The organism is Granulicella pectinivorans (assembly GCF_900114625.1).
GTDB lineage: Bacteria > Acidobacteriota > Terriglobia > Terriglobales > Acidobacteriaceae > Edaphobacter > Edaphobacter pectinivorans.
Genome location: NZ_FOZL01000001.1, coordinates 171,954 through 228,423, shown reverse-complemented (window position 1 = coordinate 228,423; position 56,470 = coordinate 171,954). Strand labels below are relative to the sequence as shown.

General features: G+C 62.8%; 55 protein-coding genes and 1 tRNA gene (2 of these 56 only partly in view). 29 read left to right on the top strand and 27 right to left on the bottom strand.

Going from position 1 to position 56,470, the window contains the following annotated elements; genetic code table 11:
• From BM400_RS00955 to BM400_RS00905, 11 genes are all read left to right on the top strand, one after another.
• Positions 1-480: the 3' portion of a UbiA family prenyltransferase gene (locus BM400_RS00955; protein WP_089835774.1), read on the top strand. It extends 1,032 nt beyond the left edge of the window; only the last 480 of its 1,512 coding nucleotides appear in the window; its start codon lies beyond the left edge, outside the window; the stop codon is at positions 478-480.
• Between the two features lie 42 nt (positions 481-522).
• Positions 523-1,614: a DNA polymerase IV gene (dinB, locus tag BM400_RS00950; protein ID WP_089835772.1), complete on the top strand. Its 1,092-nt coding sequence runs from the start codon at positions 523-525 to the stop codon at positions 1,612-1,614.
• A 14-nt stretch (positions 1,615-1,628) separates the two neighbouring features.
• Positions 1,629-2,741: a phenylalanine--tRNA ligase subunit alpha gene (gene pheS / locus BM400_RS00945; protein ID WP_089841340.1), complete on the top strand. Its 1,113-nt coding sequence runs from the start codon at positions 1,629-1,631 to the stop codon at positions 2,739-2,741.
• Between the two features lie 166 nt (positions 2,742-2,907).
• Entirely contained in the window at positions 2,908-3,846 is a 939-nt protein-coding gene (locus tag BM400_RS00940) for a catalase family peroxidase (protein WP_089835770.1), read from the top strand.
• 134 nt (positions 3,847-3,980) lie between these two features.
• On the top strand, positions 3,981-6,326 hold the full coding sequence (locus BM400_RS00935) for an ATP-binding protein (protein ID WP_089835768.1): 2,346 nt from the start codon (positions 3,981-3,983) through the stop codon (positions 6,324-6,326).
• Positions 6,327-6,864: 538 nt separating this feature from the next.
• Positions 6,865-8,934, top strand: coding sequence for a phenylalanine--tRNA ligase subunit beta (pheT, locus tag BM400_RS00930; RefSeq protein WP_089835766.1), 2,070 nt, complete (start codon positions 6,865-6,867; stop codon positions 8,932-8,934).
• A gap of 67 nt (positions 8,935-9,001) precedes the next feature.
• The gene (locus tag BM400_RS00925; RefSeq protein WP_245781614.1) at positions 9,002-9,262 is read left to right on the top strand and encodes a hypothetical protein; all 261 of its coding nucleotides are present in this window, start codon (positions 9,002-9,004) and stop codon (positions 9,260-9,262) included.
• A 64-nt stretch (positions 9,263-9,326) separates the two neighbouring features.
• On the top strand, positions 9,327-9,680 hold the full coding sequence (locus BM400_RS00920) for a cell division protein ZapA (protein WP_089835764.1): 354 nt from the start codon (positions 9,327-9,329) through the stop codon (positions 9,678-9,680).
• 402 nt (positions 9,681-10,082) lie between these two features.
• Positions 10,083-10,856 carry a prolipoprotein diacylglyceryl transferase gene (locus BM400_RS00915; protein ID WP_089835762.1) on the top strand — a complete coding sequence of 258 codons (774 nt, stop codon included), beginning with the start codon at positions 10,083-10,085 and terminating at the stop codon, positions 10,854-10,856.
• Positions 10,846-11,988 carry an RluA family pseudouridine synthase gene (locus BM400_RS00910; RefSeq protein WP_089835760.1) on the top strand — a complete coding sequence of 381 codons (1,143 nt, stop codon included), beginning with the start codon at positions 10,846-10,848 and terminating at the stop codon, positions 11,986-11,988. Before BM400_RS00915 ends, BM400_RS00910 begins: the two co-directional genes overlap by 11 nt.
• Before the next feature lie 2 nt (positions 11,989-11,990).
• Entirely contained in the window at positions 11,991-12,929 is a 939-nt protein-coding gene (locus BM400_RS00905) for an MBL fold metallo-hydrolase (RefSeq protein WP_089835758.1), read from the top strand.
• Here the strand turns inward: BM400_RS00905 and BM400_RS00900 are convergent.
• The 3 genes from BM400_RS00900 to adh all read right to left on the bottom strand — a co-directional run bounded on the left by BM400_RS00900 (position 12,926) and on the right by adh (position 16,145).
• Positions 12,926-14,113: a M23 family metallopeptidase gene (locus BM400_RS00900; RefSeq protein WP_089835756.1), complete on the bottom strand. Its 1,188-nt coding sequence runs from the start codon at positions 14,111-14,113 to the stop codon at positions 12,926-12,928. The two genes, BM400_RS00905 and BM400_RS00900, sit on opposite strands and share 4 nt — an antisense overlap.
• A gap of 70 nt (positions 14,114-14,183) precedes the next feature.
• A complete protein-coding gene (locus tag BM400_RS00895; RefSeq protein ID WP_089835755.1) occupies positions 14,184-14,552 on the bottom strand; it encodes a DUF779 domain-containing protein in 369 nt (122 codons plus the stop codon).
• Positions 14,553-14,615: 63 nt separating this feature from the next.
• Positions 14,616-16,145: an aldehyde dehydrogenase gene (gene adh / locus BM400_RS00890; RefSeq protein WP_089835753.1), complete on the bottom strand. Its 1,530-nt coding sequence runs from the start codon at positions 16,143-16,145 to the stop codon at positions 14,616-14,618.
• A gap of 133 nt (positions 16,146-16,278) precedes the next feature.
• Here adh and folP point away from each other — a divergent pair, with 133 nt between their 5' ends.
• Complete coding sequence (folP, locus tag BM400_RS00885) at positions 16,279-17,169, top strand: dihydropteroate synthase (protein WP_175528802.1); 891 nt, start codon at positions 16,279-16,281, stop codon at positions 17,167-17,169.
• Here the strand turns inward: folP and BM400_RS00880 are convergent.
• Entirely contained in the window at positions 17,155-17,922 is a 768-nt protein-coding gene (locus BM400_RS00880; RefSeq protein WP_141223764.1) for a hypothetical protein, read from the bottom strand. The genes folP and BM400_RS00880 overlap by 15 nt on opposite strands.
• Before the next feature lie 5 nt (positions 17,923-17,927).
• On the bottom strand, positions 17,928-18,554 hold the full coding sequence (locus BM400_RS00875) for a cytochrome P460 family protein (protein WP_245781613.1): 627 nt from the start codon (positions 18,552-18,554) through the stop codon (positions 17,928-17,930).
• 108 nt (positions 18,555-18,662) lie between these two features.
• Here BM400_RS00875 and ccsA point away from each other — a divergent pair, with 108 nt between their 5' ends.
• Together ccsA and BM400_RS21865 are read left to right on the top strand one after the other, a co-directional pair.
• Entirely contained in the window at positions 18,663-19,379 is a 717-nt protein-coding gene (gene ccsA / locus BM400_RS00870) for a cytochrome c biogenesis protein CcsA (protein ID WP_089835747.1), read from the top strand.
• Positions 19,372-19,539, top strand: a complete 168-nt coding sequence (locus BM400_RS21865) for a hypothetical protein (protein WP_175528801.1) — start codon at positions 19,372-19,374, stop codon at positions 19,537-19,539. The genes ccsA and BM400_RS21865 overlap by 8 nt, the downstream gene beginning before the upstream one ends.
• 64 nt (positions 19,540-19,603) lie before the next feature.
• On the opposite strand, the gene BM400_RS00865 is transcribed toward BM400_RS21865, so the two are convergent.
• Complete coding sequence (locus tag BM400_RS00865) at positions 19,604-20,668, bottom strand: alkene reductase (protein ID WP_089835745.1); 1,065 nt, start codon at positions 20,666-20,668, stop codon at positions 19,604-19,606.
• 77 nt (positions 20,669-20,745) lie between these two features.
• On the opposite strand from BM400_RS00865, the gene BM400_RS00860 reads away from it, so the two are divergent.
• Positions 20,746-21,480 carry a hypothetical protein gene (locus tag BM400_RS00860; protein ID WP_175528800.1) on the top strand — a complete coding sequence of 245 codons (735 nt, stop codon included), beginning with the start codon at positions 20,746-20,748 and terminating at the stop codon, positions 21,478-21,480.
• Between the two features lie 12 nt (positions 21,481-21,492).
• Here BM400_RS00860 and BM400_RS00855 read toward each other — a convergent pair whose 3' ends face one another.
• The gene (locus tag BM400_RS00855) at positions 21,493-21,870 is read right to left on the bottom strand and encodes a DUF3037 domain-containing protein (protein WP_089835742.1); all 378 of its coding nucleotides are present in this window, start codon (positions 21,868-21,870) and stop codon (positions 21,493-21,495) included.
• The gene (locus BM400_RS00850; RefSeq protein WP_089835740.1) at positions 21,854-22,618 is read right to left on the bottom strand and encodes a HipA family kinase; all 765 of its coding nucleotides are present in this window, start codon (positions 22,616-22,618) and stop codon (positions 21,854-21,856) included. The genes BM400_RS00855 and BM400_RS00850 overlap by 17 nt, the downstream gene beginning before the upstream one ends.
• Positions 22,619-22,690: 72 nt before the next feature.
• Between BM400_RS00850 and BM400_RS00845 the strand changes: the two genes are divergently transcribed.
• On the top strand, positions 22,691-24,196 hold the full coding sequence (locus tag BM400_RS00845) for a DNA recombination protein RmuC (RefSeq protein ID WP_245781611.1): 1,506 nt from the start codon (positions 22,691-22,693) through the stop codon (positions 24,194-24,196).
• Between the two features lie 99 nt (positions 24,197-24,295).
• Entirely contained in the window at positions 24,296-24,475 is a 180-nt protein-coding gene (locus BM400_RS21860; RefSeq protein WP_089835738.1) for a hypothetical protein, read from the top strand.
• Positions 24,476-24,478: 3 nt separating this feature from the next.
• Here the strand turns inward: BM400_RS21860 and BM400_RS00835 are convergent, their stop codons facing one another.
• From BM400_RS00835 to BM400_RS00825, 3 genes are all read right to left on the bottom strand, one after another.
• The gene (locus tag BM400_RS00835) at positions 24,479-25,150 is read right to left on the bottom strand and encodes a phosphoribosylanthranilate isomerase (protein ID WP_089835736.1); all 672 of its coding nucleotides are present in this window, start codon (positions 25,148-25,150) and stop codon (positions 24,479-24,481) included.
• 17 nt (positions 25,151-25,167) lie between these two features.
• Positions 25,168-25,980 (bottom strand): indole-3-glycerol phosphate synthase TrpC, encoded by an 813-nt coding sequence (trpC, locus tag BM400_RS00830; RefSeq protein ID WP_245781610.1) that lies wholly within the window; start codon positions 25,978-25,980, stop codon positions 25,168-25,170.
• Positions 25,981-26,101: 121 nt separating this feature from the next.
• Positions 26,102-26,188: transfer RNA gene (locus BM400_RS00825), tRNA-Leu, on the bottom strand.
• A 294-nt stretch (positions 26,189-26,482) separates the two neighbouring features.
• On the opposite strand from BM400_RS00825, the gene BM400_RS00820 reads away from it, so the two are divergent.
• The gene (locus BM400_RS00820) at positions 26,483-26,728 is read left to right on the top strand and encodes a hypothetical protein (RefSeq protein WP_089841332.1); all 246 of its coding nucleotides are present in this window, start codon (positions 26,483-26,485) and stop codon (positions 26,726-26,728) included.
• Positions 26,729-26,874: 146 nt separating this feature from the next.
• Here the strand turns inward: BM400_RS00820 and rpmA are convergent, their stop codons facing one another.
• The 5 genes from rpmA to BM400_RS00795 all read right to left on the bottom strand — a co-directional run bounded on the left by rpmA (position 26,875) and on the right by BM400_RS00795 (position 30,034).
• Positions 26,875-27,144 carry a 50S ribosomal protein L27 gene (rpmA, locus tag BM400_RS00815; protein WP_089835732.1) on the bottom strand — a complete coding sequence of 90 codons (270 nt, stop codon included), beginning with the start codon at positions 27,142-27,144 and terminating at the stop codon, positions 26,875-26,877.
• A gap of 68 nt (positions 27,145-27,212) precedes the next feature.
• Positions 27,213-27,536, bottom strand: a complete 324-nt coding sequence (rplU, locus tag BM400_RS00810; protein ID WP_089835730.1) for a 50S ribosomal protein L21 — start codon at positions 27,534-27,536, stop codon at positions 27,213-27,215.
• Positions 27,537-27,809: 273 nt separating this feature from the next.
• Positions 27,810-28,271 (bottom strand): YybH family protein, encoded by a 462-nt coding sequence (locus tag BM400_RS00805; RefSeq protein WP_175528799.1) that lies wholly within the window; start codon positions 28,269-28,271, stop codon positions 27,810-27,812.
• A 19-nt stretch (positions 28,272-28,290) separates the two neighbouring features.
• A complete protein-coding gene (locus tag BM400_RS00800; RefSeq protein WP_089835726.1) occupies positions 28,291-28,674 on the bottom strand; it encodes a DoxX family protein in 384 nt (127 codons plus the stop codon).
• Between the two features lie 10 nt (positions 28,675-28,684).
• Entirely contained in the window at positions 28,685-30,034 is a 1,350-nt protein-coding gene (locus tag BM400_RS00795) for an ArnT family glycosyltransferase (protein WP_245781609.1), read from the bottom strand.
• Between the two features lie 61 nt (positions 30,035-30,095).
• Between BM400_RS00795 and dut the strand changes: the two genes are divergently transcribed.
• From dut to purF, 3 genes are read left to right on the top strand one after another with little or no spacing between them, the layout of a single operon-like run.
• Positions 30,096-30,527 (top strand): dUTP diphosphatase, encoded by a 432-nt coding sequence (gene dut / locus BM400_RS00790; RefSeq protein ID WP_089835722.1) that lies wholly within the window; start codon positions 30,096-30,098, stop codon positions 30,525-30,527.
• A 29-nt stretch (positions 30,528-30,556) separates the two neighbouring features.
• Entirely contained in the window at positions 30,557-33,046 is a 2,490-nt protein-coding gene (gene purL, locus BM400_RS00785) for a phosphoribosylformylglycinamidine synthase subunit PurL (RefSeq protein ID WP_089841330.1), read from the top strand.
• Positions 33,043-34,545 (top strand): amidophosphoribosyltransferase, encoded by a 1,503-nt coding sequence (purF, locus tag BM400_RS00780; RefSeq protein WP_089835720.1) that lies wholly within the window; start codon positions 33,043-33,045, stop codon positions 34,543-34,545. Before purL ends, purF begins: the two co-directional genes overlap by 4 nt.
• Here purF and BM400_RS00775 read toward each other — a convergent pair.
• From BM400_RS00775 to BM400_RS00760, 4 genes are read right to left on the bottom strand one after another with little or no spacing between them, the layout of a single operon-like run.
• Positions 34,542-35,597, bottom strand: coding sequence for a beta-propeller fold lactonase family protein (locus tag BM400_RS00775; protein ID WP_089835717.1), 1,056 nt, complete (start codon positions 35,595-35,597; stop codon positions 34,542-34,544). The two genes, purF and BM400_RS00775, sit on opposite strands and share 4 nt — an antisense overlap.
• A 30-nt stretch (positions 35,598-35,627) precedes the next feature.
• A complete protein-coding gene (locus tag BM400_RS00770) occupies positions 35,628-36,932 on the bottom strand; it encodes an alpha/beta fold hydrolase (RefSeq protein WP_089835715.1) in 1,305 nt (434 codons plus the stop codon).
• 26 nt (positions 36,933-36,958) lie between these two features.
• A complete protein-coding gene (locus BM400_RS00765; RefSeq protein ID WP_141223763.1) occupies positions 36,959-37,843 on the bottom strand; it encodes a VOC family protein in 885 nt (294 codons plus the stop codon).
• Between the two features lie 46 nt (positions 37,844-37,889).
• Complete coding sequence (locus BM400_RS00760; protein WP_089835710.1) at positions 37,890-38,165, bottom strand: metal/formaldehyde-sensitive transcriptional repressor; 276 nt, start codon at positions 38,163-38,165, stop codon at positions 37,890-37,892.
• Between the two features lie 328 nt (positions 38,166-38,493).
• On the opposite strand from BM400_RS00760, the gene BM400_RS22710 reads away from it, so the two are divergent.
• From BM400_RS22710 to BM400_RS00750, 3 genes are all read left to right on the top strand, one after another.
• Positions 38,494-38,625 carry a hypothetical protein gene (locus BM400_RS22710; RefSeq protein ID WP_281245472.1) on the top strand — a complete coding sequence of 44 codons (132 nt, stop codon included), beginning with the start codon at positions 38,494-38,496 and terminating at the stop codon, positions 38,623-38,625.
• A gap of 95 nt (positions 38,626-38,720) precedes the next feature.
• Positions 38,721-39,602 carry an SAM hydrolase/SAM-dependent halogenase family protein gene (locus BM400_RS00755; protein WP_245781608.1) on the top strand — a complete coding sequence of 294 codons (882 nt, stop codon included), beginning with the start codon at positions 38,721-38,723 and terminating at the stop codon, positions 39,600-39,602.
• Between the two features lie 137 nt (positions 39,603-39,739).
• Positions 39,740-40,786: an NAD(P)-dependent alcohol dehydrogenase gene (locus BM400_RS00750; protein ID WP_089835705.1), complete on the top strand. Its 1,047-nt coding sequence runs from the start codon at positions 39,740-39,742 to the stop codon at positions 40,784-40,786.
• Positions 40,787-40,847: 61 nt separating this feature from the next.
• Here the strand turns inward: BM400_RS00750 and purD are convergent, their stop codons facing one another.
• Complete coding sequence (gene purD / locus BM400_RS00745) at positions 40,848-42,119, bottom strand: phosphoribosylamine--glycine ligase (RefSeq protein WP_089835703.1); 1,272 nt, start codon at positions 42,117-42,119, stop codon at positions 40,848-40,850.
• 23 nt (positions 42,120-42,142) lie between these two features.
• Positions 42,143-44,026, bottom strand: coding sequence for an ATP-dependent DNA ligase (locus BM400_RS00740; RefSeq protein WP_089835702.1), 1,884 nt, complete (start codon positions 44,024-44,026; stop codon positions 42,143-42,145).
• Between the two features lie 241 nt (positions 44,027-44,267).
• On the opposite strand from BM400_RS00740, the gene prfA reads away from it, so the two are divergent.
• Complete coding sequence (prfA, locus tag BM400_RS00735) at positions 44,268-45,335, top strand: peptide chain release factor 1 (protein WP_089835696.1); 1,068 nt, start codon at positions 44,268-44,270, stop codon at positions 45,333-45,335.
• A gap of 321 nt (positions 45,336-45,656) precedes the next feature.
• Positions 45,657-49,244, top strand: coding sequence for an alpha-amylase family glycosyl hydrolase (locus BM400_RS00730; RefSeq protein WP_141223762.1), 3,588 nt, complete (start codon positions 45,657-45,659; stop codon positions 49,242-49,244).
• Between the two features lie 2 nt (positions 49,245-49,246).
• On the opposite strand, the gene BM400_RS00725 is transcribed toward BM400_RS00730, so the two are convergent.
• From BM400_RS00725 to BM400_RS00705, 5 genes are read right to left on the bottom strand one after another with little or no spacing between them, the layout of a single operon-like run.
• Positions 49,247-49,753: a chemotaxis protein CheX gene (locus BM400_RS00725; RefSeq protein ID WP_089835693.1), complete on the bottom strand. Its 507-nt coding sequence runs from the start codon at positions 49,751-49,753 to the stop codon at positions 49,247-49,249.
• Between the two features lie 13 nt (positions 49,754-49,766).
• Entirely contained in the window at positions 49,767-50,144 is a 378-nt protein-coding gene (locus tag BM400_RS00720) for a response regulator (RefSeq protein WP_089835692.1), read from the bottom strand.
• A complete protein-coding gene (locus tag BM400_RS00715; RefSeq protein WP_089835691.1) occupies positions 50,141-51,787 on the bottom strand; it encodes a chemotaxis protein CheA in 1,647 nt (548 codons plus the stop codon). Before BM400_RS00715 ends, BM400_RS00720 begins: the two co-directional genes overlap by 4 nt.
• Positions 51,780-52,763 (bottom strand): methyl-accepting chemotaxis protein, encoded by a 984-nt coding sequence (locus BM400_RS22705; RefSeq protein WP_089835690.1) that lies wholly within the window; start codon positions 52,761-52,763, stop codon positions 51,780-51,782. Before BM400_RS22705 ends, BM400_RS00715 begins: the two co-directional genes overlap by 8 nt.
• Complete coding sequence (locus tag BM400_RS00705; protein ID WP_089835689.1) at positions 52,760-53,104, bottom strand: chemotaxis protein CheW; 345 nt, start codon at positions 53,102-53,104, stop codon at positions 52,760-52,762. The genes BM400_RS22705 and BM400_RS00705 overlap by 4 nt, the downstream gene beginning before the upstream one ends.
• 77 nt (positions 53,105-53,181) lie before the next feature.
• Between BM400_RS00705 and BM400_RS00700 the strand changes: the two genes are divergently transcribed.
• The 3 genes from BM400_RS00700 to BM400_RS22700 form a co-directional block, all read left to right on the top strand.
• Complete coding sequence (locus BM400_RS00700; RefSeq protein ID WP_089835688.1) at positions 53,182-54,621, top strand: Nramp family divalent metal transporter; 1,440 nt, start codon at positions 53,182-53,184, stop codon at positions 54,619-54,621.
• A 64-nt stretch (positions 54,622-54,685) separates the two neighbouring features.
• Positions 54,686-55,768, top strand: a complete 1,083-nt coding sequence (locus BM400_RS00695) for a VWA domain-containing protein (RefSeq protein WP_089835687.1) — start codon at positions 54,686-54,688, stop codon at positions 55,766-55,768.
• 191 nt (positions 55,769-55,959) lie between these two features.
• A protein-coding gene (locus BM400_RS22700) for an Ig-like domain repeat protein (RefSeq protein WP_089835686.1) crosses the window boundary here: on the top strand, positions 55,960-56,470 show its beginning. The gene runs 1,745 nt beyond the window's last position; only the first 511 of its 2,256 coding nucleotides appear in the window; its start codon is at positions 55,960-55,962; its stop codon lies beyond the right edge, outside the window.

The following is a 56,470-nucleotide window of genomic DNA, read 5'->3' as shown; positions in this document are numbered from 1 at the left end:
GACGTGATTGTGCTGGCGCTGCTCTATACGGTGAGAATTATCGCTGGATCGGCGGCGACGGGAGTCGCGGTTTCGACTTGGCTGGCCGGGTTCAGCATCTTCTTCTTCCTGTCGCTGGCTTTCGTGAAGAGGTTCGCAGAGCTGGAGAGCCTGCTGGCGCGGAACAAGATTCCGGCCAATGGACGCGGATACCATACGACGGATATCGAGCAGTTGCGGAGCTTCGGGACGGCCAGCGCCTATGCATCTGTCGTCGTGCTGACGCTGTATATCTCCGATCTGGCTGGGTCGGCGCATCTGTACCGGCACTCCGTGCGACTCTGGCTGCTGGTGCCGATTCTTCTGTTGTGGCTGAGCCAGCTCTGGCTGCTGGCGAGCCGGGGCGACCTGCACGAGGACCCAGTCGTATATGCCATTACAGATAGGAAGTCACTGGCTCTGGGCGTGCTGGTCATTGGAGTAGTTTTGCTGGCCCTGTAATCATCTTCAATTTTCGCCATGTGTTCGCTTACAATCGGAAGCATGGAATCTCTGCCGCCCGCGCGCAAGATCGTGCATGTGGATATGGACGCCTTCTATGCTTCGGTGGAGCAGAGAGACGACCCCTCGTTACGGGGCAGGCCGGTGGTGGTGGCCTGGAAGGGGCGGCGGTCCGTGGTGTGCGCGGCTTCGTACGAGGCCAGGCGCTTTGGGGTGAGATCGGCAATGCCGACGATTACGGCGGAACGAATGTGTCCGGAGGCGGTGTTTATCCCTCCGGACTTCGCTCGTTATAAGGCTGTTTCGCGCGCGGTACGGGAGATCTTTTCGCGCCACACGGATCTCATTGAGCCGCTCTCCCTGGATGAGGCCTATCTGGACGTCACGGAGAATAAGACCGGGTTGCCGACCGCGACGAAGGTGGCGAAGGCAATTCGGCAGGCGATTCGCGAGGAGCTCTCGCTGACGGCTTCGGCGGGTGTGGCTCCGAATAAATTTCTGGCCAAGATCGCGTCGGACTGGAGAAAGCCGGATGGGCTGTTTGTGATTCAGCCCTGCGATTTCGATACGTTTCTTCCGCCGTTGCCGGTGGGGAGGATTCCCGGGGTGGGTAAGGTCACGGAGGCGCGGCTGAAGCAGGTGGGGATCGCGACGGTGGGCGATCTGCGATGCGTTGGCCTGGCGGCGCTGGAGGGGCATTTTGGGAGGTACGGACAGCGTCTGCATGAACTGGCGCAGGGAATCGACCGAAGCCCGGTGGTGCCGGACCGGCCTGCCAAGTCTATTTCGGCGGAGGACACCTTTGAGACCGACATTCTGCTGGGAGAGATGGAAGAATTGATCCGCAAACTGGCGGAGAAGGTCTGGAACGCCTCACGGAGGGAGACGCGGGTAGGACGAACCGTGGTGTTGAAGCTGAAGACAAGCGAGTTCAATGTGCACACGCGCAGTATGACGCCTCTGGCTCCGCCGGCGTCGTGCGAAGAACTGACCGCGATCGCGCTGGCGCTGCGGGGGAGGATCGACCTGGGGCCAGGACAGAAGTTCCGGCTGGTGGGGGTTGGGTTGAGCAATTTGACGCACATAGAGCCGGGGGCGTCGCCTTTGTTCGAGGACGCGGCGTTGGCGGGGTAAACTGGAAGGCGATGATGAGCGACCCAATACCTGCATTGTCCGACTACTCCGCTGCCTCGCTGGTAACCTTCTTTGGCAACCTGACCTCCGCGTTTGAGGCTGACCTTCGCGCTGTCACCACCAAGGATGAGCTTGAGGCTCTCCGGGTGAAGTGGATGGGGCGCAAGCAGGGGCTGATGAACGAGATCGGCGAGGTGCTGAAGGCCGCTCCGGCGGAAGCGCGACGCGATGTCGGGATGCAGTTCAACACATTCAAAAAGAGCGTCGATGCCGGGCTGGCCGCGGAGCTGAAGACGGAAACGGCTGCACCCGTGGTGCGCGGGATCGACATGACGCTGCCAGGTACGGCGCACCAGCCGGGGATCGAGCATCCTCTGCTGAAGACCATGCACGAGATCGTGCGGGTGTTCCATCATCTGGGGTTCTCGACTGAGACCGGGCCGCAGGTGGAGAGCGATTTCTATAACTTCGAGGCGCTGAACTTCCCGCCAAACCATCCGGCGCGCGATACGCAGGACACGCTCGTGATCGCGGCGCAGCAGGGGCGTCCCTCGCGGGACAGGCTGCTGATGCGGACGCATACGTCGCCCGTGCAGATCCGGACGATGGTGGCGCAGCAGCCTCCGCTGCGGATCGTGATCCCGGGCAAGGTGCATCGCAATGATGCGGCCGACGCGACGCATTCGCCGATCTTCCACCAGGTGGAGGGTCTGTGCGTGGATACGAATATTACGTTCTCCGACCTGAAGGGGACGCTGGACCATGCGATGAAGGCGTTGTTCGGCTCGTCGGTGAAGACGCGGTTCTTCCCTTCGTTCTTTCCGTTTACGGAGCCCTCGGCGGATGTGCAGATTTCGTGCCCGTTCTGCGCGGGCAAGGGATGCCGGAAGTGCAAGCATTCCGGATGGATCGAGCTGCTGGGATGCGGCATGGTCGATCCGGCGGTGTTCGCTTCGGTGGACGAGAGGCGCCTCGCGGAGGGTAAGGCGGCGGCATATGATCCGGCTCACATTACCGGGTTTGCGTTTGGTATGGGCGTCGAGCGGATCGCGATGATCCAGCATGGGATCTCGGATATCGGGCACTTCTATTCGGGGGATATGCGGTTCCTAGAGCAGTTTGCCTAGCCAGGCCGCTCGCTGCGTGGCGTGTGATTGCTTCGCCGGGCTCTCCCGTGGCCTGCGTCCAAGTTATGGATAGGGGTGGAGAGAATGACTCGAATGAGTCAAGACGCGTTCACCAGGACGCGATAAAGTGGGTCAACGCTCAAAATCCACCGAAGAGAGAACGACCATGCCACTCCCCAGCGACGAAAAAATCCTTGCCCTTTCGAATGACCTGATCGCCCAGTTTCAGCAGATCTTCGGAGCTTATCCCGGGGTTCGGCCTGCTCATGCCAAGGGCGTGATGCTGACGGGTACGTTTACCCCCACGGCTGCTGCGGCCGGGCTGAGCAAGGCTCCACACTTTGCGGCGGAGACGCCGGTCACGGCGCGGTTCTCGAACTCGACAGGCCTTCCGTTGATTCCGGATAACGATCCAAACTCCAACCCCAAGGGGCTGGCAGTGCGCTTCAACCTGGGGGAGCATGTACACACCGATATCGTGGCGCACTCAACCGATGGGTTTCCGACGCGGACGGGGCAGGAGTTTCTGGACTTCCTGCGGGCGGTAGCTGCCTCGGCTCCGGGAACACCTTCCCCTACGCCGATCGAGCAGTTCCTCGGCGGTCATCCGGCGGCGCTGGCGTTTGTGCAGGCTCCGAAGCCGTTTCCGGTGAGCTTTGGGACGGATACGTACTTTGGCGTGACGGCGATGCAGTTCACGAACGCCGACGGCAAGATTCAGTTCGGACGGTACCGGATTCTGCCGGTGGCAGGGAACGAGTACCTCGACGACGAGGCAGCCAAGGCCAAGGGTGCAGACTACCTGGTCGACGAGATTGGGACGCGCGTGGCATCGGGTCCGGTCACGCTGAAGGTATATGCGCAGTTGGCAGCCGCAGGCGACGTGGTGGACGACGCGACGATTCACTGGCCGGAGGATCGTGAGTTGCGGGAGCTGGGAACGATCTCGTTGACGGCGATGGTTGCGGATACCCCGGGTGAGCAGAAGCACATCATCTTCGATCCGATTCCGCGGGTGGAAGGAATCGAGCCTTCGGAGGATCCTCTGCTGGAGCTGCGGGCGGCGGTGTATCTCATCAGCGGGCGGAAGCGGCGTTCGGCGTGAGTCATTCCTTGGCAGCACGGCCGACTCGGATCGGAAGGATGAAAGGCGGATAGGGCAGGCAAAAAACTGGCCTGTTCGCCTCTTTCCTTTTCTTGTCAGCTGTTGAAAAGAAATTTCGCTTTGGGGCTCATGGAATGCCCGCGTCGGTCGATAAGGTCGAAAAGCCCCTGATGGGTCTTGGAGCGACGACGATGCAGAACGCTCTGCTGAATTTGACGATGCTTGGGTTTCTGTTTCTTCTGTTCGCCACGATGTGGCGCGGACGGAAGGGCAGGCGGCTGCGTCTCTGGAGCTTTGCGTGGCTTCTGCTTCTGCTTCATGGGGCGCTTGCGCTTTGGCAGCCTGCGGGGCACATGGTGCTGGTGTGGATGCACATCCTTCATCTTGTGCTTCTGGTGCTGGCCGCGACGGTCTTCCTGGTCTCGTTTCTGGAAGGGCCGGTGGGGCGGCGGCTGGGGACCAGGATTGGGTTAGGAGTTGCGGTCCCCTGGGTGACGGCCTCGGTAGTGGTGATGCTGATGCCACACGCGACGCTGGTGATTGTGGCGTGTGTGCTGGCGGGGCAGGGGCTTGCCGTTCGGGAGGCTCGGCGGATCGTGGGGCGGGCGCGCCGTATGGGGATTCTGGTGGTGTGTGGGGGGATGACGGTGCTCATGCTGATCTCCGCGCATCGTCATCCGGCGCGTATTCCGGAGATGGCAATCGCCGAGATTCTGCTCGCCGATGCGATTCTGCTGTGGACGAGCGTGCGACGGGATGGGCGGGTGTCGCGCGGCAGGACTCCCGGGGCGGTGGCGGCCTCGGCTGGGCTGGCGGTCTGGGCGGCGTTGTTTCCTGCGGCGATCTTCTTTGGGGAGCTGATGCCGCGGCTTGTGCTGACGCCGATGTTCTGGAATCTGCCGCAGTTCTTCGTAGGCTTCGGGATGCTGATGATTCTGCACGAGGACGACACGACCCGGGAGCGGGAGCTGAGTGAGACGTACCGGCTTCTGTTCGACCGGCATCCTCTGCCGATGTGGGTGTTTCATGCGGAGACGCTCAAGTTTCTGACGGTGAACGATGCGGCAGTGGCGCACTACGGCTATACGCGGGAGCAGTTCGCGGCGATGACGATTCTGGATATCCGGCCGAAGGAGGATCTAGGGAGGCTGGAACGGGAGCTGGAGATGCAGTCGCGCGCCCTGAAGCATACGGCGGGTTGGAGGCATGTGCTGGGGGATGGGCGGGTGATCGAGGTGGATATCTTTAGCCACTCGATTACGTTTGAGCGGCAGCCAGCGCGGATTGTGGTTGCAATGGATGTGACGAGCCGGAATGCGGCGGAGGAGAAGCTGCGGCAGGCCTATAAGCTGGAGTCTCTGGGGCAGCTTACCGGTGGCGTGGCGCATGACTTCAACAACATTCTGGCGATCATTCTGGGCAATCTGGAACTGATTGAGCAGAGACAGATGCTCGATCCTCAGGGCGAGCATCTGGTACGGCAGGCGCTTGCGTCGGTGAATCGCGGGGCGGAGCTGACGCGGAGGCTTCTGGCGTATGCGATGCAGCAGCCGCTGGAGCCCAGGAATGTGGCGATTCCGAGGCTGCTGGAGGACGCAGTGCGGTTCATGCAGAGCAGCCTGGGACCGATGATCGAGGTGAAGGTGGTGTGTGATCCTCTGCTGTGGAACGCGCAGATCGATCCGGGCCAGTTGGAGAACTCGCTGCTGAGCCTGGCGGTGAACGCGCGGGATGCGATGGGCGAGAGCGGAGAGCTGAGGATTCAGTGCCGGAACCTGAAGCTGGATGATGCGGTTGCGGGGCTGCTCGGCGAGGTGAGCGCGGGGGAGTACGTCGTGATCTCCATGTCGGACAACGGAGCGGGTATGCCGGATGAGGTGATTCTTCGGGCGACGGAGCCTTTCTTTACGACCAAGCCGGTGGGCAAGGGGACAGGGCTTGGGCTAAGCATGGTGTACGGATTTTTAAAGCAATCGGGCGGACACATGCAGATTGAGAGCCGGCTGGGTGTGGGAACAAGGGTGTCGATGTATCTGCCGCGATCGGAACATGGGGAAAGGAGAGGAGTGCCGCGGGTGGCGAGTTGGCCGGTGGATGGACTGCCGGGAGGCGAGGAGAGGATCCTGGTGGTCGAGGATGAGCACGCAATTCGCGCAGTGCTGGTGCATCTGCTGCGTTCGCTGGGATATGGAGTGCTGGAGGCGGAGGATGGACCGGGGGCGCTGGCGCATCTGGAGAGGTCGGAGGGGGTTGATCTCTTGCTGACGGACGTGGTGTTGCCGAACGGGATCAGCGGAGGGGCGCTGGCGGCGGACGCGAAGGCGCTGCGACCGGAGATTAAGGTGCTGTTCTCGTCGGGGTATACGCGGAACGCGCTCATTCGGGACCGGCGGCTCGAGGAAGGGGTACATCTCTTGACCAAGCCATTTCGCCTCGCGGAGCTGGCGAATACGGTTAGGCGGGTTCTGGATCTCGGGTAGATCTTTGCCGTGCAGGCAGACGCCACATCCAGGCGGCTCGATCCCCGCATCCTTCCGATGGAGCGGTCCGGCTGATGGCCAAAGCACCTAACCTTCGGGCGCGGCAACCAGAAAACACACCGGCAGGAACGACAACGCCGATGGGTTCGCCTGAGCTAAGAGGTGGTGCGGGGCTGCTGAGATTGGCGGGTGTCGGCGGGGAAGCGGTAGAAACGAGTGCCGCAGGAATCGCATCGGAAGGCGCGCATTCCGATTAATCTGGGGAGTTCCATGAGGAGCTTTTTCTTGTGCGATGGGCGCACGGATTGATCAGTCTTGCAATTGGGGCATTTCGGCATGAGTAAGCTCCTCGCCCGGTGTTGGTGGGCGAACGTAACGTCTCTTCTGAAAAGGCTACCATCTCCCGCATGGGAGAGATAGTTCCCCAAAAGTGGGATGGTGTTGTTTTCTGGTGGAGGGAGACAAAGCGCAGGAAGGCAACGAGCTCTATCGCAAAACGAGAGAATAGCCGGGGCGGTTACACTGGAAGACGCCTATCATGAAGATTCTTACCCACTGGCTCCGTACCCTGCTTCCCACCCTTGCGGTCGATGACCGGCAGCTTGCCGACGACCTTACACTGCGCGGCATTGCCGTCGAAGGCGTTCACGACCTGCCCGGTGGGCACCTGTTCGAGATGGACATTACCACCAACCGCGTGGATGCCATGAACCATTACGGCATCGCACGGGAGGCGGCGACGATCTACAACCTGGCGCTGCCTGCCTTCGACACGACGCTGCCCTTTGTAGCGGTGGAGGCCCCGCCGTTTCCGGTGCGTATTGAGGCGAAAGACCTTTGCGGGCGGTTTACAGCGCAGGTGCTGCGCAATGTAACGATCGCCTCCTCAACGGGGCAGATTGCGGAGTACTTCTCGTTGCTGGGGCAGAAGCAGATCTCGAACGCGGTGGACGCTTCGAACTTCGTGCTGCTCGGCATGGGGCATCCGACGCATGCGTTCGATCTGGACAAGATCGAGGGCGGGATCGTCGTGCGTCTGGCGCGCGAGGGCGAGACGATCAAGCTGCTGGACGGCACGATGCGGACGCTGAAGTCGGACGATCTTGTGGTAGCCGACGAGATGAAGGCGCTGGCGCTCGCGGGTGTCATGGGCGGTTGGGATTCGATGATTACGCCGGAGACGAAGAACATTCTCGTCGAGGCAGCGTGGTTCGATCAGGCGAGCATACGGCGTAGCTCGCGGCGGCATGGTCTGCACACGGATGCGTCGCACCGGTTCGAGCGGGGCGCGGACTTCAATGCGTGTCCCGTGGCGAATACGCTGGTGGCACAACTGATTCTGTCGGCGGGCGGTTATGCCGAAGGGGAGTTGATCGATATCGTTGTGCCCGAGATCGCGGCGAAGACGGCGGAGCGGGCCAGGATCGCGCTCTCGGTCCGGCAGGTACAGAGGCATCTGGGAACAACGCTTGCTGCGGAAGGAATTACGCGGGAGATCGTGGAGCAGTACCTGGAGAGCCTGGGTTGTGCGATGGAAGCGACCTCCGAGGATGCGTTCGCGGTAAAGCTGCCGAGCTGGCGTCTGGATCTGGAGCGGGAGATCGATCTCGTCGAAGAGGTGTGCCGCGTGTATGGGTATAACCGCTTCGCCAATACGCTGCCGACGCCTTTGCCGGTGGTGGCGCATCCTCTGGGGGCGAAAGAGGCAGCGGTGCGGGCACGTTTGCTGGCGCTGGGGTTCTCGGAGTCGATCTCGAGCACCTTTGCGAGTGAGGGCGACGCGGCTCTGTTTGCGGGGGGTATTGGCTCCATCGCGATGGAGAATCCTCTGTCCGAAGAGGCGAAGCTGCTCCGACCCTCGCTGGTGCCCGGCATGGTGACGATGCTCGCGCATAACCTGAATCGCGACGTGCGCGAGGTCAAGCTGTTCGAGCAGGGGCAGGTGTTCACGGGATCGACGGACAGCGTCGTTGAGACGCCGGCGCTCACGCTGGGGCTGACGACGGTTGCAGTGGATTCGCCGTCGCGGACGTACACAGCTGCGGATGCTCCTTTCTTCGCGCTGAAGGGAGCCGTGGAGTCGCTGCTCTCCCTATTTGCGACGCCTTCGGTGACGTATACGGCGGAGGGGTTGCCTGCATGGCTGGAGAGTGGCCGGGCTGCCTCTGTTTCGATTACCGGTTCGCCGGTTGCTGTCTTCGGGCAACTCGCGGGTGCTGAGTCTGCAAAAAGGAAGCTGCGCCAGCCGGTATATGTGGCGGAGATCGATCTGGCTCGTCTATACGCGATGGATCTGAAGCATGTGACGGCAAAAGATCTGTCGCGCTACCAGGCGGTGGAGCGTGACTTCTCGTTTGTGTTTCCGGATGCGGTGGTCTGGGCTTCGATCGCGAGCGCGATTGAGGGCCTGGGCATTGCGGAGATGCAGAGCCTCAAGCCTATCGAAGTCTGGCGGGATGAGAAGAAGTATCCGGGAGTTTATTCGCAGTTGCTGCGGGTGGTGTTCCAGTCGAACGACCGGACGCTGACCGAGACGGAGCTGACCACAGCTTCGGTGCGGATCATCGAGGCTTTGACAGCACTCGGCGGTACACTGCGGGCGTCGTAGGAACCTATCTGGGTACCCCCTTGTTTTACGGACGTTCGCTGACTTCGCGCGTCGCTATACTGGAGAGATGATGAGTGAATCGATGATTAGCGTCGACGAGTTTCAGGCGTTGGAGCAGAAGGTTCTGCGCGCGGTTGAGATTGTGCGTCATGAGCGCGAGGCGCGTGCCGCCGCCGAGGCGGAGGCAGCAAGTCTGCGGGAGCAGTTGAATAGCCTGACGTCGCAGGTGACGGATGCGCAGACCAACGTACAGACGCTGAACCAGGAGCGCGAAGCCGTCAAGGTGCGCGTGGAAAGAATGTTGCGCCAGATGGATGAATTGCTGTAACCAGATGGACGAGTTGCTCTGAATCGGCATCGTATCGCACAGCATGTAAGGTTAAAAGAGAGTTATGTCGAACGAACACAATCCGGAGACCGAGCAGAACGGTGACGCCGTCTCGGTGGAGATCTACGACCAGGTGTACCACCTGCGTGGATCCGACCCGGCGTACATCGCCAAGCTGGCGGCCTCAGTGGACGCGAAGATGCGGACGGTGGCGCAGCAGGGCACCACGGTCGATAGTCTGCGCGTGGCCGTGTTGGCCGCGTTGAATATCGCCGATGAATTGCAGAGACTGCGGCAGCGATATGAAAGCCTGGCGGGGAGCGTGCAGGCATCCGAAGTGAGCATGCGTTCGCGCGCTGGCTCGCTGGCTGGAATGCTGGATGACATCCTGGTAGAGCCTGCGAGACGGGCCGGGTAGCTCGCCTTCGAGCAAGGCGTAAGCAGGATCACAACAAGACAAGACGGATCAGCCCAGGCAACGGCCCTCGAATTGAGGGTCGTTTTTGCTGTGACCGCAATGGAAACGACAGGAAAATTACGGTGTGACACCCATTATACGAGCCGCGTCAAGTTGCAATGCGTCTCTCTAACGCTTAGCATCCAACCTAGAAACCGGCCTGCAAAGCAGGTGCGGGGAATACCGCTGGTTGAACCAATACTCATTGAACAGGGACCTCGCTCGTAGATATGGCTCGGTGTGCAGTGTCCGCCAGTCCGGAATGCCTAAAGAGCCACGGCAGGGTCCCGCCGTCTTAGGACGGGTTCACCAGCGCCTCGCTGCACGGCCCAGTGGGTCGGTTTTCGCAATCTCTATCCTCCAGTGCACGACTCTCTCCTCCACCTCGGTCATCTTCACATCCCCGTCTTCAGCGCGTTCGCGGTGGTGGGGCTGATCGCTGCGCTGTTCCTCAGCCAAAGAACGGCTCGGCTGGCTGGTCTCTTGCCGGAGGCCATGTGGGACGCAGGTGTGGTGGCGGCGATCTCGGTGTTCGTGATCTCGCGTGTGTTGCTGGTGGCCTTCAACTTCAAGAGCTTTCTGGCGTATCCGGTGCTCATCCTTACGTTGCCTTCGGTGACCTTCACCGGTCTGTTTGGCGCGGGTGTCGTGACGGCGATCTTCCTGCGTTATCGCGGCATTGCGTATGCGCGGTTTCTCGATGCCGCTGCGCCTTGCCTTGCGCTGCTCTGGGCGATTCTCAGCCTGGGCGGATTCGCAACCGGCAGCAAGGGGTTGCCGACGACGCTGCCCTGGGGCATTGAAGATGCGTTGCTGGGCAGGATCCACCCGGTTGAGGTGTACACGGCGATCGCCGCGTTTGCGCTCTGCGGTGTGCTGATCGCGGCCTTGATGACCGCGCAGGCGCGTGGCGAGTCCGCAGGGAAGACCGCGGCTACCGGCCTGTTTCTCTTCGGGGCGATTGTTTTCTTTCTTACGTTTCTTACGCAGCCCACGGAGGCTTCGCAGATCCTGCTTCTTGACCCCATCCAGTGGCTTGGGCTCGCAGCGATCGGGCTTGGCACCGTGATGGCTTTGACTCATCTGGATCACGCTCCATCAGCACCCCAACAGGAATCGAGTTCCCATGCCATCTAAGAATATGTTGCCGAAGGGCCAGCGCAGACGCTCCGTGAGAGCGGAGTACGTGGCGACGCGTGGCGTGGAGCCAGAGGAGGCGCCGCCGGTGCCCGTGCTGGACTTTGAAGACGATAACGATGCCGAGGATGGCATTCGGCACTTCACGGCGGACCCAGCCGCTGCAGGCCTGCGCCTGGACCAGTATCTTGCGCAGGCGCTGCCAGACATTTCCCGCGCGCGTGTGCAGATGTTGATTGAGGCCGGTCAGGTGAGGGTGGATGGCAAGACCGCCAAGACCAAGATGAAGCTGGCGGGCGGCGAGCCGATCGAGATTGAAGGATCGCCCGTGCCTCCGCCGCTGCATGCGATCGCAGAGGATATTCCTCTCGACATCCTGTTCGAGGATAAGTACCTCGCCGTGGTGAACAAGCCTGCCGGAATGATGGTGCATGCGGGCGCTGGAACGACGGATGATGCTCGCAATCGCGGCACGCTGGTGAATGCGATTCTGTTTCATCTGAATGCGCTTTCGAGCAGCCAGGGAGAGATGCGGCCGGGGATCGTCCATCGTCTGGACAAGATGACGAGCGGCGCGATCGTGGTGGCGAAGGACGACTCGACGCACCGCAAGCTGGGCGATATGTTCCAGCAGCGGCAGGTCCATAAGACCTACGTCGCGCTCGTCCATGGGCATGTGGTGAAGGATCACACGACGGTCGATCTGCCGATCGCGCGGGATCTCGTAAGGCGAACGCGAATGACGACGCGGCGTGCGGATGGCCGGTCCGCTCGGTCGCATGTGAATGTGCTGGAGCGCATCACGACGCCATACGGGTTGTTCACGCTGGTCGAGGTGAAGATCGAGACAGGCCGGACGCACCAGATTCGCGTGCATATGCAGTCGCTGGGACATCCGGTGGTGGGTGACACGCTATACGGTGCTCCGCATCTGATTCGCGGCCCTGGGCCGAACCCGGGGACGGCGGGGCCCGACGAGACGGCGCTCCATCTGGAGCGGAACTTCCTGCATGCGGCGCACCTGGCGTTTACGCATCCGCAGACGGGCAAGCCGGTAGATACGGACGCTCCGCTGCCAGTGGAGCTGGTGGAGTTTGTGGAAGCTTTGCGGGCTGGACCTGCGTCGAAGTAAGTATGGAAGCGACGGATCTAGTCCGAGGGCGTCACGACGTCGGCGACTTCGAGCTGACGATCTGTACGGATGGCACGTATCTGCTGGATGGCGGGGCGATGTTCGGGGTAGTCCCGAAGACGCTTTGGTCCAAGCGTATCGTCCCGGATGAGCGTAACCTGATTCGGCTTGGGCTGAACACGGCGATCGTGCGCACGGGCAAGCATACGGTGCTGATCGAGACGGGCATCGGCAATAAGCAGTCCACGAAGATGAAGGAGATTCAGGGGAACCAGGAGCTTCTTCCTGCTTCGCTGGCTGCGGCACAGATTCGTCCGGAAGAAGTGGATGTGGTCATCAACACGCATCTGCACTTCGACCACTGCGGGTGGAACACGACGCTGCATCCGGATGGGGCGGTCACTCCTACGTTTCCCAATGCTCGGTACTATGCGCATGCCGGCGAGGTGGTGCATGGGCATCTCCAGCTTGATCGGGATAAGGTCAGCTATCTCTCGCCGAACTATGACCCGCTGATTGCCACGGGGCAGATGGTATTGCTCGATCCGCACAACGAGTGCGGGTTCGCGGACAATCCGGGGATCATTGGTGGTCTATCGCATGGCGGCCCACCGCCACATGTGCAGACGACGTGCGAGATTGTGCCTGGTGTCTGGGTCGAGTGCTTCCCGGGGCATACGGCGCAGATGATGGCGGTCCATGTGGCCTCGAACGGGCAGCATGCCTGTTATGCGGGGGATCTGCTGCCGACGACGCATCATTTGGACCCGACCTGGGTGATGGCCTACGATCTCGATCCGGTCCGGACGATCGCAGAGCGGAAGCGATTCCTGGAGAAGGCCGTGCCGGAGAGGTGGCAGGTCATCTTCACGCATGACCACGAGGCGCCGGTGGGGCGTGTGGGATGGAATGAGAAGGGCAAGCCGGTCATAGTGGCTTAGAAGCGAACCACGTCTCCGTGCAGGGGCAGCGTCTTCTTTTCTGCGACAGGCTTGGGGTGGAAGGCAGATGCTGGGTTGAGCATGCTTCCCTCATCGGACTTGCCCAGCAGATCGAAGGACGAGAACACATACGGGAGGCCTTCGGAGAGCTCGAAGGTGACGCGGTCCGAGAGATGGAAGTGGAGGTGGGGCCCCCCGGCGTTGCCCGAGTCGCCCAGGTGCGCGATCATCGCGCCGCGCTTGACGTGCTGGCCGATGCGCACGCGGATGCTTCCGCTTTGGAGGTGCGCGTAGTGGGCGAAGATGCCGGGTGCGATCTCCAGGATGACGAAGTTGCCATAGGCTCCGCGTGCGGTGATCTCGGTGAGTTCCGGCAGGGGCGCGAGTGGTGCGTGATCGGGGATGCCGTCGCGGAGGTCGCGCACGACCGCGTCTTGGACGGCGAGAACATCCGTGCCGAACCCGGCCCATTGGGTGTTCGCGGTCTGGTTGAGTTTGTCGGTCGGCGATTCGACGGCGTGTCCAGCATCGTTCAGCCCGAAGAAGTCGATGGCAAAACGCTGCGGGATGGTTGCGACTCCGCCTTCGGCGAGCATGCTGCCCCAGTGATGCGACTTGGCATTGCCGGGGCCTTCGTCGACCAGCCAAATATGGCCGCAAAGAGGCGGCCCGATCATCGGGGCCGGGTTTTGGCTCACGGCGACGGGAGCGCCATCGAGGATCTGGGCTTTATCCTTCGGGTCGCTGACGACGACGATGTGACGCAGGCTGTGAGGAGCGAATACGCCGGCGGGGAGCGTAAGCCACACAAACAGCACCTTGAAGCCGCCGGGGCGGATGACGACTTCGGTGCCGCTCTTGGGCGCGTCATCGGCGGTGAGGAGGTCGAGCAGCTTCTCGTGGGAGAAGCTAGCGACGGGAACCTTCGAGGAGTCCATGAAGACGGAGAGGCTTTGGAGCTTGAGGGGGCCGGTGGACTCGTAGAAGTTGGTGAGGTGAACTTCGTATGCGAGATGCAGGCGGTGGTCCGAGCCTTCAAACACGATCGGAGGGTTGGGGATGCTGGCGACGACAGGAGCGTCGTTGGATAGAGCGAGGGTGCCATTGGATTGCGCGAGGCACGGGGCTGCGGCGAGGAGAGCCGCGAGGAGAAGCCTGGCGGCCTTCGGGCGGTACGAGGTCATCCGGTTCTCCAGAGGGCGGATGGGGACAGCCGCCTTCGAGAGTCTTCCAGATGATGACGCGATGTGCAACTCAAATGCGGTTGGAGGCGCGGAGCTCGGCGATCTCCGCGCCGGTGAACACGCGGGAGCGGATGAGGAAGCGGACGCCTTCGCCGTTCTCCAGCGAGAACATGCCTCCCCTCCCGGGGACCACGTCCAGGATGAGTTGCGTGTGCTTCCAGTATTCAAACTGAGACTTGGACATATAGAACGGCGTCTCGCCAAGGGTGGCCAGTAGCACGTCGCTGTCGCCGGTCATGAACTCGCCGCGGGGGTAGCACATGGGGGAGCTGCCGTCGCAGCAACCTCCGGATTGATGGAACATCAGGGGGCCGTGCTTCGCCTCCAGCCTCTGCATGAGGGTGTCGGCGGCTTCGGTGGTAAGGACTTGCTGGACCATGGGGAGAAAGCCTCGGAGGAGCCCACGTCCCGGTACTGAGACGTGGGTCACCCGGGTTGGACTCTAGAAGAAGCCAAGCGCGTTGGGGCTATAGCTGACCAGGACGTTCTTGGTCTGCTGGTAGTGGTCGAGCATCATCTTGTGCGTCTCGCGTCCGATGCCGGACTGCTTGTAGCCGCCGAAGGCCGCATGCGCGGGATACGCGTGGTAGCAGTTGGTCCAGACGCGTCCAGCCTGAATCTCGCGTCCGAAGTGGTAGGCGCGGTTCATGTCCCGCGTCCAGACGCCTGCGCCCAGGCCATACAGCGTGTCATTGGCGATTGCGAGAGCCTCCTCTTCGTCGTGGAACGTTGTCACAGAGACCACCGGCCCGAAGATCTCCTCCTGGAAGATGCGCATCTTGTTATGCCCCTTGAAGATCGTCGGCTCAATGTAATAGCCGCCCGCAAGGTCGCCTTCGAGCATCTTGCGATGGCCTCCGGTCAGCACCTCCGCGCCCTCCTGCCGCCCGATATCCAGGTACGAGAGAATCTTCTCCATCTGCTCGCTGGAGGCCTGCGCGCCCATCATGGTGGAGGCGTCGAGTGGGTTCCCCTGCTTGATCGCTTTCACGCGCTTGATGGCGCGCTCCATGAACTCGTCGTAGAGCGTGTCCTGGATGAGCGCCCGCGACGGACAGGTGCAGACCTCGCCCTGATTGAGCGCGAACATCGCGAAGCCTTCGAGGGCCTTGTCGAAGAAGGCGTCGTCGGCTGCGGCCACATCCTCGAAGAAGATATTCGGGCTCTTGCCACCGAGTTCCAGCGTCACAGGGATGATGTTCTGCGACGCATACTGCATGATGAGGCGGCCCGTGGTCGTCTCGCCGGTGAAGGCGATCTTGTGGATGCGCGGGCTGGAGGCGAGCGGCTTGCCGGCCTCGAGGCCGAAGCCGTTGACGACGTTGAGCACGCCCGGAGGCAGGATGTCGGCGATCAACTCCATCAGCACAAGGATGGAGAGTGGAGTCTGCTCAGCGGGCTTCAGCACCACCGCATTGCCCGCAGCGAGGGCGGGCGCAAGCTTCCACGCAGCCATCAGCAGCGGGAAGTTCCACGGGATGATGAGGCCGATCACGCCGAGGGGCTCATGGTAATGGTAGGCGACGGTGCTCGAGTCGATCTCGGAGATGCCGCCTTCCTGTGCGCGGATGCATCCGCCGAAGTAGCGGAAGTGGTCGATGGCGAGCGGCAGGTCGGCGGCCATGGTCTCGCGGATGGCCTTGCCGTTGTCCCAGGTCTCCACGGTGGCGAGCAGTTCTAGGTTGTCCTGCATGCGCTGCGCGATGCGTTCCAGCATGTGCCCGCGCTCGGCGACGGAGGTCTTGCCCCATGCCGTCTTGGCCGCGTGCGCTGCGTTGAGCGCGCGGTCGATGTCGGCGGCATTTGAGCGGGGGATCTCGCAGAGCACCTGTCCCGTGACCGGGGTGACGTTTTCAAAGTATTCGCCGGAGGCCGGCGCGATCCATTCGCCCCCAATGAAGTTCTCGTACCGTTTCTTGAGCGTGACAGGGAAGCCGTAGGCTCCGGGACGCAGTGCGGTTGCAGTTGCCATAGTCGTTTCCTCTCCGCAGAGGACGGCGCGGTTCGCATCCTCTGACACGCCGGGATTCTAGTCCCGCGAGCCGATCTTTGTCCTGTGCGAACCGTCACACACGGCAAGCACCGGATGGGTCTAAAATGCCGACATGCCCTTTGCGAAACGCCCCATCCTCCCCTGGCGGCTGCGCAACCGTACACTTACGCTCGGTCTGCGAACGTATGTCATGGGTGTGCTGAACATTACGCCCGATAGCTTCTCCGATGGCGGCTACTTCTTCGATCCGCGGCATGCCGTGGACCATGCGTTGAAGATGCTGGACCAGGGTGCAGACCTGCTGGATATCGGCGGGGAGTCGACGCGGCCTTCGGCGTCTCCTTTGCCGGAGGCGGACGAGCAGGCGCGCATTCTCCCGGTCATGTCCGCGATCCTGATTGCCCGGCCCAACGCGATTCTTTCGGTCGATACCTACCACGCTGCGACGGCGCAGAGGGCGATCGACGCGGGCGCGGAGATTGTGAACGATGTGAGCGGGCACCTCTGGGACCATGCCATGACGTCCACGTGTGTGCGGCTGGCCTGCGGCAACATCCTGATGCATACGCACGGGCGTCCCGCCGACTGGCCGACGCAGGCTCCCCTCGAGGGCGATGAGGTACTGCCTCTGGTGGAGCGGGGTCTCGCGGCCTGCGTGGAGAAGGCGTTGGCGGCGGGGCTGAAGAAGGAGAGCATCGTGCTCGACCCGGGGTTTGGGTTCGGGAAGATGGGCGATAGCAACTATCCGCTGCTGGCGCACTTCGACGAGTTGCAGAAGCTCGGGTACCCGCTGCTGGCTGGGATCTCGCGGAAGCGGTTTCTGGCGCACACCATCGCGCCGTTGCATGGCGGGCAGGCTCCGGCTCCGTCGCTGAGAACGTATGCGACGACCGCGGCGAACACGGCGGCGGTACTCGCCGGCGCGCATATCCTGCGGGTGCACGATGTTCCGCAGGCGATGGAGGCCGGGGCCATCGGGGACGCGATCTTAGTCGCGGGGTAGAGGCTCAGGCCAGCAGAGGACAACGCTCAAGGGGAAGAGCAGGTAGACCGAAACGGCAGCGATCCAGTGTGAGGCGGGCCCGTAGCGGTCGAAACCCGAACTGCCGAAGAACTCGAAGACAGCGTAGGCGCACAGCAGGACCAGGCCCGTCTGGGCAGGCAGCTCCGCTGGAAAGAGGAAGCGCCGCGCACCGGGCAGGATCTTCGCGAAGAAGTGCCACACGGCCAGTGCGAAGGGAACTCCGAGCAGAACGACAATCGCCCAGGGCGAGACGTTCAGGCCGCGTTCCACCGTCGCCATGTCGGCATGGGTGGAGAAGGTCCGGTTAGGAACATAGGAGAGAAAGTTGCCGGCATTCATCATGACCAGCAGGAAGAGGAAGAAGGCCATCATAGGCTTGCCATTTTCCTTGGCCGTCCTGTACAGACGGCGCGACAGCAGGTACAGAACGCCGTTGCCGAAGAGCACTCCCGCAACGGCAATCAACGCCGCAAGGGACCCTCGTCCGGAGGCGAAGAGCGGGTCGTAGTCCACGTTCTCATCGATGTCGTCGAGGTACAGCGCGTTATTCATCGTCAGATGCCCGTAATCGAGCGCAAGCGGGTTGGACTTCGCATGAAAGGCCCATGCGAGGAAGGAGTGAGCGTACTCATGGGCCATATACGCGATGGCATGAGACGACCACAGGAAGCCGAGAAGAATCAGCGTGAGCTTCCCCCGCCTCCAAAGTGGGGCTCTATGCCATGAAGACATGATCTCTATTTCACGCCTTCACGATCCTTCAGGTAAGCCTCGCTGAAGGTCTTCTTCGCTTCGGCGATGGGCAGCAGCGTGGGATAAAACTGCACGAAGGTGGTGTCGACCGCCGCGTGGGATTCGTGGCAGGTATAGCAACTCGCCTTCGGCTCGAAGACCTTACCCTTGCCGTTGTCCACATCGAAGAAGCCCCAGGAGCCTGCCGGGCCTTCCCGCTTGAACCGCGCGGAGTCCTTGACGTGGATCTCCATACCGGAGATGTTGGTGTTCTGGAAGCGGCCACCCTTGACGATGACGCCGTCCTTCGACTCGGCGGAGCGGTTCTCAAGCACCATGATGGTCTTGTCCGGCCATGTACCGGTCGCGAGGAAGCTGCGATAGGCCTCGGGATTGACGAAGACGTTGTCGAAGACGGAGTGGTCCGGGGCGCCGGCGCGTTCGCGGTAGGTCATGTCGAAGCCGGAGGTCAGAAAGACCCACTCGCGATAGTTCTTCGGGGCGATCATGTCGCCCTCCGCGGTGTATTCGGGCAGGTTGACGCTTTTCTGCGCGGTGACAGGATGAGGCGACCGCATGATCCACCCCAAAGACACTCCTGCACTGACCACCAGTAAAAGACCGAGACGCATCGCAGACTCCTCCATAGAGCAGAACGGGCAGGACAGCGGGAAAGTTCCGTGAACGTCGATTCTACCGGGAGCCGATAGAATTTCAACTGTATCCGGAAGGAGCATCGTATGGCGGGAAAGTTTGTCTGGGCGTGGGGAGGCTTGACGGCAGCACTCTTGCTTTATGGACTGTATGTCGCATTGGCGGGATCTCCGCCCGATGCGCAACAAGGCAACATGATCCGTGCGTTTTACTATCACTTTCCCAACTGGATCGGCGCGAGTGTCTTTCTGCCGCTCAATCTGTTGGCGTCGGCGGCCTATCTCTTTCTGCGAAACAGGAACATCGGTCTGGCGATGAAGTCCGATGCGATGGCGTTGGCGAGCGCTGAGATGGGCGTCGTCTTCTGCATCCTTGGAATGGTGACAGGATCGCTGTGGGGCAGGGAAGAGTGGGGCATCTGGTGGACGTGGGATGCGCGGCTCACCACAACGCTGATGCTGACTCTGATCTACGTGGCCTATCTGATCGTCCGGCATGTGGTGGACGGGCCTTCGCGGGCTACGATCTGCGCGGTGCTGGCGATCTTCGGGTTTGTTGATATGCCGATCGTGTACATGTCCACAACATGGTGGAGAACGCAGCATCCGGCGCCTGTCTTTGGCGGTGGAGAAGGGTCAGGCGTGGCCCGCAGCATCCTGATGCCGACGCTGTGGAACGTCGGCGCGTGGCTTGCCTGGGGAATCCTTGTCGTTAGTATCCGCTACGCGGCTGAATTCCGCAGACAGAAGAGAGAGTACGAGGAATCCATGGAGCAGCTTGGCATGGAGGTGCATCATGTTTAGCCTGCTCGCTCTTCTGCCCATCGTTCCTTATGATTCCGCGATCGACACGCCCCTCGGGCATCGCAATCTTGTCATCATCTACGTTGTCGTGTGGGTGGTGCAGATGGGGTACGGGGCATACGCCATCAAGAAATGGCGGGATTCGGCAAAGTCGCGCTGACTTTCACCGGGAATGTCGCTGCCTCCAGGGAGACTGGGGATGACCCCAGCCTCCCTGAATAGGTTTAGCCGGCGACTTCTGTGAGAGCCGGGTAGTCGATGTAGCCTTCGTTGCCGTGGGTATAGAAAGTCTGTGGAACGGGGACATTGAGCTCCGCGTTGGTGGCGAAGCGCTCGACCAGGTCGGGGTTGGCGATATAGAGCTTGCCGAAGAGAACCGCGTCTGCCTTGCCGGACTCGATCAGTTCGTCGCCGGCCTGCTTGGTGAAGCGCTCATTCGCCGCGAAGACGCCGCCGAAGGCTTCCTTCAGCTTCGGTCCCAGTGAGTCGGGGCCTTCGTACTCGCGCGCGGCCAGGAAGGCGATCTTGCGCTTGCCCATCTCCCGGGCGTAGTACTCGAAGGTCGCGGCGGGGTTGGAGTCTCCCGCGGACTGTGAATCGCCGCGCGGGGCCAGATGCATGCCCACGCGTCCGGGACCCCAGACGCTGGTAACGGCGTCGAGCACCTCCAGCGGGAAGCGGACGCGGTTCTCAAGAGAACCGCCGTACTCGTCGGTCCGCTGGTTGGGGCCGTCCTGCAGGAACTGGTCGAGGAGGTAGCCATTGGCACCGTGGATCTCGACGCCATCGAAACCGGCCTCCTGCGCATTCTGAGCGCCCTTGCGGAACTCCTCGACGACACCGGCGATCTCAGGGATAGTCAGGGCGTGGGGCACAGGGTAGGGCGTCAGCGGCCGGAGCACCGACACGTTGCCGTTGGCGGCGATGGCAGAAGAAGAGACAGGGGCCCGGCCATTGAGGAAGACCGGCGCGGAGATACGCCCGACATGCCAGATCTGCGCGAAGATGGTCCCGCCCGCCTCGCGAACGGCGCGGGTAACGGGCTTCCAGAGCTCAACCTGCTCCTTCGACCAGATGCCCGGAACCTGCGGGTAGCCGACGCCCATGGGGCTGACCGGTGTGCCTTCGGAGATGATGAGACCGGCGCTGGCACGCTGCCGGTAGTACTCGATCATGACGGGCGTGGGCAGGTGATCGACCGTGCCACGCAGGCGCGTCAGAGGTGCCATCCAGACGCGATTCCGCAACTTCAACTCACCGACAACAATAGGATCAAGCAATCCAGGCACTGGTGAAACCTCCGTAAACTCGTTCTGGCGATTGGATGATACAGATCCCCACAAAGGTGCTGGATAGAATCGAGAGAATGAAACGTGGCGGTTTGATTCTTCTTCTGGTTCTGATGATTGTGCTGGGTGGCGGCTTTCTTGCCCTGATCTGGATCGATATGCGGCACAGCGTGAATACGCCGGTGAAACTGCCTCCTCCGACGCGTTCTTCGCAAGAGCCTCATCGCTCCCAGGAAAGGCCGCGTGAGTCGCGTGAGCCGAAAGGCGAGACGAACTGCGATGCCTCGGGTGTGTCGTGTGCTTCCACCTACTTTGCGGACTGGAAGTGGCCGGAGGATGGGAGCTGCCACGCGACTGTGCGCAACGGATATCCGGAGCCGGATGCGCGGTGTACGCCAGGCGGTGTGACGCCTGGGATGACGGCGGAGACGCTGCGCGATCCGGCGTGGCGGACCAAATGCATTCGCAACTGCCAGAGCAGCGAGCAGCAGAAACATGTCGCGTATGAGTGGTACGGGGTGTCCCGTCCCGCGGACAACCAGGGGGCCAATCAGGTATGCGAGCTGGACCATCTGGTGCCGTTGGAACTCGGCGGGGCGGATGGTTTGGGGAACATCTGGCCGGAGTGCGGGCCTGACTCCGTCACCTTGCGCGAGCGATACTTCAAACAGAAGGATGTGGTCGAAAACTATCTCGCGGCGAAGGTGAAGAAGGGTGAGATGCCACTGGGCGAGGCGCAGAAGGGGATTGCGACGGACTGGGTGCAGTATCTCGACATCGCGCGCAGGGAGTGTTCGGGCAACCGCTGTTAGCGCCACCCCGCTTTAGGGATGAATGCGTTTCATCAAGCCTTCCAGCGTAACCAGCGGATCGTCCGTCAGCCCGGTATGGACCGCTGAGGTCTGGATAATCGTGCTGCGTGGCGAGACGATCCAGTGGAAGCGCTCGCGCTGCGAGAGGGCGGCGATGGGGCCCGCGCTCGCATGGCCCGTAGACACGGCGCATAACGCTCCGAGATGGCGGCGAACCTGATCGAGATCGATCTTCGGCCAGAGAGCCTTGAGACGGGCCTCTTCGACGTGGACGCGGGCCTCAAGGAAGCGCTTCTCCAGGCAGAAGACCACCACACCGACGTTGATGAACTCCTCGCACTCGACGCGGGGCACGACGCGGATCGTTGCGTAATCAAATGAGGTCTGCATGCGCGCGCTGGGCCTCCTCGACGAACCCGGCCGTGTTGGCGAGTCTTTGGGTCAGGTAGGCGACGTAGTCCTCGCGCTGCTCGATCGGGAGCCACTGTTCAGGAACGAGCTCCATGATCTTGCGAAACAGGTCTTCGCTGAGCCGCTGTCTGGCAAGCACATCTGCGCCGGTCAGGTCGCTGGCCCAGCGGAGCAGAACATGGGTGTGGATGGCGGCGAAGCGAGCCGCAGGATTCGACAGATACGCCTCATCGCGCCACTGGTGCTGGAAGTAGAGCGCCGCGCCGTGGTCGATGAACCACGGGTTCTCGCCCCACATCAGCAGGTTGGGGTTGCGTGCGGTGCGGTCGATATTGGTGACAAAGGCGTCGAACCAGACGGCCAGCGAGGCGGTCTCGCAGTCGACTTTGTCTCCGGCGGCGAGGTCGAACATGGTCGAGCCGGGTAGGAAGTCCATCGCGAGGTTCGTTCCTATGCTGCGCTTCATCAGGTCGCGGATCTCGGCATCGGGCTCGTTGCGCCCAAGCGCGACTTCCACCTCGACAAGGCAGAGCTCAGGCACGCGCAGTCCAAGCGCTCGACCGACCTCGCCCGCGACGAGTTCGGCGACCAGCGCGAGCGGACCTTGGCCGGCTCCGCGGAACTTCAGGACATAAAGACCGAAGTCGTCTGCCTCGATGATCGCGGGCATGGAGCCGCCCTCGCGGAGAGGCATGACGTAGCGTGTGGCCTGGATCGTACGAAGCATTCTCTTCAAGCCTACCAGCGCCTGTCCCGCGGGACCTCCGGATGGTATTCTGCGAGGGCGAAGGAAAGCCGAATGTCTCCGATTCTTTTAGTTCTTGTTGTCCTGCAAATCGTCACGTTGATCGTGGTTGCGATCCTTTTCCTCCGGAAGCCCTCGGATGCAGTTCAGCCGGATCCACGGCTTGGGCAGATCCCCGACACGCTCATCCGCCATGAGGCACGTCTGGAGGCGATGGGGCACTCGCTCGACTCGCTGACGGCGGCTCTGCGGGCTGACCTGGCGATGCATCGCAACGAGGCGGGGCAGCAGGCCATCGCCACGCGCGAGGCGCATGAGAAGACCTCGCTGCATCTGCGGCAGGAACTCACGGCTGCGGTCGATCGGCTCTCCACCACGCTGGCTGCCGGTCTGGACAACTTCCGCGCGGACAATCGCACCGCGGGCGAGGCGCTGCGGATTGCCGTGACCAACGACCTAACCGCCATCGGGCAGAGGCTGGCCAACTTCATGAACGAGACGAACCGCGCCCAGATGGAAGCGCGGGATTCCCTCCATGCGCGCCTCGAGGGGCTGAATGCGGCGAACGTCCAGCATCAGGAGAAGCTGCGGGCTACCGTCGAGGCACGCCTGGAGGCGCTCAATAGCGCCAACACGGCCAAGCTCGAGGAGATGCGCAGGACGGTCGACGAAAAGCTGCATGAGACGTTGCAGACGCGTCTGACCGAGAGCTTCGGGCAGGTGACGGACCAGCTCAACAAGGTTCATACCGGGCTCGGCGAGATGTCGAAGCTGTCGGAAGGGGTGGACGGGCTCTCTCGGATCTTTACCAACGTGAAGTCGCGCGGGGGCTTCGCCGAAGTACAGCTTGGCATGCTGCTGAAGCAGATGCTGGCCCCCGGGCAGTTCATTGAAAACGCTGTCGTCAAGCAGGGAAGCGCGGAGCGGGTGGAGTACGCGGTGCGCTTTCCCACCAACGCGGGCGAGCGGCTGTTGCCCATCGACGCGAAGTTCCCGCGCGAGGCCTGGGAGAGGCTTGAAGCAGCGTACGAGTCCAATGTCCCGGAGGCCGTCGTGCGTGAGGGCAGGGCATTTGAGAATGCGATTCGTACGGAGGCCGATCGCATCTGCAGTAAATACATTCACGCACCCGCGACCACACCCTACGCGATCATGTTTCTGCCAACCGAGGGGCTCTATGCCGAGGTGATCCGCCGTGAAGCGTTGCAGGCGGAGATTCAGTCGCAGTGTCACGTGACGATCGCCGGCCCGACGACGCTCTCGGCGATCCTCACAAGCTTCCAGATGGGCTTCCACATGCTGGCGCTGCAGGAGAAGGGCGACGAGGTCTGGAAGGTGCTGGAGAGCACGAAGACGGAGTTCAAGAACTTCGAGAACCTGATGGGCAACATGGAGCGGCAGGTCGGTACGGTGCAGAACACAATCCAGAAGCTGAACGTGCGCACCCGCGCGATCAACCGCACGCTGCGTGAGGTTTCGGACACGGAGACGAATGCAACGCTCGAACTCGAGGATCTCGGATCTCCGATTCTCCGTCTGGCTGCGGAAGACGCAGAATGATGCGGAAGGGGAGCAACCTTTGGCGGGCTCTATAAATCCTTGAATCCGCGCAGGACGCCAGTGCGTCATATGTGTGTACGGAAGCTTGGAGCACCCTTAATGAAAAGCTTGAAAACACATCTCGCACTCGCACTTGGAACAATCATCCTGCTGGCGCCTGCCGCGCTGATCGCGCAGAGCAATCCGCATGCAGGGGGAAGTGGAACGCATATGCGCCCGGTCCTGTTTCATGACCGCTCGCCCCGTCCCCACGTCCACACCGTGGCCCCCCACCACTAAGACCTAAAGGCTCTCCCTGGCGGTTCTGGCTCGTTCGATAAATTGCCTGAGCCGCTCCGGATCCTTCTTTCCCGGAATACCTTCCACACCACTCGCAACATCCACCCCCCAGGGTTTCAGGCGAGTCATCGCTTCGGTGACGTTTCCCGGACCCAGCCCCCCCGCCACAATCATCGGCAGTCCGGGCCCCGCAAAGAGGCGCGCTGCCGCTTTCCAATCGAAGGTGCGTCCCGTTCCCCCGAGGGCCGAGCCCACCTTGGAATCGATCAGCACGCGGTCGACGTGCCCTGTGGCTTGCAGGGCGGAGACGCGCGCCAGAAGCTCGTCCGTGGCGTTTTCCGCATCGACCACCCAATGGAGCGTCTGAGCGATCGTCAGCGATGGTCCGAACTCAGCTTTCAGAAGCCCCGGCAGAGCCGGGTCGCCCTCGCCATGGAGCTGTACGCCGGTCAGCCCGGCTGTACGAACGGCGTTGCGCATCTCGGCGAATTCCAACGTCTGGAAGACGCCTACACGCTCCCCAGGGCCCGTCAGGCGGCGCGTGATCTCCCCGACCTGCTCCGGCGTCACACGGCGGCTGCTAGGCGCGAAGACGAAGCCTACAGCGTCCGCCCCAAGGTCGAGCGCGAGCTGCGTGTCTTCGAGGTTGGTGTTCGCACAGATTTTGACCCACATGGCGAAAAGCCGCTTTCTTAGAACTCCGAGGCGTATTCGGTGTCGAGCAGTACAGCGAGTTGAGCCGCCGGTTCGGGCTGGCGCATCAGTGCCTCACCGATCAGGAAGGCGTCGTAGCCAGCTTTCATCAGCTTCTCGACCTCCTCCAGGCTCCCGATGCCGCTCTCGGCCACGCGCAGCACCTGTTCGGGCAGCGCGGAGACCATCTCGTACAAACGCTGTGTGTGGACGGTCATGGTCTTGAGGTCGCGGGAGTTCACGCCGATCGTGTGGAAGCCGAGGTCGACCGCCCGCTTGATCTCATCCAGCGTATGGGTCTCGCACAGTACGTCGAGACCCCAGCGATTGGCCTCCTCGTGCAGCTCCTTGAGGTCGGCGTCCGTGTGGGTGGCGACGATCAACAGAATCGCGTCGGCACCCGCCGCCTTGGCCTCGAGGATCTGGAACGGGTCGACGATGAAATCCTTGCGCAGCAGCGGAATGTTGACGGCCTCGCGGACCGCGATCAGATCGGCGAGCGAACCCTGGAAGAACTCCTCGTCGGTCAGGACGGACAGGCAGGCTGCGCCGCCGGCCTCAAACGACTTGGCCAGCGCGACGGGATTGTAGTTCTCCCGGATAAGCCCCTTGGAGGGCGATGCCTTCTTCAGTTCGGCGATGATGGCCGGACCCTTGGTCGCGGCGCTACGGAGTGCGGCAGCCCAGCCCTTGGCCTTGCGTGCAGCCGCCCTGCGCTCCATCTCGGGAATGTTGGCGACGGCTTTCCGTTCGAGCGCGCGGATCAGGGCGTGGGAGGAAATCACTTCGAGTTGATCGAGAGGCATAGTCATCGTTTAGAGGCACTCCTGCCCGTGATCGTTGCACGTTTTGCGGCATTTAGCCCCAAACGGCAACAGCCCCGAGAGAAGCTCCGGGGGCTGAATACTGCGTAAACCAAACCACTCTATGTGTTGGTGCCGAAAAGAGGACTCGAACCTCCACACCCTTGCGAGTACGTGGACCTGAACCACGCGCGTCTGCCAATTCCGCCATTTCGGCATGTTTCGTAACCGTTGGAAAGAACCCCTTCGGTCACATCGCCTTAATCATCCTTTCAAACCCTGGTCCCTCTGTCAATTCGGGTGCATCTTGCCATACACTTGGGCAATCAGTTCGAAGGTGCCGGACTCTGTTTTTGCCAGCAAGACACAGAGGATGCGAGAGAGCCGGTACGCATGTGATTCCACGGGGAAGACCCCGCGGACAGAGAGCCGATCGATCCGGCTCGCGTTCGCCCGGCCGCACAACCCTATCTCTGCCACGATCGATCCCATCTATGGACCAAGTCTGACCATGCCCGAATCCCACACCCACGAGACGGACAAGATCCCAGAGGATCTTGCCATTGAAATTCGTAAACTTGCCCACGATCTCTCGAACGCCCTGGAGATCATCGTCCAGACCAGCTTTCTGTTGTCGACCACGGAGATGAAGGAGCCGGGCAGCGACTGGCTGCGCATGCTCGACGGCGGCGTCCAGAAGGCGCTGGATATCAACCTCGCGCTGCGGGCCTATATCAAGGAACATACCCCGCGTTAGGGTCCCAGATTCCGCCGGACGGGTTCCCTGCGCGGCCAGCGGTCACATCGTGACGGCTGCGCGAGGGGCACCCGGCGTCTCCGGCAGACAGACGCAGAAAAGCCCTGCCGAAGCAGGGCCTTCCATTCGTCCGAAGACGGGAAAAATTAAGCCGAAACAGCCTCGGTCGGAATGATCGAGACGAAACGTCCGACCTGTCCGCGATCCTGGAACTTCACGACGCCCGAGATCTTCGCGAAGAGGGTGTCGTCCTTGCCACGGCCCACGTTCAGACCTGGCTTCAGCGGTGTGCCACGCTGGCGAACCAGAATGGAACCGCCCGTTACCGTCTCGCCGCCAAAGCGCTTGACGCCCAGCCGCTGCGCGTTTGAGTCGCGGCCGTTCTTCGATGATCCAAGTCCCTTTTTATGTGCCATTGCAATCGCCTCTTCCGCGCCGCCCGTCGGGGCTTTGAGCGCTCAAAACTAAATTTTCAGTTACAGATCTATGCCTTGAAGCTCTGGCCGTTGACCAGGATCTCGTTGATCTTGACTTCAACGTAGTTCTGGCGGTGACCCTGCATCTTCTTGTACTGCTTCTTGCGCTTGAGCTTGAAGACCAGGATCTTCTCGCCGCGGCCCGTGGAGACAACCGAGGCCAGAACCTTGGCACCCGTGAGCTCCTGCTCGAACTTGCCGGCTTCGCCGCTGACAGCCAGGACGTCGGAGAACTCGATGTTTCCGTTGTCATGCGCGGTGGTTTCAATCTTCAACGTTTCGCCCGGGGTTACCTTGTACTGCTTGCCGCCCGTCTTGATGACTGCATACATAGCTCAAACCTCAAAGCATGGCGCCTGCGCGCTCATTGCTTGTTTCTAAAGTCAATTTTGTTCTCTGGGGCGCAACTATCCGGGGTGAAAACTGACAACCCCTGCATCGTTCCAGCCAATCCCGGCTACCGTCTGAAAGAACCAGCCAGCAGCCCGGACTCAAGGCCCGGCAGCCCGCGAACGAGCTACAGCGCCAAACTTAAGAAGTGTACCGTGCTTCAGCGCCGGGGTCAATGGGTTTGTGGGGCGATCTCCTGCGTGATCGGGCAGCCGCTACTTCGCCGTCGGCAGATCGGAGTTGAAAATGTCGCGGACCACCCGCCACTTGCCTGCCTTATCCCTGTGCCAGACGGTAACGTACTTGCCCTTGTCCAGGATCGGCTTGCCGTCGGGCCCTTTGAAGGACATCGCGTACTCCCCGTCGGTGAAGCCCATGTCGCCCGAGACCTCGGCGTGCAGGGCCTTCCACGAGAAGTCGATACCGGGAATCGAGATCAGCTCTCGAAAAGAGGCCGTGATCTTGTCGGTCCCGGCCAGGACGGGCATATTCGGCTCATACACGAAGGCATCCGGCGCGACGAACTCCATCGCCTTGTCCAGCTTCCCGGCATGGATGGCCGCCTCCCAGCCGGCATCGGCATCGGCCAGCGATTTGGCTGACCCGGTGAAAGTCTGGGCGCAGACGAAGGTGGATACCGACAGGGCGAGCAGCGTAACGCAGCGACGAATCTTCATGGGCGAGGCCTTTCTGAAGTTATTTGCCGGTGAGAAAGGCGCGAAGGCGGGAGTCGCGCATAGCCAGCGCAACCCAGATGACGAAAGCGAAGACGACGCCGACCACCCACTGCTTTTCTCCGATGCGCAGATGCGTCGCGACGGCCCCACCCATGTAGGCGGTGATGAGCAGGGCACCATAGAAGGCCGTCTGCGGAATGAGATACAGAACCCCGCAGACGAGTTCGATCAGGCCGATCGTCTTGACCAGCGAGACAGGGTATCCAGCGTGAGCGATGCCTTCGGCGACCATCGGAGCGCCCGAGAGGGCGAAATAAGTGCCGGAGAGAAGCATCAGCGTGGGGATCGCGCTCAGGATCCAACCCGCGATGACCATACCTCTGGGGTTCGGTTGCACTGCCATGCAGAGTCTCCTAAGAGCTTTTTTTCTGCCACGACCACACGCGGCTCCGGTCCGCCGACTGGAAAAGGTAGGCCCCGAGGACACAGATCAAGGGCTCCAGGGGATGGCGAAAGCGTGCGTGGACGGTGACAGCATAGTACGTCATCGGAAGCAGCAAAAATGCCCAAAAAAAGAGCGCCGACGCGAGAACTCCCCGGTGAAGCGCGAGCGCCAGGCCAAGAAGGCCGCAGACCGAAAGAAAACTGAAGCTGACGACGCGTCCGTACTCGACAATCCAGGCATGATCGGCGGGGTGCGGCACGCCGGCCCAGAAGAAGAAGACGCGCTTCAGGCAGTCGGCGTAGAAGTGCGGCTTGTCCTGCGCGATGAAGGCCTTAGCCATTGCGCCGCGCATCGCCACGTACCGGACCTCGCCCATGGAGGCATACTGGCGAAGCTGGGTCGCGTCCTGGAAGGGGTGGTCGTATTCCATGAGTAGGCCGTTCGAGCCGGGGCCGTTGCCGAGCATCATCTCCGCGCCAAGGTTGCCGCGCATCGGGATGAAGGTATGGAAGACCTGCCAGTTGCGTCCGATCCAGGGCGTAATGCAGGCGAGAAAGATGACCGCGGCCAGCACCGCGCGAGCCAGGTCGTTGCGGCGCTTCAGCAAAATCCATAGGCCGCAGATGGGCAGAAAGGCCAGCAATGTAGAATTCGACAGCCCGATCGCCCCCCACATCAGCCCGAACAAAGCCCATCGGCGCGTGGCGTGGGTGCCATCTTCCCGCATGCGCAAAGCAAGAACCAGCACCCAGGAGAAGAGCGCGGTAGTGACCGTCATCTCCCAGATCCAGTGGACGGCGTACTGCATAAACGCGGGATAGAGTGCCCAGAGCCATCCGGCCCAGAGCCCTACGCTCGGTCCGCAACAGCGGGTGCCGATCTCGTAGGTGGCCACCGCGGTGGCCGCGGAGAGGACGCAGTTGATCGCCAGCAGAACCCAGGACGAGGCCAGCGTATACACGCCGAAGATCTTGAAGACTCCGGCTACGAGCAGCGGATAGAGCGGAGGAAGCCACGCCGTCGGGCCTGTGTGGGCGACGAAGATATTCGCGAAGGGGTCGGCGTAGCCATACCCGGTGACGAGTGCGCGGGCGATACGGCCAGCCTCCCAGCCAAACTGGAAGTGGTCCTCGACCAGGCGCATCTTGTACTGGTGGGCCAGTGTCATATAGACCAGACGAACGAGAAAAGCAACCCAGAAGATGCGCCAGCGAAGCCGAGCCTCAGGCGTCCTCACGCGCGGCAGGATGTGCCTCTGCTGGTGGTTCGGGTCGTCTCCGCCTTTCATCCATGCTGCAAGTTTCTGTCTCCACGGCATGGCTTCGATTCTAGCTGGCGACCTCGTTCTCCACCGGGTGCGAGCCATAGAATGGGATGGAATGCCTACGATCAAGGTTCAGAAGATCCATCCCGCCGCCCAACTCCCCCGCTACGCCCATACCGGCCCCTACGGCGATCTCGCCGCGGACCTCTACTCCGTCTCGACCTGGAAGATCGAGCCGGGTCAGACGGTCCCCGTCCCCACAGGGATTGCGCTCGAGTTTCCCTCGACGCATGGCGCCCTGGTCGAAGATCGCTCCGGACTCGCCGTGAAAGGCCTGACAACATTGGCCGGCGTGATCGATCCCGGGTACCGGGGCGAGATCAAGGTGGTGCTCACCAACCTGACCGATCACGCGCTGACGCTGATGGCCGGCGACCGCATCGCGCAGCTCCGCATCGTCGAGCGCATCGAGGCGGCGTTCGAGTGGGTGGAAACGATTGAGGAAACCCCGCGCAGCACGGGTGGGTTCGGGAGCACCGGCCAATGACGGACATGCGACAATCGAAGGAGCGAGCCATGCCAAACCAGCACGTTCAGCCCCAATATCTCCCCACGATGCGCCCCGGACAGGTTCCGACGCCCTGCACCATTACGCCCGCGCTGCTCAAAACCCATAGCGTTACCCCCGACGAATACGAGTCGCTGAAGGCGAAGCTGGGCCGTGTGCCCTCGCTCACCGAACTCGGCATCTTTTCGGTGATGTGGTCCGAGCATTGTTCGTACAAAAGCTCCCGCGTCCATTTAAAGCGCCTTCCGACTAAGGGCGACCGCCTCACCGGACCCGGCTCGGTCGTGCAGGGACCGGGTGAGAACGCCGGGATCATCGACGTCGGCGACGGCTGGGCATGCGCCTTCAAGATCGAGTCGCACAATCACCCCTCGTACATCGAGCCCTATCAGGGAGCAGCCACGGGTGTCGGCGGCATCCTGCGCGACATCTTCACCATGAACGCCCGTCCCCTCGCGGTGATGGATTCCCTCCGCTTCGGGCCGATCGCCCCGGGTGAGAGTGCGGAAGAGGATACCGACTACCACCGCAACCGCCACACGATGCAAGGCGTCGTCCACGGCGTGGCCGGGTACGGCAACTGTTTCGGCGTGCCGAACCTCGGCGGCGAAACCCGCTTCGAGAACTGTTACTCCGGCAATCCTCTGCTGAACGCCTTCGCCCTGGGCATGGTGAAGATCGACGAGATCTTCTATGCCAAGGCCACCGGCGTCGGCAACCCCGTCATCTACGTTGGTGCCAAGACGGGCCGCGACGGCATCCATGGTGCCACCATGGCGTCCGAAGAATTCACCGAAGGCTCCGAGCAGAAGCGCCCCAACGTCCAGATGGGCGATCCGTTCCTCGAAAAGCTTCTTCTGGAAGCCTGCCTCGAAGCCATGGCAACCGGCGCAGTGCTCGGCATTCAGGACATGGGCGCCGCCGGCCTCACCTGCTCCACGTGCGAGATGGGTGCGCGCGGCGAACTCGGCGTCTCCATCGAGCTTGACCTCGTCCCCCAGCGCGAGACCGGCATGTCCAGCTACGAGATCATGCTGTCGGAGTCGCAGGAGCGCATGCTCCTCGTCGCCGACGCGGGCCGTGAGCAGGAGGTCCTCGACGTCTTCACCAAGTGGGGCCTCGATGCTTCGATCGTCGGCACAGTCACCGCGGACGACGTCATGCGCGTCTTCCACCACGGCGAACTGATCGCCGAGATCCCCAACAAGGCCCTCACCGACGAAGCCCCGGTCTACCACCGGCCCGTCGGCACCTGGAAGGCACCCGTTCCGCTCGATCCGCCAGCCGAAGCACTCGCCGTGCTCAACCAGCCGCGCGACTACACCGCAGACCTCAAGAAGCTTCTCTCCAGCCCCAATATCTGCGACAAGCGCTGGGTCTACGAGCAGTACGACTCGATGGTCCAGACCAATACGGTTCAGGGTCCGGGCGGCGAAGCCGGCGTCATTCGCATCAAGGGCACCGGCAAAGCCCCAGCCCACAAGGGCCTCCTCGCCGAGCTGGAGAATCTCGTCGCGGGTTCCACCCCGCAGGGCGAGGCTGCCTTGCTCAACCAGCAGGAAGCGGATGCCGCTCCTGAGCGCGGCCTCGCCATGGCACTCGCCGGCAATGGCCGCTGGACCTATCTGAACCCGAAGCTGGGTGCCATGCACGCGGTCGCTGAGGCCGCCCGCAAGGTCGCCTGTACCGGCGCGCTCCCCGTCGCCGCGACCAACTGCCTGAACTTCGGCAACCCCGAAAAGCCCGAGATCATGGCGCAGCTTTCGGAAGCCATCGACGGCATCGCCGAGGCCTGCAAGGCGCTCGGAACGCCCGTCACCGGCGGCAACGTCTCGCTCTACAACGAGACCAAAGGCGAAGGCATCTATCCCACCCCGGTCATCGGCATCGTCGGCATCCTCGACGACGTCACCAAGGCCGTCCCGAACAGCTTCCGCCAGTCCGGCGACCTCATTCTCTTCGTCTCCGCCATCACCGGCGAAGGCCGCGAGGCCATGCAGGATATGGGCTCGACGGCCTACGCGCAGAGCCTTGGACTCCCGCTTTGGGGTGCGCCTCCCGTGCTCTCCGTCACGGAAGAAGCCGCGCTGCATAAGGCTCTTGCCGCTCTTGCCGGCAAGCGCCTCCTCGCCTCCGCGGCCGATCTCTCCGACGGCGGATGTGCCGCCGCCTTCGCGCGCGCATGCTTCCCCGCCAACCTCGGCGCACGTATCTCGATGCGTCTCTCCGATGCCAGCGCGTTCTCCCTTCAGGAGCGCCTCTTCTCCGAGGTCGGCTCCTCCGTCATCGCCACCTGCCGCCCCTCGGATTTTGCCGCCGTCAACGCTGTGATCGCCGAGCACGCCGGAGTCTGGGCGTTCCCGGTCGGCACCGTTGCGGACGAGGGCTTTGAAATCCTGATCAACGAAGAGCCCATCATCACAACGACGATTCCTGAACTGCGCAACGCGTACACCGAAGCCATCCCAAACCAGCTCGCCGCCGAGGTAACCGCATGATCTCCCCCCTCGACTTGGATAGGAAAAACCTGGAACTGGAAGACGACGACACCCCCTTCGACAAGCTCGGTGAAGAGTGCGGCGTCATGGCGGTCTACAACCATCCCGAAGCCGCTCGCCTGACCTACTGGGGGCTCTACTCGCAGCAGCATCGCGGGCAGGAGTCGGCCGGTATCGCCGTCTCGACCGGTGCCGAAGAGAACGCCATTACCGATCTCAAGGGCATGGGACTGGTCTCCGAAATCTTCACCGATCCCGTTCTCGCACGCCTTCCCGGCCACATCGCCATCGGCCATACCCGATACTCGACGACAGGCGATTCGGCCCTGCTCAACGCGCAGCCCATCTCGGTCGAATCGACCAAGGGCCTCATCGCCATCGCGCACAACGGCAACCTCACCAACCTCGGCAACTCCCGCCAGCGCCTCGAAAAAGATGGCGCAGTCTTCCAGACGACCTCCGACTCCGAGATCATCGTGCAGCTCATCGCGCACTCCAAGGGACACACGCTGGTCGACTGCATCGCCGAGTCGCTCGCGCAGGTCGATGGTGCCTTCTCCATCGTCATGATGACGCGCAACCGCATCTTCGCCGCCCGTGACCCGCATGGCTTCCGACCGCTCGCCATGGGCCGCATCATCGGACCGAACGGCGGACCCGACACCATCGTCTTCGCCTCCGAGACCTGTGCCTTCGACCTCCTGCACGCCAAGTACGAGCGCGATGTCGAGCCGGGCGAACTCGTCATGGTCTCCGAAGACGGCGTCACCAGCCACTTCTTCAAGAAGGGCGTCGAGCGTCAGTCGTGTGTCTTCGAGCACGTCTACTTCGCCCGTCCCGATTCAAAAATCTATGGCCGCTGGGTTCAGCAGAGCAGGGAAGAGATGGGCCGCCAGCTCGCCCGCGAGTCCCATGTTCCAGCCGACCTGATCGTGCCCGTCCCCGACTCCGGCGTTACCGCCGCGCTGGGATACGCCGCCGAGTCCGGCGTTCCGTTCAACTTCGGCCTCATCCGCAACCACTACGTCGGACGGACGTTCATTGAACCGACCCAACGCGTGCGTGATTTCGGCGTCCGCATGAAGCTGAATCCGAACCGCTCGCTGCTCGAAGGCAAGCGCGTCATCCTGATCGACGACTCCATCATCCGTGGGACCACAAGCCGCAAGATCGTCCGCATGGTCCGTGCCGCCGGAGCCACCGAGGTTCATCTCCGCATCTCCTGCCCGCCGACGATCTCGCCCTGCTTCTACGGCGTCGATACGCCCTCGACCGAGCACCTCATCGCCGCCAGCAAGTCGCTTGAAGAGATCTGCCAGTACATCGAGGCCGACTCGCTCGCATACCTGTCGCTGGTGGGCCTGACTCACTCCTGCACCACCGGCGAGCCCGCCACGGGCATGTCTCCGGCAAGCTTCTGCACAGCCTGCTACACCGGCGTGTACCCCACGCAGGTCATCGACGTGTCGGAGATTCTGCCCGCGCCTGCGCTGGCTTAGTTCCCAACCGCCCAGGCCAGCCCATCCGGCTCAATCCCGGGCTGTATCTTTCCCACCACGGTCATCGTCTTCAAGTCGATGACCGTCACCCAGTTATCCGGTGAGCACGACACATACGCCCGCGACCCATCGGGCTGAATCAGAATGCCCGCGGCTCCCGTGCCCACCGGAACGCGCGTCTTCACTGTCGCCGAAGCCACATCCACCACCGCGACGGTCGCGCTCTTATCCGCGGAGATCAGTGCCGTCGCATGGTCCGGCGTAAAGCGCAGCCGGTTGGCCCCCGGCATCTCGACGCCCACCGTCTTCGTCACCGCATGGCTCGCGAAGTCGACGACCGAGACCGTCCCTTCACCCGCATTGGCCACCCAGATCGTCTTGGGATTCCCGTCGCTATCCGGGATCACATCGAACCCCTCCGGCTTCGTCCCCACCTTCACGACAGCCTCATCCCAGTCCGGAGCCACCGGCCCACCCTTGCCCCGCGTCGTCGTCCCTCCCTGCTTGGAGAGCATCTTCGGCGCATAGGAGTCCGGCGTCGGCGCTCGCTCCGTCAGCAGGCTCAGCGTACCCGACCCCACATTCACCGTCACAACCTTCTTCCCATCCCGCGACACCCACAGCATATGCGTGCCCACCTGCCCGGTCCCCAGCAACCAGTCCACCGTCTCGGTCGCCGGATCGATCCGCCCGATCAGCTTCGAGCGCTCAGCGGTGAAGTACGTCTTGCCGTCGGCGACGAAGAAGCCGTGAGGCCCCCACACCGGCCCCAGGTCGATCGTCTTCACAACCTTCCGCGTGGCAAGGTCGACGACCGTGATCGTATGGGCCGAGCCGTTGTCGTAGTTCGAAACCCAGGCCGTTCGCCCATCGGCCGAGGCGATCACCTCATGCGGATTCACGCCGACCGGAACCTTGGCCACCACCTTCATCGTCCCCGGATCGACGATGGCCAGCGCCTGATCCTTCTTCGCCAGCACCAGCAGAGAGGTCTGCGCCCCCACACTGCCTGCCATCAGACACATCGCCATCAACCCTCGCCAGACCCGCATACCGCACCTCCATGCCGTTGGATGCGCCCTCTACCAGAGCAGGTCCACCACCGCGAGCCTCGTCGCAAAATCCTCCGAAGGCCGCGCCCAGATCGTCTCGCCGCGCAGCCTGACCGCCACCCCGTCGGCCTTCGTGGGGACGGTCGCGACGAAGCTGTCCTTCACCGGAAGCCCCGCCGGCTCATCCTTCGTGAGCGCACCGTCGATCGTCACCGCATCCCGCCCGGCGGAAAAATACCCTTCGGGCCGCGAAATCAGCAGATGACCCTTGCCGCGCGCGGAGTCGGCAGCCGCCGGAACCAGCCGCAGATTCATCAGCGCCGTCGAGCGCGGCACCGGAGCTTTGAAGTAAGAAACGTCGTGCCCCGCTGCCTCCAGCTCAAACTCATACTCCACCGTGGAATCCAGCACCACCGGCCCCCACACTCCCGAGGCATCGGTCGTCCTGTCATAGAGAGCCGCGCCCTCACGACGCGCCGATCCACGCGCCAGCGGATAGACCCGCACCCGAACACCGCTCACCGGAAGATTCGTTGCATTCTTGCCCGCAAAGCCCGTCACCAGCCCCGAAACCACGGGATGCGCCTCCGCCGTGACCCTATCCTGCACCGCGTCCTTGCCCGTAATAAACCGGTACATCAGCCGGAAGGCCTGTGGCGTAAACGCCAGTTCGCGATGATCGGCACCTGCGATGACAACGTTCTCCGCCCCCTGCAACGCAGGCCCTTCGAAGGTCACGCCCGTATGCTCGAACAGCCCGGCCGCCCGCCCATCCGGCTGCGCAAACTTGTCCAGCTTGTCGCTCCGCAGCGTCATCATGCGCACCCCGTCGACGACCTCGCTGCCCTCGTTCAGCCCGCGCAGAAAGTCTCCGTTGCCATTGAACTCACCATCCAGCCCGGTCCCCACGGCAAACACCCCATGGTTCGGCGTACCGCACAGCACCGCCGCCGAGACGACGGCGCTTCCACCCGCATTGCGCAGGTAGTTGCGGATCGTCATGCCGCCGCGGCTGCTGCCCACCAGCACTACCTTCTTGGCGTGCGTCTCCAGCAACGCCCGCGCCACGGTCGCGCTCAACTCGCTCACCTGGTCGATCGTCGAAGACCGCCCAGCCTCAGCTACATGATCCTGCGTCCGGGCCGAGGGATTCGTAAACCGTACGGCATACAGCCTGTCCGCCGGAAAGCCATTCGACTCGAACAGCCCTATGATCCCGATCCACTTGGCCGAGTCATCGCCGTTGCCATGCACAAACACAATCGGGTCCGGCGTCGTCTGCGCCCCCGCACACACCGCCATCGCAAGCCATACTGCCAGCAAACGCATCATCATGATGAGCCATTAGAACAGCAGAACATTTACCGGTCTTCAACAGCCGTGGGATGTTTGCCCACCGGCACCGAGCAGCAGGTCGTCCCGCTGGGCCTGAACTCCATGTACTCCACCCGCGTCAGGTCGGGGTCGAACTCGTTCAACTGCATCTTGCCGTCGCGTCCCATCTGCGTCTTTGAGCACTGTGCGTCGGCGCATCCGTTGCGCGCCAGTCCGGCGACCGCATCCCCAATGTGCTCCACGCCAAGCGCGAGATGATCCATGCTGCCCAGCGACTTCGGTGTCGGGACAGGCGCGGCGTTCAACATGTACTCGATCCAGTCCGTCCCATCCGGCACATGCTGCGACACCCAGTCGGGCGGCCCATCTTCGCTGCGGCCTCCGCGCCAGTACGGAGTGAAACCCAGCAGATCGCGATAGAAGGTCTGCTCCTTCGCCTCGTCCCGCACCATAAATCCAGCGTGGATAAGCCGATGCGAACCCGCGCGCGGCGAAATATCGCCCTTGATCGGCGCACTCTGCACAAAATAGATGAGGTTGCCCTCGGGATCTTTCACCGCGAAGCGCCCTCGCTTCATCGGCTCCACAACGGCGATGCCGTGCGCCTTCACATACGTCTCCATCGCCTTCACATCCCGTGTCGTCAACCCCACCGCGGCCTGCCGCGAGGGCGGAGCCGGCGAGGGCAAAGGAACCACCTCGATCGACTGCAACTCGTTGACCTGGAAGCGCTGCAGATCGCCTTCCACCGAGCGCTCATAGCCCAGTTCGCCCCCATAAAAAGCGCCCGTAGCGGAAGGATTCGACGCATACACACGCACAAACGAGATGCCCGTGATCGCCGGACGCTGCTGCGCCCCGGCCGCCATCGCCATCGTCCCCACTACCGCCCACGCCGCACGCTTAATCATGGTCGGAAAACGATAGAGCCCGCGCCGTACGGAAGTCAACGAGAGACTACTTCAGGTAAGCGCGCACCAGGTCGATCAAGTCCTCGGCTAGCTCCTGCGAGGGCAGGCCGTTCTTCTCCGGCGTCATCATGTGCAGGCGGATGTGGTCTTCAAGCACCTCGCCCATCAGGCTGTTGATGCCTCCGCGCACATTCGCCAGCAGCATCAGCACGTCCGCGCAGTCGTCGCCGGTGCTCAGGGATCGTTCGATCGAGTCCACCTGGCCCCGGATTCTCTTGATGCGCGCCACGAGCTTGGCTTTTTCCTTGTCGAAATGAGACATGTTGTCCGCTTCCTATACCCTAGGGGGATATGATACAAAATGAACACGCAGAGGACCGCGCAAGGAGAATCGGAAAGACCCATGAACATCGAGTCCGCACAAGAACCTCCAAGTACCCTGTGCTGTGACTAGCGTTCCGGACGCCGCATCGAGCGACCTCCTCACCGCTCCTCACAGCATACGACCTGTGACCGAGAGCGCGTGAGCCCCATCCGTCCATCATGACGGACGAAGCCACACACTCCCCCTGCAAAATTCCAACGCCACACGGGCCGCGTGCTCAGCAAGCCTCGCGTCCGCGCCCCCGTCCGTGGCCAGGGAGGACATCATGACCCGTACCCTCTACGTCGCGCGTCCCGCGACCCACCTCGTTCGCCGCTGGATGGCGACCACCGACCCTCGCCGCCCTCTCACCTCCGTCTGGGTCGTCGTGCCCCGCTCGACGACGCGCCCGAGCTGAAGTGCTCGAGCGAGGGTCTCGGGCCCATGCACGCTAACCGCACGGGGACTCCTTTGTATGATGGCAACAGCATTCCCCGACAGGAGTCCCCGAACGTGAACCTCCGACGCATCTTCCTACCCCTGTTGTTACTCGTCGCCGGCGCCCCTGCACAGCAGCAGCACAAGACGATCGGTTTTATGACCGACTTCGACGTCCGCGACGACGCTGTCGGCATCTGCAAGGCCGTCATGGAAGGCGTCGCCCCCGGCGTGCGCATCATCGACATCACCCACCAGGTCACGCCCTACAGCATCGCCGAGGCCGCCCGCTTTCTCGCCGGATCCTCCCCCTACTTCGCGAAAGATGCGGTCTTCGTCGCCGTCATCGACCCCACGGTCGGCAGCAAGCGCAAGGCCATCATCGCGCATTCCAAAGTAGGCCAGTACTTCGTGCTCCCGGATAACGGCCTCCTCACGCTGGTACAGGACCGCGACGGCATCGATGGCGTCCGCGAGATCACTAATCCCGCCTGGATGATCGGCGCGAAACTCTCCTCCACCTTCCACGGACGCGACATCTTCTCGCCCGCCGGTGCGCACCTCGCCCGCGGCGACGACTGGACGCAGGCCGGACCCGCCATCGACCCAGCCACGCTCGTCCGGCTCGACCTCCACAACGCCACCCTCAGCCCGGCCGGGCTCAGCGCGGAGGTCATCGGCACCGACGGCCCATTCGGCAACCTGGTCCTCAACGTCCCCGCCGAGACCTTCGCGCAGCTTGGCTACCGTATTGGCGACATCATCCCCGTCAAGCTCGCCGGTACCGTCTACACCTTCCCATTCGTCAAAACATTCGCGGATGTTCCCGTCGGCAAGCCGCTCTTCTACATCGATTCCCGCGGTCGTCTCAGTCTTGGCATCAACCAGCGCAACTTTTCGACGACCTATCATGTCGATGCGCCGGCCCAACTCTCCATCCCACGCAAACCGCAATAACGCCTGTCCCCCCAGAGAAGATCCGGGCACCCAGGTCCAGACCGAAGCTTATATTTTTGAAGACTTTGATCCCTTAAATCGGGGAGGGGATGCAATCCTCGATCTCGCCACCATCACCTAGCCACAAAGGACAAACAATGCTCTCTTCCAAAGGTTACGCCGCCCAGTCACCCACCTCCGGTCTCGCGCCCTTCAGCTTCGAACGCCGCGACCCCGGTCCGTCCGACGTCGTCGTCGCCATCGAATTCTGCGGCATCTGTCACTCCGACATCCACCAGGTCAAAGATGAGTGGCACAACGCGATGTACCCCATGGTCCCCGGCCACGAGATCGTCGGCCGCGTCCTCTCCGTCGGCAGCGAGGTCAAGCGCTTCAAGGAAGGCGACCTGGCCGGTGTCGGCGTGCTGGTCGATTCCTGCCGCGTCTGCGACAACTGCAGGGCGGACGAAGAGGCTTATTGCGAAAAAGGCTTCGTCGGCACCTACAACGCGCTCGGCTACGACGGCGTGCTCGTCCACGGCGGCTACTCGAACAACATCGTGGTGGATGAGCGTTACGTCAACGCCATCGCGGCGAGTCTCGAACCAAAGCTGGCTGCTGTTGCGCCTCTGCTCTGCGCGGGCATCACCACCTACAGCCCACTGAAGCACTGGAAGGTCGGTCCGGGCATGAAGGTCGGCATCGTCGGTCTCGGCGGTCTCGGTCACATGGGCCTCAAGTTCGCCCACGCCTTCGGTGCCGAGGTCACGCTCTTCACGACATCGGCCGGCAAGGAGGCCGACGCGCTCCGTCTCGGAGCCGACAAGGTCGTCATCAGCAAGGATCAGGCCGCGATGGATGCGCTGAAGGGCAAGTTCGACTTCATCCTCGACTGCGTCTCCGCCCCCCATGACATCAACGCCTACCTCAACCTGTTACGCATCAACGGCGTCTGCTGTCTGGTAGGCCTGCCGGAAATCCCTCTGCCCGTGCATCCCTTCGCCATGGTCACCAACCGCCGCTCACTCTCCGGATCCTCCATCGGCGGCATGAAGGAGACCCAGGAGATGCTCGACTTCTGCGCCGAGCACGACATCGTCGCGGAGATCGAACTGATCCCCATGGACAAGGTCGCCGAGGCCTACGATCGCGTCGTCAAGAGTGACGTGAAGTACCGCTTCGTCCTCGACCTCAAAACGCTGTAGTACGCCACAGAGGCGGGTGCCTTATGTCTCGATTTTGAGACGTGGGGCACCCGTGAACCAGCTAGTCTGCCGTCGCCCGCCAACCGATATCCCGCCGGAACTGCATCCCTTCGAACGACACCTGTGCCAGCGAGGTGTAGGCGCGTCCCAGGGCCTCCTTCAGGTCCGGCCCCGTGGCCGTCATGCCCAGCACACGGCCCCCTGCCGTCACAAGCTGACCGTCGCGCACCGCCGACCCCGAGTGAAACAGCTCGACCGAGCCCTCCCAGTCCGCAAAGGTCGTCGCACCCGTAATCGGAAAGCCGCTCTCATAGCTGCCCGGATAACCCGCGCTGGCCGCAATCACGCAGACGCTCGCCCCCGGCTTCATCTCCACCTTCGGGATTGCGCCCCCATCCACCGACCACTCGATCAGGTCCAGCACATCCGATCTCAGCCGCAGCATCAGCGCCTGCGTCTCCGGATCGCCGAAGCGCGTATTGAACTCCAGCACCTTCGGCCCGGCGCTCGTCAGCATGATCCCGCAGAACAGCACACCCTTGAACGGCACGCCCTCCCGCGCCATGCCATCGACGGTCCTCTGGGCGACGTTCTTCAGCAGCCACTCGCGCATCTCGCCCGAGATCAGCGTATCGGTCGAGTACGCGCCCATGCCCCCTGTATTCGGCCCCGTGTCGCCCTCGCCCACACGCTTATGATCCTGCGCGACGCCGACCGTAACCGCCTGTTTGCCGTCGCTCACGGCGAAGAACGAGACCTCCGGCCCTTCCATAAACTCTTCGACGACCACGCGATCCGCCTGCACCCCCGGAACCCTTCCCGCGAGCATCGCATCCGCCTCGGCCTGCGCCTGCTCCACCGTCTCGCAGATCACCACGCCCTTGCCCGCAGCCAGGCCATCGGCCTTCACCACCACCGGAGCGCCCATCTTCGCAAGCGCCGCGGCGACCTCCTCCGGCGTCCCGCACACCGCATACGCCGCCGTCGGAATACCCTGCCGAGCCATGAAATCCTTGGCAAAACCCTTGCTCGATTCAAGCTGCGCCGCCGCCTGCGTCGGCCCGAAGACCTTGAAGCCCTTCGCCTCCAGCGCATCCACCACGCCCACCGCCAGCGGGACCTCCGGCCCCACGACCGTCATGCCGGGCTGCTCACGCTCCACCAGCGCCACCATCTCTGCCACAGAGGCGACATGCACCGCCTCACACCGCGCCACATAGCTGATGCCGCCATTGCCCGGCGCGCACACCACTTCGCTGACCCGCTTCGAACGCTTCAGAGCCCAGCAAAGCGCGTGCTCCCGACCACCACCGCCAATGACCAAAACCTTCATAAAGAAAGCCTAGCACCCCCGGCTCAACTCTCCACAGGCCGATCCACTTGGCTCAGATAGACCTCCTCCACCCGCTCCAGCGTATCGATCTCTTCCACCGGCTTATCCGTGCGGAGACGCAGGATGCGTGGAAACCGCAGCGCAAACCCGCTCGCATGCCGCCCGCTGCGCATAATGTTGTTGAACGCCACCTCCAGCACGATCAGCGGCTCGACCGTCCGGAAGTGCCCACGGTCTTCGAGCGTATGGGCCTTCAGGCTCTCGGTTAGCTCCAGAATCTCTGCGTCCGTCACGCCCGAGTACGCCTTGCCCACATTCAGCAGCTCCCCGCCCGGACCGCGCACGGCAAACGTGTAGTCGCTCAGCAGCGTCGCCCGCCGTCCATGCCCATACTCAGCCCCCGTGATGACTACATCCAGCGTCGCCAGCTCCCGCTTCAGCTTCACCCATGCCAAGCCACGCCGCCCCGGCAGATAGGCCGAGTCCGCCGCCTTCAGCATCACGCCCTCATTTGCCCGGGCACGCGCATCGGCGTAAGCGCGATCGATATCCTCCGCACTCTCCACCAGCCGCGACGGCGAAAGCATCAGCCGAGCCACACCCGCGTCCTTTTCCCCCAGAAACATCACCTGCTGTCGCCCCTTCTCCCGCTCGTCCACCGCGAATGGCGAAACGACCCGGTCGACCATCTGCTCCACAATCGTCTCCAGCCGGTTCCGTCGCACGCGCAGCGGATGCTCCAGTTGCAGTTCGCCCTTGGCATACAGCAGGTCGAACGCCATGAACACCGCCGGAACCTGCGTCCGCACCTCGTTGGAGACCCTCTTCCGCCCAATCCTCGTTCCCAGCACCGCGAACGGCAGCGCCCGCGAGTCCTTGTAGTCCCAGGCCAGAATCTCCCCATCCAGAATCATCGGCCCATCCACATCCGGCAGCACCGCCGCAAACGCCTCTTCCAGCTCCGGAAAGCTCTCCGTAATGTCCTCGCGGTTGCGAGAATAGATCGCCACCCGGCCCGGCTCCGCCAGATCGCCACAGTGAATCTGCGCCCGCATGCCGTCGTACTTGTCCTCGAGAAACGCCTCGACGGGCCGAGCCTCCGCAGAAACGGGCGCCGCCTCAACGCCTTCGTCGAGCTCCGCTTCGTCCGCAGCCTTCTTGCCCTTCTTGGGCTTGGCGACCTTCTCCGGTTTCGCCGTAAAGCGCTCCACCGCCTCCTCCGGCGTCTCGACCGGGCTGGCGAGCATGAATCCCAGCGGGTGAAACAGCCTCATCCGCGCCTCGCCCAGCGTTCCATCGAACGCCCTCCGCGTCGCATCCGCGAGATCGGCCTCCAGCATCACCGCATGCCGCACCGCGCCGACCTCCGCACCGGCCGCGACCGCAATCGCCTCTTCCACCAGGCTCTGCTTCACCCCAATCCGCATGTCGCCCAGCATCAGCTTCACCAGGTACTTCACCTCCGCCGGCGTCCCCCGGTCCAGCAATCCATCGAGCGTTGCCGCCCGCGCCGCCGTGGTCCTCGCCGTCGCCATCGCCCCAAAGGCCGCGCAGACCTCACCAAGCGAAAGCGAAGCCGCCCGGGAGACACCTTGCATCAGCTCGAAAGCCGCCGCTCCCAGATCGCCATGACGCCGGTACGCTGCCGTCAGCGCCGCATCCGTCGCCCCGGTCGCCTTCAGCATGGCCTTCGTCAACAAAGCCCCGCCTGCGTTCAACTTGCGTGGATCGGCCTCCGCAAATGGCAGTCCGGCGAGATACTGCGCAAACAGCCCCGAGCCTTCGCCTCCCGGATCCTCAGCCTCCGCCGCGGCTATCGCCTCGGCGATCGCCGCCCTCTTCTTCAGGCGGCTACCCTCTCCGGCCAGAAAGTCCGCCAGCGTCGCCACCGCGTTGAACAGTACCATGCGTTTAACCCCTGAAACCTGCATTCTCCACTAAGGATGCTTCCCGAACCTTCTTGGTCCGCTGTACCATCTAAAGTGTGATGGATAAGGCAAACAATTCGTACCGGCACGTCGCGGCCACCTCCGGCCGTGCCACCGTTGCCCCGCGTCACGACTTTGCCTAGCTGCGCCTGACGCGCACCCTCCCCCTCACGACATACTGAAATAAAACGCCCTGCACCCACGCAGGAGGAGTCATCCCATGTTTGACCGCCTCGACCAGCTTGAAGCCCGCTACGAAGAGCTTGGAGTCCAGCTCTCCGACCCCACCCTCGTCAACGACCAGAAGAAGTTCCAGGCCACCGCCAAGCAGCATCGCGACCTCGAACCGACCGTCGAGAAGTTCCGCGAGTACAGAACGATCAAGAACGGCATCGCCGAGGCCAAGGCCATGCTCGCCGACCCCGATATGCGCGAGATGGCCGAGGAAGAGCTCGCCTCCCTCGAGCCCAGGCTCGGTCCGGTCGAGGAACAGCTCAAGGTCCTCCTCCTTCCCAAAGACCCCAACGACGACAAGAACATCGTCATCGAGCTCCGCGCCGGCACCGGCGGAGACGAGGCCGCGCTCTTCGTCTCCGAGGTCTTCCGCATGTATCTCCGCTTCGCCGAGCAGCATAAATGGAAGGTAGAAGTCCTCTCCGAGTCCGAATCCGGCGTCGGTGGCGGCCTCAAGGACGTCACCGCTATCTTCGAAGGCGAAAAGGTCTACTCGCAGATGAAGTATGAGTCCGGCGTCCATCGCGTGCAGCGCGTCCCCGCCACCGAGACCCAGGGCCGCGTCCACACCTCCGCCATTACGGTCGCCGTTCTCCCGGAGCAGGACGAGGTCGACATCAAGATCGAAGCCAAGGACCTGCGCATCGATACCTTCTGCTCCTCCGGCCCCGGCGGACAGTCGGTCAACACCACCTATTCGGCCATCCGCATCACCCATCTGCCCACCCAGACCGTCGTGAGCTGCCAGGACGAGAAGTCGCAGATCAAGAACCGCGAAAAGGCCATGCGCGTCCTCCGCGCCCGCCTCTACGAGGTGGAAGCCGAGCGGATTCACCAGATCCAGGCCAAGGACCGCAAGGCCCAGGTCGGCTCCGGAGACCGTTCCGAGAAGGTCCGCACCTACAACTTCCCGCAGAACCGCCTCACCGACCACCGCATCGGCCTGACGAACCACAACCTGGGCATGGTGATGGAAGGTCAGCTCCAGCCCACCATCGACGCTCTGATCGCGCATTACACGGCCGAAAAGCTCAAAGCCGAGGCCGCCGCTTAAAAGTGCCTTGCGCGGGCGGCGGGCGTTCCCACGCCTTTTTAGTGCTTCGCGTGGTCCTCCCGATGGTCGAGAACTGAACCCGTTGCCGGCCGTCGGGAGACCCGCATGATATCTCACTTCACGTGCTCACTTGACATCATGCAAGGGCTGGCAGTCAACGGTTGACGAAGTCTTGCGACGCCAATTCGTCAAGTAGCCAACCGGAATTCGCCCCAAATGAGGCTGGTTTCCGCAATTCATCAGAACCCACCCATTTCCTGCATCTATCTAAAAGACGGCGCAACACAGACCGTCTAAGATCATCAGCAGAGGCGAACGGTCATGGAGTTTCATATCTCGCGTGCGGCACGCAGCCGGTACGGCGTCGACGAAGCCCTTTTCGATTACATCGGCAATGTCGTCTTCGCGGACGTACTCGCCAGTCGCAAACTCGCACAGCGCATGACAGAGGTCCGCCAGGCCGAAGACCCCGCCGCCGATGTCGTCAACGCCGGCTCGCTCTTCGCCATGGGCCTCATCGACGAGCTCAGTCACGCCCTCATCGCCAGGTACCGCGAGAACATCGACCCCGACGTTCTGCCCGCCGCCCTCCAGTGGTTCACCGCCAGGGCCACGCCGGAGCAGGTGGAATCCCTTCTGACCGCCTTCACCACCCAGTTTCCGAACGTAGCCGTCAACCGCGGCGACCTCACCGTGGCCGATTGGCTCGCCAGCTCTATCGACGGCGTACCCAACCGCGAGGCCGAACTCGAGGAGATGCTTCTTCTCTGGCTTGCCAACCAGAATCCCGCCTACAAGTCCTTCAACGAGCTCTTCAACGACAGCGCCCTCGCCGGCCAGACGATCTACAAGACCGCGACCAGCACCCTGCCGGACTATTTCGCCACCCGTCCGAAGATCGAGGACGAGGGTACCCTCCTCGACGTCCTCAGGGCTCCCATGCTCGCCTCGCCCGACGACCTCACCGGGCAGCTCGACTACATTCGCGAGCACTGGGTCCCGTATATCGGCGAGAAGCTCCGCGCCGTCCTCCTCGCCGTCGACACGCTGCGCGAAGAGGGAATCGCCATCTGGATGCGGCACCACCCGGCCGACACCCTCCATCACGCCGGCTTCACCGAGCAGGGCAAACCCGACTACGGCATGTTCGGCTTCTCCGGGGACGAGTACCGGGGCTTCGAAGACCTGCGCACCGAACGCGAAAAGCGCCTCGCCGAACTCGCCGCCTCCGGCACCCAGCAGCCCACCGTCAACGAATACGAGGCCTTCTCGACCGACGACGCCTGGATGCCCACTGTCGTCCTCATGGCCAAGAGCACCTACGTCTGGCTCGAGCAGCTTTCGAAGCAGTACAAGCGCCACATCCATCGTCTCGACCAGATCCCCCAGGAAGAGCTCGACACCATGGCCGGCCGCGGCATGAACGGCCTCTGGCTCATCGGCCTCTGGGAGCGCTCCGTCGCCTCGCAGACCATCAAGCGCATGCGCGGCCAGCACGATGCCGTCGCCTCCGCCTACTCGCTCCGCGACTACCGCATCGCCGAAGACCTCGGTGGCGAACACGCTTACGAAGTCCTCCGCGACCGTGCCCGTCGCGCCGGCATCCGGCTCGCCTCCGACATGGTGCCCAACCACATGGGGATCGACTCTACCTGGGTCATCGAGCATCCAGACTGGTTCGTCTCGCGCCCCGAGAGCCCATTCCCCGTCTATCGCTTCGAAGGACCCAACCTCTCGCCCGACTCGCGCGTCGAGATCCGCATCGAAGACCATTACTTCGACCAGACCGACGCCGCCGTCGTCTTCCAGCTCAAGCAGCGCAACGGCCACGTCGACTACGTCTACCATGGCAACGACGGCACCACCTTCGCCTGGAACGACACCGCGCAGCTCGACTACTCGAAGGAGTATGTCCGCGAGCAGGTCATCAAGACCATCCTCGAGGTCGCGAAACTCTTCCCCATCATCCGCTTCGACGCCGCCATGACGCTCGCCAAGAAGCACGTCCAGCGCCTCTGGTTCCCGCTGCCCGGAGAAGGGAAGTCGATCCCATCGCGCGCCGAAAACGCGATGACCAATGAAGAATTCGACGCCCTCATGCCGCACGAGTTCTGGCGCGAAGTCGTCGACCGCGTCGCCGTCGAAGTCCCCGGCACGCTTCTTCTCGCTGAAGCCTTCTGGCTGCTCGAAGGCTACTTCGTCCGCACCCTCGGCATGCACCGCGTCTACAACTCGGCGTTCATGAACATGCTGCGCGATGAAGAGAACGCCAAGTACCGCAGCTACCTCAAGAAGACCATCGAGTTCGATCCCGACATCCTCAAGCGCTACGTCAACTTCATGTCCAACCCCGACGAGCGCACTGCCATCGACCAGTTCGGCGACGGCGACAAGTACTTCGGCTGCTGCACCCTCATGGCCACGCTCCCCGGCCTGCCCATGTTCGGTCACGGCCAGATCGAAGGCTACACCGAGCGCTACGGCATGGAGTACAAGCAGGCCAAGCAGGACGAGTGGCCCAATGAGCATCTCGTCGCCCGCCACCAGCGCGAGATCATGCCCATGCTCAAGGACCGAAGCCTCTTCGCCGAGTCCACATACTTCCGCATGTACGACTTCAACACGGACCACGGCGTCGACGAGAACGTCTTCGCCTTCTCCAACCGCGAGGGATCACGCCGCGCCGTCATCCTCTTCAACAACGCCTACCAGAGCACCTACGGCACCATCCATTGGTCGGTCGAGCAGATGGACAAGGCCTCGGGCTCCATGCACGGCGAGACCCTCGGCGACGCCATCCGCCTGCCCTGGGGAGACGACGCCCTCATCGCCTACAAGGACACCGCCAGCGATCTGGAGTTCCTGCGCTGGACGCACGAGCTCCGCGAGCAGGGAATCACCCTGCCTCTGCGCGGCTATCAGTACGTCGTGCTGCTCGACTGGCGCGAACTGCATGCGACCGCCGCCGAGCCCTGGGACCAACTCGCGAACGCCCTCCATGGCGAAGGCGTATTGAACCTGAACGACGAACTGAAGAAGCTTCGTCTGCGCACCGTTGAAGAGGCCATCGGACGTCTCCTGCACTCCTCGAACATCGATCGCATCGTCGACGCCGCGCATGGCGACATCAAGCCTGAAACACTCGAGCCCATCGAACATGCCGCTACGGAACTCTTTGCCGCGGTCAAGAGCCTCGGCGAGACCGTCGCGCCACCCAGCAGCTTTGCCGCGACGCTCAAAGCTATCCTCGCTCTGCCGCTTGTGAAGATCCCGACCGAAGGCTCCGAGGTCACCCACGTCTTGCCCATGGGACGAGCCGCGGAATCGAGCGTTCAACTCTGGGCGCCGGTCCTCGCCTACAACATCCTCCTCCACCTCGCACCAAAGCCGGCCAAGCGCATCGAGCTCTTCGACCGCCTCGAACTGCGCTCTGCCCTGGCCTCGGCCTTTGCCGCTCTCGGCATCAGCCACGAAAACACATGGCGCGCTGCCGCCCGCGTTCGCCTTCTCCTCGGCATCGAAACAACCACAGGCCACGCCTGCCATCAGGAGACCTTCTGGAGCGACCCCGACGTGCAGTGGCTCGCTGGCTTCAATGAGTCCGAAGGCAGGATCTACTTCAACAAGGAAAGCGTCGAGCAGCTCTTCTGGTGGATGTCCCTGCCCCTGCTCACCATCCGTCCCACCCCGGACGATGTGATCGCCCTGCAGCAGCAGTTACGCACACTCCGCACGGCAGCGATCAACGCTGGCTACGAGGCGCCTGTCTTTATCGCTGCCTTGAAGCAGACGAAGCCCGTCGCGACGGCACCCCTGCCGGTCGCAGCCATCGAAGAGAAGCCGGCGCAACCCATTCCAGAGAAGAAGGTCCTCGAAGTGGAAGACGAAGAACTCCACAAGCTCGTATAGCGTCAGGCCCGAGCCAGTTCTTCGCACTGCATCGTGATCTGCATGGTCTGCCCGCCAAACTGGTACGTCCTCAAAAACTTGATCGAGGGCGTACCCAGCTTCACCACGTAGTCGCTGCCCGAGATAATCGTGGGCGGCGACAATGCGCACGCACTCGCCAGCGCGGGCACTCGGTTCTTCCATCCGCCCGCGATCATGTTGCATATCTCGCCCACCGCATCGCCAATCGAAGGATCCTCCGCATCCACCATGGGCGCGCCCAGCATCGCCGACGTCACCGTTCGCGCCGCCATCGAGTTCATTCTCACCTCGCAGCATCCGCGCAGCGCTCCGGAGAACCCAACGATCGCCGTCCGCCGTTCGCTCATTGCGTCTTCCTGTTCAGCCACGATGCTCGTCTCATGACCCAGCATCATCCCGAAGACCTCGGCGACGGTCTCATCCATCAACCGCAGGTTATCGTGGCTGCGAAAGTGCTCCGTGCCATAAGCCGCCATCGCCGTCGTCATCGCTCTCCTCCCGTTACGCCGCCAGCAAGGGCTTCACGTTGCTCTCAATGTGCTCCACCGTAAATGGCTTGCGAATGTACCCGCGCGCCCCTGCCAGAATCGCCTGGCGCACCTGCACCTCGCTGCCCTCCGTCGTCACCATCACGATGGGCACGCCGCGCGCAAGCTCCTGCGCCTTGATCGCCTCGATCATCTCCAGCCCGCCCATCACTGGCATGTTGATGTCGCACATGATCAGGTCGACCCTGTGCTCCTTCAGCATCGCCAGTCCCTCCGCGCCGTCGCGTGCTTCGAGCACGTTGTCATAGTCCACCCCTGCCATCTTCAGCGTGCGCAGCACAACCTTGCGCATCATCGCCGAATCATCCACGATCAGAATCGTCCCCGTCATCGCATGCTCTCCTTGCTCTGTCTATCGGCGGCGATTGCGCCAGCATGACCCCCGTCCTGGTACACCGCATCCACATCGAGCACCAGCGCAACGTGCCCATCGCCAAGAATGGCGCATCCGGCAAAGCCACGCACCTCCTCAAAGCTCGCTCCAAGACTCTTGCTCAAGACCTCCTGCCGCCCCATCACCTCATCGACGAACAGTGCGAATGCCTGCCCTTCCGTCTCGCACACAACCAGGGTCCCTTCTGCGAAATCATAGCTTCGTGGCGTGACCCCGAAGAGCGCATGCAAACGCACCACCTCCAGCGATGTGCCACGAAACGTGACACATTCTCCATCCATCCTCTCCGCCGCAGGCCGCAGCATCTCGCGCACCGAAGAGACCGGCACAAGGTAACGCTCACTCCCCACCGCCACCACAAGCCCATCCATCAGCGCCAGCGTCAGCGGCAGCTTGATGAAGAACGTCGTGCCTTCATGGGCCTTGGAAACAATCTCGATCCGCCCGCGCAGCGCCTGCACATGCCGTCGCACGACATCCATGCCCACGCCCCGCCCGGAGATATCGGTCACCTTCTCCGCCGTCGAAAACCCGGCCTCGAAGATCAGCATGAAGATCTCGTCCTCCGTCATCTCCTGCCCCGCGCGAATCAAGCCATGCTGCAGAGCCTTCGCAAGAATGCGTTCCTTATTCAAGCCTCGCCCATCATCGGAGATCGCAATCACGATCTGCCCCGCCTGGTGAGACGCAGCAAGACGAATCCGCGCAGTCGCATCCTTCCCCATGGCCACGCGCTCTTCCGGCGTCTCGATTCCATGATCGATCGAGTTGCGAATCATATGCAGAAGCGGATCCGCCAGCGCTTCAACGATCGTCTTATCAAGCTCCGTCTCTTCGCCCGCCGTCTCGAACGCAATCTGTTTACCCACACGCCGCGAGAGGTCGCGCACCACGCGTGCCGTCTTCTGAAACTGCGCGCCCAGCGGCACCATGCGCATGCTCATCGCAACGCGTTGCAGATTGGCCGCGATACGCGCAAGCCGCGTCAGGCTTCCATCGTTTACCACCACATGTTGCGCAACCATCGCCTGCGCAATCGCCAGCTCGCCCACCATCTCCATCAACTCATCGAGCTTGCCCGTATCGATGCGCAACGAAGCAGCCTCATGACTCTTCGCCGCTTCCACCGCAACAGCCGGACCCTTCACCGCCGCTGCTTCCCCTCGCGCCGCCGCACGAATCCGTTCCAGCAGAGCATTATCCACGCGGCTCGCAGCAGCCGTCTGTCCAGCCAGCCTTTGCTCGATCCTCGCAAGCTCCTGCCGAACGATATCCGAGCTCTCCAGAACCACATCGACAACACCACCCGATACCGCCAGCGTGCCTGTCCGCGCCAGGTCCAGCAGCGTCTCCACCTCATGCGTCAACGTCTGAATCGCCGTGAATTCCAGGAATCCCGCAAGCCCCTTGATCGTATGAAACCCGCGAAAGATCGCGTGCATGGTCTCACCGCCCGCATCCTGTTCCAGCGCAAGCATGCCGTTCTCAATCGATGCGAGATGCTCGTTGGCTTCCAGGATGAACTCACGGATCATCGCTTCGTCGTCGGCCAGAGCTGTCGACACGGTGGTCTCAAGCATAGGTCTCCGCCATCCCTGGGGCTTCTACCCCGCGCGATCTACAATCCGCCAGGCCCGTCAGTTGTGCGGCCGCATCCTGCATCGCCTCCGCCTCCGCACGCAGCCGCCGTGCCACGCCGCTCCACTGCTCCGCACTCACTGCCGCGTGATCCATCTCCCTCAGCAGTCGGGTCACCGGCGCAATACCGCTTGCCTGCTCCAACGACCCTCCATGAGTCGCATCGACCAGCGTCTTCATCGTCGCGGCCCCCTCCGCAAGCGAGTGGATCCCCAACGCAACATCCTCGACCTTCTCTTGGCCGCTCCTCACCTGCATCCTCGACTCTTCCATCCACGCAGCCGTATCGCGAGCCGCACTGGCCGACCGCAGCGCAAGGCTGTGCACCTCATCTGCAATCACGGCGAATCCCATGCCCGCCTCGCCCGCACGTGCCGCTTCCACCGCCGCATTCAATGCCAGCAGACGGGTCTGGAACGCAATCTCATCGATCGACTGGATGATCGTCGCAATCTTCCTTCTCGAAGCATCGATCCCTTCCATCGCCTCGATCATCTGTCCCAGCGAATGGCTCATCGCGGCAAACTTCGCTTCGGACTCGATCATCGTCGCCACGGCCGCACGTCGATTGTCCGCATGGCGCTGGGCCGTCGCAGGCACGTTGCCACTCGCGACCGCCGTCTCATCCATCGCGCGCGACTGCGTCATGGAGTCATGCCCCATGCTCTCGCTCGCCAAACCAGCCTGCCCCGCCACATCCGCAATCCTGCTCGCGCCGTCGCGTAACGCATGGGCCTTAGCCCGTATCTGCCCATCGACCCAGCGGAGCGCGCGCAGCGAAAGCACCGCGCCCGTAATCGTCGAGACAACGCAAAACACCATCATCCAGCGAAGAGAGTAGAACGCAATCAAGCTCTGCAACATCGCGCCGCCGATCAGCAGCGCGCACAGCCAGCCTGCGCATCGACGGAGCATCATCGGATCTCTCCGGCATCGAGCACCCGCATACCATCCGCCGTCCCCGTAATCTCCATCACCTCATCCACCACCATGGCCACCGTCAAAGCGCCGTCTCGCATCACGATTAGCGAACTCTTGGCCGTAACCGTACCGTCTGTCCGTCGATCAATCACCGGCACGATCTTGCCGCGCAGGTTGATCAACCCCTTCACGCCGCCTGCCGCGCGGGTGACGACCGTCACGGTCTGCATGCCGACGATCTCCCGCACCCGCATCACATCCACACCGAACGTCTCCGTGCCCAGCCGGAAGAGGAGGTACTTTGCCGCGCGCTCGGTCGTCTCGGTTACCGTCTGCATGCTCCCCTTATCGACGCAAATACCGCCCACATAAGAACCGCCCGAAGAAATTCCGCCAGACCCTATACTGGATGCGAATGGACGAAAGCCACCCGGCCCCTCCCGAACCCGAACCCGTCCTCGTCTCTCAGATCGAAGCTGAGCCGGTCGAAACCTCTCCTGCCGCCACCCTCGCGGCCAGCTCGTCCACCAAGCGCTCCCTCGGCTTCCGCCGCAATGAGCTCTGGAGCTACTTCGGACCCGCCTTCGTCGCCTCCGTGGCCTACATCGATCCCGGCAACTTCGCCACCAACATCGAAGGCGGCTCACGCCTCGGCTATCGACTCCTCTGGGTGCTCCTCTGGTCGAACGCCATGGCGATCCTCATCCAGTACCTCGCCGCCAAGCTCGGCATCGTCACCGGCCTCACCCTCCCGCAGAACTGCCGCAAACACTTCTCGCGCCCCGTCACCCTCTCCCTCTGGATCGCCGCCGAAATCGCCGCCATCGCCACCGACCTCGCCGAATTCCTCGGTGCAGCCCTCGGACTCTTCCTGCTCTTCGGCCCCGCCATGCTGGCCCACGGCTTCTCCCGCACCGGCACGCTGCTCACCGCCGGAATCGCCGCCTCCGTTGCGGTCTTCGCCATCCTCGCGCTCGACCTCATCGGCTTCCGCTGGCTCGAAGCCGGCATCATGACCTTTGTCGGCATCATCGGCCTCTGCTACGGCTTCGAGGTCTTCCTCGTCCACCCCGACTGGCACGCCGCAGCCCTCCGCGTTCTCATCCCCACCCTCGACACCAGCTCCCCCCTGCTCTTCCACCAGAGCATCTACCTCGCCGTCGGCATGCTCGGCGCAACCGTCATGCCGCACGTCATCTACCTCCACTCGGCCCTCGTCCAGCCCCGCCTCAAGACCCTCGTCACCGAACAGCCTGAAACCTTCACCGCCCCCAATAGCCGCATCCCCGGCGCAACCATCCGCCGACGCTACCTGCGCTTCGAGCTCATCGACGTCTTCGTCGCCATGAACGGCGCATGGCTCATCAACTCCGCCATGATCGTCGTCGCTGCCGTAGCCTTCACGCACCTCGGCGCCCCCGTCACCGACGTCGAACGCGCCTACCAGACCCTCGGCCCTCTCCTCGGCCCGGCCGCCGCCACCATCTTCGCGGTCGCCCTCCTCTGCTCCGGACTCTCCTCCTCCACCGTCGGCGTCATGGCCGGACAGGTCATCATCGAAGGCTTCCTCCACATCAAGTTCCCCATCTTCCTCCGGCGACTCATCACCATCGTGCCCGCGCTCATCGTTCTCGCCGTCGGTCTCGATCCCTTGAAGATCCTCATCCTCTCTCAGGTCGTCCTCTCCTTCGCTCTGCCCTTCGCGCTTATCCCCCTCCTCATCCTTACCAACCGCACCACCGTCATGGGAGACTTCGCCAGCGCTCTCCGCACCCGCATCGCCGGTTGGATCTCGGTCGGCGTCATCCTCGCCCTCAACGCAGTCCTGCTCGCGCAACTCGCATTCGCCAGCTAGCCATTCTGCATCTCATGCAGAGCGGGTTCGTCCGTTCGGCTGGAACCCACTGGGAAGAGGAATCATGTCAACCGTCGCTCACCTCCGTCTTTGCCTCACCGCAGCCTTTGCCGTGGCCCTTCCGCTCGCCGCCCAGCACACCGCGCCTCCGGTCGCAGTCCCCCAAATCGACCGTCAGGCCGACCAGCCTACCCCGCCTGCCTCGCACACCCTGCACCTCGACGTCTCCGTCGAAGCCAAGGCCGGACAGAATGTCACCGGTCTCCAGCCGCAGGAGTTCACCCTCTTCGACAACAAGACGCCCAGCCCCATCACCTCCTTCAAGGTCCTCACCCCCACCCAGGAGCCCGTTGAGGTCATCCTCGTCATCGATGCCGTCAACGCCCGCTTCGGCACCGTCGCCATCGTGCGCGATCAGGTCGGCAGGTTCCTCCGTGCCGACGAAGGCCGCCTCGCCTACCCCACCACCCTCGCCGTGCTGGAGGACAAGGGGTTGCAGAGCATCCCCGGCTTCTCCTCCGACGGCAACCTCCTCGACGATTCCCTCAAGAAGCTCTCCATCGGCCTCCGCGAAATCACCCGCTCCTCCGGAATCTATGGTGCCGACGACCGCGTCCAGATCTCCCTCAACGCGGTCCACCAACTCTCCCGCTACGCCGCCACCCTCCCCGGCCGCAAGATCATCCTTTGGATCTCGCCCGGCTGGCCCCTTCTCTCCGGTCCCGGCATCAATCTGGATAGCAAGCAGCACGAGGCCATCTTCCGCGACGTCGTCGGCTTCTCCAACGAACTCCGCCAGTCCAACGTCACGGTCTACGGCATCAACCCCATCGGCCCCGCGGAGAACTTTCTCCGCGCCAACTACTACCAGGCCTTCGAAAAGGGTGTCGGCAAACCCAACGATACCGACCTCGCCGACCTCAGCCTGCAGGTCCTCGCTCTCCAGAGCGGCGGTCTGGCTCTTGAGGGCAGCAGCGACGTCGCCGGCCTTCTCAAGCGCTGCCTAGCCGACTCCGCCTCCTGGTACCAGCTCACCGTAGAACCCCGTCCCGCGGAGCATCCCAACGAGTACCACCACCTCGAGGTCAAACTCGACAAGCCCGGCTACAAGATCCGTACCCGCGACGGCTACTACGCGCAGCCCTGAAGCATGCTCCCCGCGAAATCATGTGTGCCGTCCGCCGGATTTCTCTCTCGACCCAGGAACAGCCACGCGAAGCAGCAAAAAAGCATGAGAACGCCCGCCCCGCGCGCAGCGGGCCAGTCCGGCCGTCCTCATCCCCGCTCCGCCTCAGCCGATAAGACGTCCAGAAGAACACTCCGACCTCTGGGCGTCTCATGCGCAAATCCACACCCTACGCCGTACTCCGGTTCCTGCCCCTGGTGCTGCTCGCCTGCCTCACCACCCAGGCGCAGCGCACCACGCACGTCCCCGCGGACGCCTCCACCATCCAGTCCGCCATCGACGCCTCCAGCAGCGGCGACACCATCCTCGTCTCCCCCGGCACCTACTTCGAGAATCTCGACCTCCGCGGCAAGGCCATCACCCTTCAGAGCACCGAAGGCCCCGAAACCACCATCCTCGACGGCAGCAACCTGGCCCCGGTCGTCACCTTCGCCACCCGCGAAACCCGCGCCACCAGCCTCTCCGGCTTCACCCTCCGCAACGGAGCACCAGCCTCCACAACGAGCCACGGCGGCGGCATCCTCCTCGTCGCCTCCTCGCCCACGATCGCCGGAAACATCCTCACCCACAACCTCTGCACCGCCCTCGACGCCACCCAATCCTCGCCCTTGCTCACCCGCAACATCCTCCGCGAAACCCACCCCAGCGCCCTCTGCATCGCGC

Coding starts and splice junctions, on each gene's coding strand:
- BM400_RS00700 (WP_089835688.1), top strand. CDS start 53,182: ATGGACGAAAGCCACCCGGCCCCTCCCGAACCCGAACCCGTCCTCGTC.
- BM400_RS00715 (WP_089835691.1), bottom strand. CDS start 51,787: ATGCTTGAGACCACCGTGTCGACAGCTCTGGCCGACGACGAAGCGATG.
- BM400_RS00775 (WP_089835717.1), bottom strand. CDS start 35,597: ATGCGGGTCTGGCGAGGGTTGATGGCGATGTGTCTGATGGCAGGCAGT.
- BM400_RS00805 (WP_175528799.1), bottom strand. CDS start 28,271: ATGAAGATTCGTCGCTGCGTTACGCTGCTCGCCCTGTCGGTATCCACC.
- BM400_RS22705 (WP_089835690.1), bottom strand. CDS start 52,763: ATGATGCTCCGTCGATGCGCAGGCTGGCTGTGCGCGCTGCTGATCGGC.
- BM400_RS00905 (WP_089835758.1), top strand. CDS start 11,991: ATGGAAGCGACGGATCTAGTCCGAGGGCGTCACGACGTCGGCGACTTC.
- BM400_RS00920 (WP_089835764.1), top strand. CDS start 9,327: ATGTCGAACGAACACAATCCGGAGACCGAGCAGAACGGTGACGCCGTC.
- BM400_RS00845 (WP_245781611.1), top strand. CDS start 22,691: ATGTCTCCGATTCTTTTAGTTCTTGTTGTCCTGCAAATCGTCACGTTG.
- folP (WP_175528802.1), top strand. CDS start 16,279: ATGCCCTTTGCGAAACGCCCCATCCTCCCCTGGCGGCTGCGCAACCGT.
- rpmA (WP_089835732.1), bottom strand. CDS start 27,144: ATGGCACATAAAAAGGGACTTGGATCATCGAAGAACGGCCGCGACTCA.
- BM400_RS00730 (WP_141223762.1), top strand. CDS start 45,657: ATGGAGTTTCATATCTCGCGTGCGGCACGCAGCCGGTACGGCGTCGAC.
- BM400_RS00760 (WP_089835710.1), bottom strand. CDS start 38,165: ATGTCTCATTTCGACAAGGAAAAAGCCAAGCTCGTGGCGCGCATCAAG.
- BM400_RS00770 (WP_089835715.1), bottom strand. CDS start 36,932: ATGATGATGCGTTTGCTGGCAGTATGGCTTGCGATGGCGGTGTGTGCG.
- BM400_RS00925 (WP_245781614.1), top strand. CDS start 9,002: ATGATGAGTGAATCGATGATTAGCGTCGACGAGTTTCAGGCGTTGGAG.
- BM400_RS00855 (WP_089835742.1), bottom strand. CDS start 21,870: ATGCAGACCTCATTTGATTACGCAACGATCCGCGTCGTGCCCCGCGTC.
- BM400_RS00720 (WP_089835692.1), bottom strand. CDS start 50,144: ATGACGGGGACGATTCTGATCGTGGATGATTCGGCGATGATGCGCAAG.
- BM400_RS00875 (WP_245781613.1), bottom strand. CDS start 18,554: ATGCGTCTCGGTCTTTTACTGGTGGTCAGTGCAGGAGTGTCTTTGGGG.
- BM400_RS00725 (WP_089835693.1), bottom strand. CDS start 49,753: ATGACGACGGCGATGGCGGCTTATGGCACGGAGCACTTTCGCAGCCAC.
- BM400_RS00935 (WP_089835768.1), top strand. CDS start 3,981: ATGCCCGCGTCGGTCGATAAGGTCGAAAAGCCCCTGATGGGTCTTGGA.
- prfA (WP_089835696.1), top strand. CDS start 44,268: ATGTTTGACCGCCTCGACCAGCTTGAAGCCCGCTACGAAGAGCTTGGA.
- BM400_RS00765 (WP_141223763.1), bottom strand. CDS start 37,843: ATGATTAAGCGTGCGGCGTGGGCGGTAGTGGGGACGATGGCGATGGCG.
- BM400_RS00910 (WP_089835760.1), top strand. CDS start 10,846: ATGCCATCTAAGAATATGTTGCCGAAGGGCCAGCGCAGACGCTCCGTG.
- BM400_RS00705 (WP_089835689.1), bottom strand. CDS start 53,104: ATGCAGACGGTAACCGAGACGACCGAGCGCGCGGCAAAGTACCTCCTC.
- BM400_RS00880 (WP_141223764.1), bottom strand. CDS start 17,922: ATGTCTTCATGGCATAGAGCCCCACTTTGGAGGCGGGGGAAGCTCACG.
- trpC (WP_245781610.1), bottom strand. CDS start 25,980: ATGACTATGCCTCTCGATCAACTCGAAGTGATTTCCTCCCACGCCCTG.
- BM400_RS00795 (WP_245781609.1), bottom strand. CDS start 30,034: ATGCCGTGGAGACAGAAACTTGCAGCATGGATGAAAGGCGGAGACGAC.
- BM400_RS21860 (WP_089835738.1), top strand. CDS start 24,296: ATGAAAAGCTTGAAAACACATCTCGCACTCGCACTTGGAACAATCATC.
- BM400_RS00750 (WP_089835705.1), top strand. CDS start 39,740: ATGCTCTCTTCCAAAGGTTACGCCGCCCAGTCACCCACCTCCGGTCTC.
- BM400_RS00800 (WP_089835726.1), bottom strand. CDS start 28,674: ATGGCAGTGCAACCGAACCCCAGAGGTATGGTCATCGCGGGTTGGATC.
- adh (WP_089835753.1), bottom strand. CDS start 16,145: ATGGCAACTGCAACCGCACTGCGTCCCGGAGCCTACGGCTTCCCTGTC.
- BM400_RS00695 (WP_089835687.1), top strand. CDS start 54,686: ATGTCAACCGTCGCTCACCTCCGTCTTTGCCTCACCGCAGCCTTTGCC.
- ccsA (WP_089835747.1), top strand. CDS start 18,663: ATGGCGGGAAAGTTTGTCTGGGCGTGGGGAGGCTTGACGGCAGCACTC.
- purF (WP_089835720.1), top strand. CDS start 33,043: ATGATCTCCCCCCTCGACTTGGATAGGAAAAACCTGGAACTGGAAGAC.
- BM400_RS00740 (WP_089835702.1), bottom strand. CDS start 44,026: ATGGTACTGTTCAACGCGGTGGCGACGCTGGCGGACTTTCTGGCCGGA.
- BM400_RS22710 (WP_281245472.1), top strand. CDS start 38,494: ATGACCCGTACCCTCTACGTCGCGCGTCCCGCGACCCACCTCGTTCGC.
- BM400_RS21865 (WP_175528801.1), top strand. CDS start 19,372: ATGTTTAGCCTGCTCGCTCTTCTGCCCATCGTTCCTTATGATTCCGCG.
- rplU (WP_089835730.1), bottom strand. CDS start 27,536: ATGTATGCAGTCATCAAGACGGGCGGCAAGCAGTACAAGGTAACCCCG.
- dinB (WP_089835772.1), top strand. CDS start 523: ATGGAATCTCTGCCGCCCGCGCGCAAGATCGTGCATGTGGATATGGAC.
- dut (WP_089835722.1), top strand. CDS start 30,096: ATGCCTACGATCAAGGTTCAGAAGATCCATCCCGCCGCCCAACTCCCC.
- BM400_RS00820 (WP_089841332.1), top strand. CDS start 26,483: ATGCCCGAATCCCACACCCACGAGACGGACAAGATCCCAGAGGATCTT.
- pheS (WP_089841340.1), top strand. CDS start 1,629: ATGAGCGACCCAATACCTGCATTGTCCGACTACTCCGCTGCCTCGCTG.
- BM400_RS00850 (WP_089835740.1), bottom strand. CDS start 22,618: ATGCTTCGTACGATCCAGGCCACACGCTACGTCATGCCTCTCCGCGAG.
- BM400_RS00860 (WP_175528800.1), top strand. CDS start 20,746: ATGAAACGTGGCGGTTTGATTCTTCTTCTGGTTCTGATGATTGTGCTG.
- BM400_RS00835 (WP_089835736.1), bottom strand. CDS start 25,150: ATGTGGGTCAAAATCTGTGCGAACACCAACCTCGAAGACACGCAGCTC.
- pheT (WP_089835766.1), top strand. CDS start 6,865: ATGAAGATTCTTACCCACTGGCTCCGTACCCTGCTTCCCACCCTTGCG.
- purL (WP_089841330.1), top strand. CDS start 30,557: ATGCCAAACCAGCACGTTCAGCCCCAATATCTCCCCACGATGCGCCCC.
- BM400_RS00940 (WP_089835770.1), top strand. CDS start 2,908: ATGCCACTCCCCAGCGACGAAAAAATCCTTGCCCTTTCGAATGACCTG.
- BM400_RS00895 (WP_089835755.1), bottom strand. CDS start 14,552: ATGGTCCAGCAAGTCCTTACCACCGAAGCCGCCGACACCCTCATGCAG.
- BM400_RS00900 (WP_089835756.1), bottom strand. CDS start 14,113: ATGACCTCGTACCGCCCGAAGGCCGCCAGGCTTCTCCTCGCGGCTCTC.
- purD (WP_089835703.1), bottom strand. CDS start 42,119: ATGAAGGTTTTGGTCATTGGCGGTGGTGGTCGGGAGCACGCGCTTTGC.